At 43.9% G+C, this 57,671-nt stretch carries 53 protein-coding genes and 1 riboswitch (2 of these 54 cut by a window edge); of the genes, 20 read left to right on the forward strand and 33 right to left on the reverse strand.

The features are described 5' to 3' along the window. On the reverse strand, positions 1–800 hold the 5' portion of the coding sequence (locus OW495_RS03655) for a putative 2-aminoethylphosphonate ABC transporter substrate-binding protein (protein WP_017104203.1). Its footprint begins 211 nt before the window's first position; the window shows 800 of its 1,011 coding nt (coding positions 1–800); its start codon is at positions 798–800; its stop codon lies off the left edge, out of view. 350 nt (positions 801–1,150) lie between these two features. Here OW495_RS03655 and phnW point away from each other — a divergent pair, with 350 nt between their 5' ends. The 4 genes from phnW to OW495_RS03675 all read left to right on the forward strand — a co-directional run bounded on the left by phnW (position 1,151) and on the right by OW495_RS03675 (position 6,123). After that, positions 1,151–2,254, forward strand: a complete 1,104-nt coding sequence (gene phnW, locus OW495_RS03660; protein ID WP_102514651.1) for a 2-aminoethylphosphonate--pyruvate transaminase — start codon at positions 1,151–1,153, stop codon at positions 2,252–2,254. After that, positions 2,254–3,693, forward strand: a complete 1,440-nt coding sequence (locus OW495_RS03665; protein ID WP_102514652.1) for an aspartate aminotransferase family protein — start codon at positions 2,254–2,256, stop codon at positions 3,691–3,693. The genes phnW and OW495_RS03665 overlap by 1 nt, the downstream gene beginning before the upstream one ends. Before the next feature lie 97 nt (positions 3,694–3,790). Continuing rightward, positions 3,791–4,609, forward strand: a complete 819-nt coding sequence (gene phnX / locus OW495_RS03670) for a phosphonoacetaldehyde hydrolase (RefSeq protein ID WP_102514653.1) — start codon at positions 3,791–3,793, stop codon at positions 4,607–4,609. 440 nt (positions 4,610–5,049) lie between these two features. Further along, positions 5,050–6,123 (forward strand): OmpA family protein, encoded by a 1,074-nt coding sequence (locus OW495_RS03675; RefSeq protein ID WP_102514654.1) that lies wholly within the window; start codon positions 5,050–5,052, stop codon positions 6,121–6,123. Between the two features lie 136 nt (positions 6,124–6,259). On the opposite strand, the gene OW495_RS03680 is transcribed toward OW495_RS03675, so the two are convergent. Then, positions 6,260–6,658, reverse strand: a complete 399-nt coding sequence (locus OW495_RS03680; RefSeq protein ID WP_017105238.1) for an OsmC family protein — start codon at positions 6,656–6,658, stop codon at positions 6,260–6,262. A 194-nt stretch (positions 6,659–6,852) separates the two neighbouring features. Between OW495_RS03680 and msrB the strand changes: the two genes are divergently transcribed. Continuing rightward, positions 6,853–7,995, forward strand: a complete 1,143-nt coding sequence (msrB, locus tag OW495_RS03685) for a peptide-methionine (R)-S-oxide reductase MsrB (RefSeq protein WP_076667904.1) — start codon at positions 6,853–6,855, stop codon at positions 7,993–7,995. 98 nt (positions 7,996–8,093) lie between these two features. On the opposite strand, the gene OW495_RS03690 is transcribed toward msrB, so the two are convergent. Both OW495_RS03690 and OW495_RS03695 read right to left on the reverse strand, forming a co-directional pair. After that, the gene (locus tag OW495_RS03690; RefSeq protein ID WP_102513478.1) at positions 8,094–9,461 is read right to left on the reverse strand and encodes a TrkH family potassium uptake protein; all 1,368 of its coding nucleotides are present in this window, start codon (positions 9,459–9,461) and stop codon (positions 8,094–8,096) included. A 33-nt stretch (positions 9,462–9,494) separates the two neighbouring features. Beyond that, positions 9,495–10,151, reverse strand: coding sequence for a TrkA family potassium uptake protein (locus OW495_RS03695; RefSeq protein ID WP_102282026.1), 657 nt, complete (start codon positions 10,149–10,151; stop codon positions 9,495–9,497). Between the two features lie 186 nt (positions 10,152–10,337). On the opposite strand from OW495_RS03695, the gene OW495_RS03700 reads away from it, so the two are divergent. The 3 genes from OW495_RS03700 to OW495_RS03710 are packed head-to-tail and all read left to right on the forward strand — an operon-like array spanning position 10,338 to position 14,483. Beyond that, complete coding sequence (locus tag OW495_RS03700) at positions 10,338–11,453, forward strand: mechanosensitive ion channel family protein (protein ID WP_102513477.1); 1,116 nt, start codon at positions 10,338–10,340, stop codon at positions 11,451–11,453. A 54-nt stretch (positions 11,454–11,507) separates the two neighbouring features. Continuing rightward, entirely contained in the window at positions 11,508–13,043 is a 1,536-nt protein-coding gene (locus OW495_RS03705) for a mannose-1-phosphate guanylyltransferase/mannose-6-phosphate isomerase (protein WP_102513476.1), read from the forward strand. Positions 13,044–13,058: 15 nt separating this feature from the next. Then, on the forward strand, positions 13,059–14,483 hold the full coding sequence (locus OW495_RS03710; RefSeq protein WP_102513475.1) for a phosphomannomutase CpsG: 1,425 nt from the start codon (positions 13,059–13,061) through the stop codon (positions 14,481–14,483). Positions 14,484–14,593: 110 nt separating this feature from the next. Here the strand turns inward: OW495_RS03710 and aroG are convergent, their stop codons facing one another. The 4 genes from aroG to OW495_RS03730 form a co-directional block, all read right to left on the reverse strand. Continuing rightward, positions 14,594–15,646, reverse strand: coding sequence for a 3-deoxy-7-phosphoheptulonate synthase AroG (gene aroG, locus OW495_RS03715; RefSeq protein ID WP_017106233.1), 1,053 nt, complete (start codon positions 15,644–15,646; stop codon positions 14,594–14,596). 313 nt (positions 15,647–15,959) lie between these two features. After that, positions 15,960–16,175, reverse strand: a complete 216-nt coding sequence (locus OW495_RS03720) for a DUF3820 family protein (RefSeq protein ID WP_065105375.1) — start codon at positions 16,173–16,175, stop codon at positions 15,960–15,962. Between the two features lie 12 nt (positions 16,176–16,187). After that, on the reverse strand, positions 16,188–16,859 hold the full coding sequence (locus OW495_RS03725; protein WP_102513474.1) for a DUF3313 domain-containing protein: 672 nt from the start codon (positions 16,857–16,859) through the stop codon (positions 16,188–16,190). A 99-nt stretch (positions 16,860–16,958) separates the two neighbouring features. Beyond that, entirely contained in the window at positions 16,959–17,312 is a 354-nt protein-coding gene (locus OW495_RS03730; RefSeq protein ID WP_017106235.1) for a hypothetical protein, read from the reverse strand. Between the two features lie 322 nt (positions 17,313–17,634). Continuing rightward, a riboswitch (cyclic di-GMP riboswitch) is annotated at positions 17,635–17,724 on the forward strand. A 73-nt stretch (positions 17,725–17,797) separates the two neighbouring features. Between OW495_RS03730 and gbpA the strand changes: the two genes are divergently transcribed. Further along, positions 17,798–19,264 carry an N-acetylglucosamine-binding protein GbpA gene (gene gbpA, locus OW495_RS03735; RefSeq protein ID WP_065112754.1) on the forward strand — a complete coding sequence of 489 codons (1,467 nt, stop codon included), beginning with the start codon at positions 17,798–17,800 and terminating at the stop codon, positions 19,262–19,264. A 133-nt stretch (positions 19,265–19,397) separates the two neighbouring features. Here the strand turns inward: gbpA and cyoE are convergent, their stop codons facing one another. The 4 genes from cyoE to OW495_RS03755 are packed head-to-tail and all read right to left on the reverse strand — an operon-like array spanning position 19,398 to position 22,969. Beyond that, positions 19,398–20,408, reverse strand: a complete 1,011-nt coding sequence (gene cyoE, locus OW495_RS03740; RefSeq protein ID WP_102513473.1) for a heme o synthase — start codon at positions 20,406–20,408, stop codon at positions 19,398–19,400. Next, the gene (locus tag OW495_RS03745) at positions 20,398–21,453 is read right to left on the reverse strand and encodes a COX15/CtaA family protein (protein WP_102513472.1); all 1,056 of its coding nucleotides are present in this window, start codon (positions 21,451–21,453) and stop codon (positions 20,398–20,400) included. Before OW495_RS03745 ends, cyoE begins: the two co-directional genes overlap by 11 nt. Before the next feature lie 45 nt (positions 21,454–21,498). Then, positions 21,499–22,098, reverse strand: coding sequence for a hypothetical protein (locus OW495_RS03750; protein WP_102513471.1), 600 nt, complete (start codon positions 22,096–22,098; stop codon positions 21,499–21,501). 1 nt (position 22,099) lies between these two features. Beyond that, a complete protein-coding gene (locus tag OW495_RS03755; RefSeq protein WP_241910155.1) occupies positions 22,100–22,969 on the reverse strand; it encodes an SURF1 family protein in 870 nt (289 codons plus the stop codon). Between OW495_RS03755 and OW495_RS03760 the strand changes: the two genes are divergently transcribed. Then, on the forward strand, positions 22,908–23,138 hold the full coding sequence (locus OW495_RS03760) for a DUF2909 family protein (RefSeq protein WP_102513469.1): 231 nt from the start codon (positions 22,908–22,910) through the stop codon (positions 23,136–23,138). The genes OW495_RS03755 and OW495_RS03760 overlap by 62 nt on opposite strands. Before the next feature lie 39 nt (positions 23,139–23,177). On the opposite strand, the gene OW495_RS03765 is transcribed toward OW495_RS03760, so the two are convergent. The 4 genes from OW495_RS03765 to coxB are packed head-to-tail and all read right to left on the reverse strand — an operon-like array spanning position 23,178 to position 27,593. After that, positions 23,178–24,062: a cytochrome c oxidase subunit 3 gene (locus OW495_RS03765; protein ID WP_102513468.1), complete on the reverse strand. Its 885-nt coding sequence runs from the start codon at positions 24,060–24,062 to the stop codon at positions 23,178–23,180. A 38-nt stretch (positions 24,063–24,100) separates the two neighbouring features. Beyond that, complete coding sequence (locus OW495_RS03770) at positions 24,101–24,721, reverse strand: cytochrome c oxidase assembly protein (RefSeq protein WP_102513467.1); 621 nt, start codon at positions 24,719–24,721, stop codon at positions 24,101–24,103. 11 nt (positions 24,722–24,732) lie between these two features. Beyond that, a complete protein-coding gene (ctaD, locus tag OW495_RS03775) occupies positions 24,733–26,394 on the reverse strand; it encodes a cytochrome c oxidase subunit I (protein WP_102513466.1) in 1,662 nt (553 codons plus the stop codon). Further along, positions 26,391–27,593 (reverse strand): cytochrome c oxidase subunit II, encoded by a 1,203-nt coding sequence (gene coxB / locus OW495_RS03780; protein ID WP_102513465.1) that lies wholly within the window; start codon positions 27,591–27,593, stop codon positions 26,391–26,393. Before coxB ends, ctaD begins: the two co-directional genes overlap by 4 nt. A 463-nt stretch (positions 27,594–28,056) precedes the next feature. Here coxB and OW495_RS03785 point away from each other — a divergent pair, with 463 nt between their 5' ends. Continuing rightward, positions 28,057–29,781, forward strand: a complete 1,725-nt coding sequence (locus OW495_RS03785) for a phospho-sugar mutase (protein ID WP_102513464.1) — start codon at positions 28,057–28,059, stop codon at positions 29,779–29,781. A 125-nt stretch (positions 29,782–29,906) separates the two neighbouring features. On the opposite strand, the gene OW495_RS03790 is transcribed toward OW495_RS03785, so the two are convergent. The 4 genes from OW495_RS03790 to yegD form a co-directional block, all read right to left on the reverse strand. Continuing rightward, positions 29,907–30,536, reverse strand: a complete 630-nt coding sequence (locus OW495_RS03790; RefSeq protein WP_017105314.1) for a LysE family translocator — start codon at positions 30,534–30,536, stop codon at positions 29,907–29,909. A 150-nt stretch (positions 30,537–30,686) separates the two neighbouring features. Next, complete coding sequence (locus tag OW495_RS03795; RefSeq protein ID WP_102360953.1) at positions 30,687–31,319, reverse strand: fumarylacetoacetate hydrolase family protein; 633 nt, start codon at positions 31,317–31,319, stop codon at positions 30,687–30,689. 370 nt (positions 31,320–31,689) lie between these two features. Then, a complete protein-coding gene (locus OW495_RS03800) occupies positions 31,690–32,730 on the reverse strand; it encodes a porin (RefSeq protein WP_102282044.1) in 1,041 nt (346 codons plus the stop codon). Positions 32,731–33,238: 508 nt separating this feature from the next. Then, the gene (yegD, locus tag OW495_RS03805; protein ID WP_102326839.1) at positions 33,239–34,591 is read right to left on the reverse strand and encodes a molecular chaperone; all 1,353 of its coding nucleotides are present in this window, start codon (positions 34,589–34,591) and stop codon (positions 33,239–33,241) included. A 159-nt stretch (positions 34,592–34,750) separates the two neighbouring features. Here yegD and OW495_RS03810 point away from each other — a divergent pair, with 159 nt between their 5' ends. Beyond that, positions 34,751–35,059, forward strand: a complete 309-nt coding sequence (locus OW495_RS03810) for a cysteine-rich CWC family protein (RefSeq protein ID WP_102513463.1) — start codon at positions 34,751–34,753, stop codon at positions 35,057–35,059. Between the two features lie 126 nt (positions 35,060–35,185). Here the strand turns inward: OW495_RS03810 and OW495_RS03815 are convergent, their stop codons facing one another. After that, a complete protein-coding gene (locus tag OW495_RS03815; RefSeq protein ID WP_102513462.1) occupies positions 35,186–35,536 on the reverse strand; it encodes a HopJ type III effector protein in 351 nt (116 codons plus the stop codon). 197 nt (positions 35,537–35,733) lie between these two features. On the opposite strand from OW495_RS03815, the gene OW495_RS03820 reads away from it, so the two are divergent. Further along, complete coding sequence (locus OW495_RS03820; protein ID WP_102513461.1) at positions 35,734–36,393, forward strand: PilZ domain-containing protein; 660 nt, start codon at positions 35,734–35,736, stop codon at positions 36,391–36,393. A 16-nt stretch (positions 36,394–36,409) separates the two neighbouring features. On the opposite strand, the gene luxQ is transcribed toward OW495_RS03820, so the two are convergent. The 5 genes from luxQ to OW495_RS03845 all read right to left on the reverse strand — a co-directional run bounded on the left by luxQ (position 36,410) and on the right by OW495_RS03845 (position 41,630). Then, positions 36,410–38,992, reverse strand: coding sequence for a quorum-sensing autoinducer 2 sensor kinase/phosphatase LuxQ (gene luxQ, locus OW495_RS03825; RefSeq protein ID WP_102513460.1), 2,583 nt, complete (start codon positions 38,990–38,992; stop codon positions 36,410–36,412). After that, complete coding sequence (locus OW495_RS03830; RefSeq protein WP_102486096.1) at positions 38,992–40,086, reverse strand: substrate-binding domain-containing protein; 1,095 nt, start codon at positions 40,084–40,086, stop codon at positions 38,992–38,994. Before OW495_RS03830 ends, luxQ begins: the two co-directional genes overlap by 1 nt. A gap of 308 nt (positions 40,087–40,394) precedes the next feature. Beyond that, the gene (locus OW495_RS03835) at positions 40,395–40,709 is read right to left on the reverse strand and encodes a GIY-YIG nuclease family protein (protein WP_102353650.1); all 315 of its coding nucleotides are present in this window, start codon (positions 40,707–40,709) and stop codon (positions 40,395–40,397) included. Further along, entirely contained in the window at positions 40,710–41,366 is a 657-nt protein-coding gene (locus tag OW495_RS03840) for a YceH family protein (protein WP_102513459.1), read from the reverse strand. Positions 41,367–41,429: 63 nt separating this feature from the next. Beyond that, entirely contained in the window at positions 41,430–41,630 is a 201-nt protein-coding gene (locus OW495_RS03845) for a hypothetical protein (protein ID WP_065105353.1), read from the reverse strand. 195 nt (positions 41,631–41,825) lie between these two features. Here OW495_RS03845 and OW495_RS03850 point away from each other — a divergent pair, with 195 nt between their 5' ends. The 3 genes from OW495_RS03850 (at position 41,826) to OW495_RS03860 (ending at position 43,318) form a co-directional block, all read left to right on the forward strand. Then, a complete protein-coding gene (locus OW495_RS03850; RefSeq protein WP_017105326.1) occupies positions 41,826–42,140 on the forward strand; it encodes a DUF496 family protein in 315 nt (104 codons plus the stop codon). A 152-nt stretch (positions 42,141–42,292) separates the two neighbouring features. Beyond that, entirely contained in the window at positions 42,293–42,919 is a 627-nt protein-coding gene (locus OW495_RS03855) for a hypothetical protein (protein ID WP_017110767.1), read from the forward strand. A 162-nt stretch (positions 42,920–43,081) separates the two neighbouring features. Then, on the forward strand, positions 43,082–43,318 hold the full coding sequence (locus OW495_RS03860; RefSeq protein ID WP_017110768.1) for a hypothetical protein: 237 nt from the start codon (positions 43,082–43,084) through the stop codon (positions 43,316–43,318). Positions 43,319–43,415: 97 nt separating this feature from the next. Here OW495_RS03860 and OW495_RS03865 read toward each other — a convergent pair whose 3' ends face one another. After that, positions 43,416–45,980: an ATP-binding protein gene (locus OW495_RS03865; protein ID WP_102513458.1), complete on the reverse strand. Its 2,565-nt coding sequence runs from the start codon at positions 45,978–45,980 to the stop codon at positions 43,416–43,418. 908 nt (positions 45,981–46,888) lie between these two features. Between OW495_RS03865 and OW495_RS03870 the strand changes: the two genes are divergently transcribed. Next, a complete protein-coding gene (locus tag OW495_RS03870) occupies positions 46,889–48,325 on the forward strand; it encodes a glyceraldehyde-3-phosphate dehydrogenase (protein WP_017105329.1) in 1,437 nt (478 codons plus the stop codon). A gap of 245 nt (positions 48,326–48,570) precedes the next feature. Here the strand turns inward: OW495_RS03870 and OW495_RS03875 are convergent, their stop codons facing one another. Together OW495_RS03875 and hcp are read right to left on the reverse strand one after the other, a co-directional pair. After that, entirely contained in the window at positions 48,571–49,650 is a 1,080-nt protein-coding gene (locus tag OW495_RS03875; protein WP_102513457.1) for a hybrid-cluster NAD(P)-dependent oxidoreductase, read from the reverse strand. Between the two features lie 112 nt (positions 49,651–49,762). Beyond that, on the reverse strand, positions 49,763–51,424 hold the full coding sequence (gene hcp / locus OW495_RS03880) for a hydroxylamine reductase (RefSeq protein ID WP_012600311.1): 1,662 nt from the start codon (positions 51,422–51,424) through the stop codon (positions 49,763–49,765). Positions 51,425–51,697: 273 nt separating this feature from the next. Here hcp and OW495_RS03885 point away from each other — a divergent pair, with 273 nt between their 5' ends. Beyond that, positions 51,698–51,928, forward strand: a complete 231-nt coding sequence (locus OW495_RS03885; RefSeq protein ID WP_029221973.1) for a hypothetical protein — start codon at positions 51,698–51,700, stop codon at positions 51,926–51,928. A 53-nt stretch (positions 51,929–51,981) separates the two neighbouring features. Then, complete coding sequence (locus OW495_RS03890) at positions 51,982–53,145, forward strand: alpha/beta fold hydrolase (RefSeq protein ID WP_289885102.1); 1,164 nt, start codon at positions 51,982–51,984, stop codon at positions 53,143–53,145. 108 nt (positions 53,146–53,253) lie between these two features. Here OW495_RS03890 and OW495_RS03895 read toward each other — a convergent pair whose 3' ends face one another. The 3 genes from OW495_RS03895 to OW495_RS03905 form a co-directional block, all read right to left on the reverse strand. Further along, positions 53,254–53,868, reverse strand: a complete 615-nt coding sequence (locus tag OW495_RS03895) for a LysE family translocator (RefSeq protein WP_009845685.1) — start codon at positions 53,866–53,868, stop codon at positions 53,254–53,256. Positions 53,869–53,968: 100 nt separating this feature from the next. Beyond that, positions 53,969–54,916 carry a LysR family transcriptional regulator gene (locus OW495_RS03900; RefSeq protein WP_102291869.1) on the reverse strand — a complete coding sequence of 316 codons (948 nt, stop codon included), beginning with the start codon at positions 54,914–54,916 and terminating at the stop codon, positions 53,969–53,971. Between the two features lie 93 nt (positions 54,917–55,009). Then, entirely contained in the window at positions 55,010–55,471 is a 462-nt protein-coding gene (locus tag OW495_RS03905; RefSeq protein WP_102291870.1) for an Lrp/AsnC family transcriptional regulator, read from the reverse strand. A 243-nt stretch (positions 55,472–55,714) separates the two neighbouring features. On the opposite strand from OW495_RS03905, the gene yjeH reads away from it, so the two are divergent. Continuing rightward, complete coding sequence (gene yjeH, locus OW495_RS03910; protein WP_289885111.1) at positions 55,715–56,980, forward strand: L-methionine/branched-chain amino acid transporter; 1,266 nt, start codon at positions 55,715–55,717, stop codon at positions 56,978–56,980. 46 nt (positions 56,981–57,026) lie between these two features. On the opposite strand, the gene OW495_RS03915 is transcribed toward yjeH, so the two are convergent. After that, on the reverse strand, positions 57,027–57,671 hold the 3' end of the coding sequence (locus OW495_RS03915; protein WP_102326832.1) for a PLP-dependent aminotransferase family protein. The gene runs 813 nt beyond the window's last position; 645 of the gene's 1,458 nt are visible here — the last part of the coding sequence; its start codon lies beyond the right edge, outside the window; it ends in the stop codon at positions 57,027–57,029.

Consider the following 57,671-nt stretch of genomic DNA (forward strand, 5'->3'; position numbering starts at 1 on the left):
ATAACACGTTGTGCTGCATCTGAAGGCTTAACAAGACCTACCGCTTCAGATTCCCAACCGATACCTTCAGGCGTAATCACAGAAAGCGGCGCACCTTGAGTCTTCAGTTTCGCACCGCGGCTCGCCATAGAAATACCGATAGCCACTTCACCCATACCCGCTTGAACACATGGCTTCGAACCGGAGTGCGTGTAATGAGCAATGTTTTGATCTAGCTTCTGCATGTAGTTCCAACCTTGGTCTTCACCCATATTTTGTAACCAAGCCGAAACCTGCATGTAGCCCGTACCAGAAGATGCTGGGTTTGGCATTGCAATGTGACCTTTGTAGATAGGCTTCGTTAGGTCATCCCAAGATTTAGGTGCAGGTAGGTTCAATTGCTTAGCAACTACTTCGTTGAAACAAACCGCATTGAAGAATGCGTCATTGCCATACCAAGCTTGAGTAGATTGCGGGTCGTTAAGATTTGCACGCAGCGCTTCTACACCTTGAGGAGTGTAAGGCTTAAGAATGCCCTCTTCTTTAAGCAAAGCCATAGAAGAGCCCGCAAGACCCCATACTACTTCTGCACGAGGGTTGTTTTTCTCGGCCAATAATTTTGCCGTCATGATCCCAGTTGAATCACGAACCCATTTGATGTTGATGTCTGGGTTTTCACTTTCAAATGCGTTTTTGTATTTCGCTAAAATGTCAGTTTCAAAAGCTGTGTAAACCGTCACTTCCTGTGCTGCATAAGCATTACCAGCTAGTAGAGTAACTAATGCTGCAAGTGATCCTTTCATAAAACGGTTTTTCATCATTTTCTCCAGTCAGGCCCGATGCCAAGGTTAGGAATTGCCAAGGTTAAAGTTGTTAAGGCTAGAAGCTCCATCTAGTGGCTTCTATATCCATAAATTCATTTAGGTTATTAGCACACATCTTTACATTGGTATGTACCAGATTTCGAGTATTAAGCTAACTGGCTTTTATGACGATTAAATGAACAAAAAATGGCAATTTAAAGATCGGAAAATTTCTCAACACAAGTGACAAATTTGAATATGAAGCTTTTGTGAAAATAACGTTTGGGCTATTTACGACCGTTTAAATTGGTTGTTAAAGTAACTGCAAATATTGGTATAGTCCAAAATACAAATCACGAGAGTTGAACATGAGAAACGAATACTTACTGCTGACACCGGGTCCTTTATCTACTTCTGAAACCGTTCGCCAAGCGATGCTAAAAGATTGGTGTACTTGGGATGATGAATACAACAAAGACGTTGTTGAAGTGATTCGTAGCAAGCTTGTGACTTTAGCGACTAAGCAGGCGGGATATACAAGTGTATTAATGCAAGGCAGCGGCACTGCTTCAGTTGAAGCAACAATCGGTAGCGTTATCTCTAACAGCGGTAAGCTTCTTGTGGTTGATAACGGTGCGTATGGTGCTCGTATTGCTCAAATCGCCGAATATTTAAACATTCCATGCCATGTCGTTTCCCCAGGTGAAACATCACAGCCTGACTTGAACGAAATGGAAACGGCATTGGCCATGGATTCAGACATTACTCACGTGGCGATTGTCCACTGTGAAACCACCACTGGCATGCTGAATCCAATTGAAGAGATTGCCAAATTGGCAAAACAGCACAACAAAACCGTCATTCTAGATGCGATGTCGAGTTTTGGTGGCATCCCTATGGATATTGCTGACTTAGGTATCGATTACATGATCAGCTCAGCAAACAAGTGCATTCAAGGTGTACCGGGGTTCGGCTTTGTTATTGCAAAGCAATCAGATCTCGAGAAGTGCAAAGGCCAAGCTCGCTCATTAAGCCTTGATTTGTTTGACCAATGGCACTGTATGGAAAGCAACCATGGGAAATGGCGCTTCACCTCTCCGACTCATACGGTGCGCGCTTTCTACCAAGCTCTACTTGAATTGGAGAAAGAAGGTGGCATCGAGGCTCGTCATAATCGCTACCAAACCAACCAAACCACATTGGTTGCAGGTATGCGTTCTCTTGGCTTTGAACCACTGCTCAATGATGACCTTCACTCACCTATCATCACCTCTTTCTATTCTCCAACTCATAGCGATTACCAATTCAAGGAATTCTATGACCGTTTGAAAGAACAAGGGTTTGTGATTTATCCGGGCAAGGTTTCAAACGCAGACTGCTTTCGTATCGGTAACATTGGTGAAGTGTATCCGTCAGACATTGAAGCTCTCATTGGCGCGGTGAAAAACGCTATGTACTGGGACATCAAATAATGACGACGACTAATCAAGAGCCGATTCTAAAGGCGACACATTTTCGAAGCGAAGGCGATGTGAACACCACGCCAGCACGCAAAAAATGGAACGAATCGCTAAACGATGATGCGACTCAAGCGATGTTAAAGCGTGACTCTGACGTGTTTCTTCATCAAGCCATGTCAACGCCTTGCCTAGATACACTTGAAGCAGCTGAGGGCATCTACATTCAAGATGCGACTGGCAATAAGTACATGGACTTTCACGGGAATAATGTTCATCAACTGGGTTATGGTCACCCACACATCATTAATAAAGTGACTCAACAAATGGCGTTATTGCCGTTTTCACCGCGTCGCTTCACCAATGAAACCGCCGTTCAGTGCGCTGAAAAACTCACGCAGATCTGTGGTAGTGAATTGAACCGTGTGTTGTTTGCTCCAGGTGGTACTTCAGTTATTGGAATGGCACTCAAACTGGCTCGACATGTCACCAACAACTTCAAAGTAGTGTCGCTATGGGATTCATTCCACGGTGCGTCATTGGATGCTATCTCTGTCGGCGGTGAAGCCTGTTTCCGCGAAGGTATGGGTCCATTGATGGCTGGCGTAGAACGAATTCCACCAGCGGTTTCCTATCGTGGTGCTTTCCCGCTTAATGACTCTTTTTCGCTTCGCGGGCAAAGCTCAGGCGGTGAAAGTGAAACGGCATGTGATGCGCACTATGCCGATTACCTTGAGTATGTGATTGAAAAAGAAGGCGGTATTGGCGCCTTCATTGCAGAAGCGGTTCGTAACACAGACGTTCAAGTGCCAAGTAAGGCTTATTGGAAGCGCATCCGTGAGATCTGTGACAAACACAACGTCATGTTGATCATTGATGACATTCCAAATGGCATGGGTCGTAGCGGTAAATGGTTCACTCACCAAGCTTTTGATATCGAACCTGACATTCTTTGTATCGGTAAAGGTTTTGGCGGCGGCTTAGTACCAATCGCAGCCATGATCACAAAAGACAAATACAACACGGCAGCACAAGTATCTCTTGGTCACTACACCCATGAGAAAAGCCCAATCGGTTGCGCGGCAGCACTCGCGACCATGGAAGTGATTGAGCAAGAAAACCTACTTGAAAAAGTGCAAGCAGACAGCGCTTTCGTGCGTGAACAACTGCTTCAAATGAAAGAGAAGTACCCAGTCATTGGTGACGTTCGCGGCATCGGCCTACTCTGGGGCGTTGAATTGGTCACCGACCACATAACCAAAACCCGAGCGTTCGATGAAGCAGAAGCAGTGCTGTACCAGTGTCTGAACGATGGCCTGAGCTTTAAGGTGTCACAAGGTAACGTGATTCAGTTGAGCCCACCATTGATCATCAGCCGAAGCGAGCTACAAGTCGCTCTGTCTGTATTCGAAAAAGCGATAGCCAAAGTCTGCAAAGATTTTGAGTACCTTTAATTCATTCTCTAAATCAACATTTAAACCAATAACCTTAAACAATCATTTGTTTTCCCAGAACTTTGAACTGGGAGTGACACAAAAATAGGACACTATTATGAACACGACATCACCTATCCAAGCGGTTATCTTTGACTGGGCTGGCACTATCGTTGATTTTGGATCGTTTGCTCCGACTAGCATCTTCGTTGAAGCATTCAAACAAGGTTTCGACTTTGATATCGACTTAGCAGAAGCTCGTGAACCTATGGGTATCGGTAAATGGGATCACATCCAAGCGGTGGGTCGAATCCCTGCTGTTGATGCTCGTTGGAATGCCCAGTTCGGACGTTCAATGACCAGTGAAGACGTTGACGCGATATACGCGGCATTCATGCCTCTTCAAAAAGCGAAAGTAGCCGACCACGCTGCGCCGATTTTAAACGCGATTGAAGTGGTGAATAACCTTAAAGAGAAGAACGTAAAGATCGGCTCTTGTTCAGGTTACCCACGCGAAGTAATGGATGTACTGATTCCTGCAGCCGCAGATTATGGCTACCGACCAGACAACGTAGTTGCAACGGATGACTTACCTCAAGGCGGTCGCCCAGCTCCATTCATGGCGCTTAAAAACGTCATTGACCTAGGTGTGACGAGCGTTGCCGCGTGTGTGAAAGTGGATGATGCCGCGCCCGGTATAGACGAAGGCCACAACGCAGGTATGTGGACAGTTGGCCTTGTTCTATCTGGTAACGAAGCAGGCTTAACGTATCAAGAATACTTAGGCGCAGACGAAGCAACACTGGCAGCAGCGCGTGAAAAAGCGAGCGTGAAGCTAAATAAATCCAACCCTCACTACCTGATCGATACTATTGCAGACTTACCTGGTGTAATTGCAGATATCGAAAAGCGTTTACTGTCAGGTGAACGCCCATAAACAAAAGCGAGCTACTCGCATGATGTAAAGTGCGCGAAAAACATATCTGATCGCTCTAATTCAAATCCCTATCCAATCATGTACTCATTCGAGCTAAACATATTAGGTGGGGATTTTTGCTTTATAAGCATGATAAAGCGCAAGTTTTTGACCTATTCTCCTTTGAGCCACTGGCAAATGGACGAGGCTAGGCTATAGCTTAAATATAAGCATTCCAACAAATGATAAAATCAACAATAAAGGCACCTTAAATATATAATATTTAACAATTTCATTGACTCTAATACGCAATCAGATTAACAATATAAGTACTGAGAAAGAAATAGATTCACCTGAACCAACACCTTGATTTACTTATTATAAGCAGTGTCGAAACCCAATAAGTGATCGTTTTACTGGTAAGTTCAGATAAAAATAAGAGTTAATCCAAGGAAAAGATTATGAAAAAATTGTCAAAAATCATGTGTGCTGTTGTAGCCGCTTCAGGCTTAGCAGCAGCTCCTTCTATTGCTGCAACGACTTACGTGGGTGCAAAAGTGGGCGTGGGCTGGCTAGACAGCGCATGCGTAAGCGGTGAAAAGTGTGATGATGATGCAATTGGTGCTGGCATCTACTCTGGTTACAATTTTAATGACAAGTTTGGTATTGAGCTAAGCTCAGACTTCCTTGGCGACTACAAGACAAGCTTTTCAAAGAATGGCACAACAGCAGCGTTCAGCGATCCACTGATCGCAATCTCGCTAACTCCAATGTATCGCCTACCTGTAGAACAAGAGTTTGATGTATTCTTCAAAGCGGGTCCTGCATACATTTCACACGGTGGCGAAGATGACGTTGTTCTTTCTGCTGGTATCGGTGTAGAGAAGCAACTGTCTTCTGATTGGGCATTACGTGTTGAATACCAATACTTTGATGATTTCGACGACAACTTCGTTCAAGATCTAAACTCGAACCTACTTTCTGTTGGTGTTAGCTACAACTTCGGTACAGGTAACACAACCGCATCAGCGGCGGCTGCAGCAGCTTCTGCAGTAGCAGTGACTCAAGCACCATCAGAGTCAATCACAGAGCCAGCAGCAGTTGTTGTTGAAGAGAAAACGACCGTTGTTGTTACTAAAGCGCAAACTGAGAGCTACTCTCAAGAAATGTTCGCGACTAACAGCACTGAACTGTCTACAGACGGTAAGATTGCACTACAACCATTAGTTGAAGTGTTGAAAGCGCACCCTCAATCAACCGTTGTTGTTGTTGGTCACACTGACTCAACTGGTGCAGCTGAATATAACATGATGGTCTCTAAGAAACGTGCTGCTGCAGTAGCTGCACACATCGAAGAGCAAGGCATTGCTGCTGACCGCATCACTGCAACAGGTGAAGGCGAAGAAAACCCAGTTGCATCAAATGATACAGCTGAAGGTCGCGCTCAAAACCGTCGTGTTGACGCAACGATCCCTGGTTTTGAATACCAGCAAGAAGTGAAAGTTGAAGAAGTTATCGTAGAAGCTTCTGAATAATAACACTCTACCTTAGCTAAATAATAAGGGCGGAGCACTTGAAAGTGCTCCGCCCTTTTCTTTATCTGGCTCTACCCATACACCGTAAGCCTTAAGCCGCAAAAATCAGCCTAACACCTGCTGTACAATCAAAAGACTAGATGATTTCCCAACTGTGAGTCATCTCTACGCCAGCGCCTAGCATTAGACATACTGAACAGTATTTCTCTAACGAGTCAGCACATACTTTAGCAACCAACTCAGAATCAAGATTGTCACCAGACACTTCAAAGTGAATATTAATCACAGTAAAGATTTTAGGTGCCGTTTCACGACGCGTTGTTTCAAGTTTTGCATTACAGCCTGTGATGCTTTGGCCTGCAGATTTCAAACCATCAACCACATCAACAGAGCTACAACCACCTGCGGCCATCAGCACCATCTCCATAGGGCTTGGCGCAGTAGCACCGCCGCTTCCATCCATAACAATAGAATGGCCTGATTGAGATTGACCTAGGAATTTAAAGCCTTCGACCCATTTAACTTCTGCTTGCATGTTGTTCCTTAGATGTACGAGAACCGTCATCATTATTTGGTATACCAATGTCTACACCCTACTACTGGCGGCATTTATGAGCAAGATTTCTGTTTGAGATATTTATTTCATGAATTGTGCAATTTTTTCCATCTAAAACCTGTCTCTATTCGTACATTCAAAATCGAATGAAAAGACGTCAAGATGAGGTATCTATGAATAAATTATCTAAAATATTGGTATCACTCGTGGTTGCGCTACCACTGATTTCGCTGTTTGTGAGCCAGACTGGCACTGCCAATACAATGGATAAAACGGCTAACTCAGGTAAGAGTGAAATAGCGACACTGGCTGGTGGTTGTTTTTGGTGTACAGAATCCGATCTGGAGAAGCTCACAGGAGTCTCGGATGTTGTCTCAGGATATTCTGGTGGCGAATTAGAGAATCCAACCTATAAACAAGTTTCATCAGGTAAATCTGGTCACATCGAAGTGATCAACGTGACTTACAACCCTGATGTGGTTAGCTACGAACAGGTGCTTGACCAATTCTTCAGACACATCGACCCAACTGATGACAAAGGTTCATTCGTTGACAGAGGTCCACAATATCGACCTGCTGTTTTCTATCATAATCAGGAGCAAAAAGACGTCGCTCAGAACTTCATGATGGAGATAGACAAGGCTCAAATCTTTGGTGAACCATTAAAAACAGAACTGATTAAGTTTGAAAAATTCTGGCCAGCAGAAGATTACCATCAAGATTATTACAAGAAGAGCAAGGTTCGTTATAACTACTACCGCTACGCTTCTGGTCGTGATCAGTACCTAGATAAAATCTTCGGTGATGATAGAAAAGAAAATCCGAAAACGATCCGTCAGATCATCGATGGCAAAAATGCGACAGCCAATGCTAAGACATACAGCAAGCCGTCTGATGCAGAGATCAAAGCGTCTCTAACTTCACTGCAATACGATGTTACACAAGACGACGCGACAGAGCGCCCATTTGACAACAAATACTGGGATAACAAGCAAGAAGGTATTTACGTTGATATCGTAACGGGTGAGCCTTTGTTCTCTTCAAAAGACAAATACAAATCAGGTACAGGTTGGCCGAGCTTTACACAGCCAATCAGCGAGGCTTATGTCGTAACGACTACGGACTACAAGCTGCTTTACCCAAGAACAGAGGTTCGCAGCAAATTTGGTGATTCTCATCTAGGACATGTATTTAAAGATGGTCCAAAGCCAACAGGTTTACGCTACTGCATGAACTCAGCCGCTATGCGCTTTATCCCAGCAGATAAATTGGCTGAAGAAGGCTATGAAGAATATATTGAAATGTTCGAAGGCTAAATACTAAGAAATTAGAGCTACACCTATAATAACAAAGCCAGCATATCGCTGGCTTTGTTATTACTGACAAAATGTGATTCATTAGCCTGCTAACGTTATTAACCCGTTAACACAGTATCTTCGGGGTATTTCAACAGGGAAGGTTCTGGACGGGCTAACATGTACGCCAAAGTCAAAGGACCAATACGCCCTATTACCATCACAACAATCATGATGTACTTGCCCGGTTCAGTTAAGTTTGCTGTTAATCCCGCTGTTAGGCCAACGGTTGCAAAGGCAGAAATCACCTCAAACATCACGCGATCAAACGCTGCCTTTTCAGTAAGCATTAACAAAAACATCGCAGTGGTTAATAACGCCCCACTGACCACAATAATGGCCAAAGACTTTGTTACCGCTTGCCAAGTCACGGTGCGTTTAAACATCACGACATGCTTTTTCTGACGCAAGAATGTCCAAGTTGCGACAAACGCAACCGCAAAGGTCGAGACCTTAATACCACCCCCAGTGGAAGTCGAACCAGCACCAATCAACATTAGTACTATCATCACCAATAATGCCGGTTGCGTATACTGAGACAAGTCCACACTGTTGAAGCCTGCAGTACGAGCACTCGCCGATTGGAAAAAAGCCGCTAACCACTGACCTTGGATAGAAAGACCTTCCATGGTCGCTGAGTTGTTCCTCTCCAATAACCAAAACATCACCGTACCCACCAACAACAAAGTTGGTGTTGCGGTCAGCATGATCTTAGTGTGCAGATGCAAGTGCTGGAAGCCTCTACGCCAGTTACTCGATAAGTCCCCCACTACCGTGAAGCCTAATCCACCAAATATGAATAAACCCGCCAAAGTACAAATCACCAATGGATCATCAACAAAACTCATCATACTGTCTGAGAACAGCGCGAAACCTGCGTTATTGAATGCAGATATAGCGTGAAAGAGTGCATAAAAGCTTCCCGTTGCCCATCCCATTTCTGGAACCCAACGGAAACAGAGCAACACAAACCCAACAAACTCCGCCACCAACGCAAAGATAATGATCTTCTTAACTAATTTACGAAGGTTAATCTTACGATCTTGCCCTAGCGCTTCCTTCGCCAATGCTTGTTGCTTGAGGCTTAATCTAACACCAAACATATAGAGCAGTACTGCAGACAGGGTCATCTGCCCTAAACCGCCGACTTGCATCAAAAACATCAGCAGTATTTTGCCCGCCAGAGTGAAATGTTCACCCGTATCGACAACACCCAAGCCTGTCACACTGATTGCGGATGTGGCAGTAAATAGCGCATCTGTAAAACTAAGTCCGGTTACAGAAAAGACTGGCAGCGTCAACAAGATTGCAGAAGGGATAAGAACACCTAAGAAACTCGTAAGGATAATCTTTGGCTCTGAGCCTTTGCGCGGCTTTTTATCTGTCTTGAGCGTGTAGAAAGTACCTTTTCGTTTCAACGAATTCATACGGTTACCTTATTACCAATTACTTATTATCAGTTACCAATTGCGCAGCTTTCTAGACAAGGTCTCTTTCGGCCCTGCGATGATCACCACATCACCGATTTCTAAACTGATATCCAGTTCAGGTGCTTTGGTTAGGTTCGGGCCGCGCTTGAAGCCAAGTACTTCAACCCCTACCTCTTTGCACAGCTTTAGGTCGCGAAGTTGCTTACCTAAAAACTTTGAGCCAATAACGATTTCTGTCATCGCTAAGCCACTGCCAAGGTCGATAAATTCGAGAACGCGTCTGTCCAGCATCTTACGAGCAACACGAATACCCATATCTCGCTCCGGCATGATGATATGGTCAGCACCAATCTTAGAGAGGATCTTGCCGTGGAACTTATCATTCGCCTTAACCCAAACTGCTTTTGCTCCAGATTCTTTCACCACCAAAGTCGTTAGAATGCTTGAGTTAACGTCAGAGCCTATCGATACCATCACCATATCGTAATCATCGAGTCTTAACTCTTTCACTGTCTCTTCGCTCGTGCAGTTCGCAACAATCGCTTGTGAAACAAAAGCCGCTGCTTCTTTCACTCGCTCTTCATCAATATCGACGGCCAGTACCTGTGCGCCTGAACTTTGCAGCTCTTTGCAAACAGACAGACCAAATCGCCCTAAACCGATAACTGCATATTGTTTGTCGCTCATTTGAAATCCTGTTTAGAAATTTTAATTACACGGGATAGCCAAACCTACATTAGTTTCTATCTCAAAAAAAGTTAGTTCTGCAAGAATAAGGTTATACTATTGTCATAATCGCTTGATTTATAAAGGTAGAGAACAACTCGAGTTTCTGCTAATTTCCAATTCATAATTTCTGCGGCAGCACACACAATGAATGAATTCATAACCCAAGTACAAACCTACATCAACCAGAGCCATAGTGATTGGGCAAACAGCGTCCTATTTATCACTATTGCGAGTTTTCTCGCTTGGGTAGCTTGGCGAATTATCCATAATCGCTTAGAAATTCTGGTTCAGAAAACCCCATTCCACTGGGACGATCTACTGCTAGAAGCACTAAAAACCCCTGTCAGTACGTTACTTTGGTGTTGGCCTGCTACAGTATCTGCCGGGCTCATCCTTCAAGACCAGTTTGGCAATGAAATCAACTGGTTAAAAACGCTTAAACACATATTAATTATCTGTACCTTCGTTTGGTTTACCTTACGAATGATCACTAACACTGAAGCCTATGTCTTAGAGCAAAAAAACAGAGACGAAACCACAGTACAGGCAATTGCGAAAGTCGCTCGCCTGTTCTTTATGGTGATGGGTGGTCTGACTATCATGCAGGCATTTGGGCTCAGCCTATCAGGCTTACTCACCTTTGGTGGTGTTGGTGGCTTGATCGTCGGTTTAGCGGCTAAGGACTTACTCTCGAATTTCTTCGGTGGCATGATGATTTACTTCGACCGCCCTTTTAAAGTCGGTGATTGGATACGCTCTCCCGATCGTCAAATCGAAGGCACTGTCGAACGCATTGGTTGGCGCATGACCATCATTCGCACCTTTGATAAGCGTCCTTTGTACGTGCCGAATTCTGTGTTCAGTAACATTGTGGTCGAGAATCCATCAAGAATGTTGAACCGCAGAATCAATGAGACTTTTGGGCTGCGTTACCAAGATGCAAACAAACTGGCTCTGATTGTGGATGACGTAAAAGCCATGCTTGAAACGCACCCTGACATTGATGCCAAACAGACGCTGATCGTTAACTTTGATAAGTTCGGGCCATCAACGCTCAACTTCTTTATCTACACCTTTACAAAAACGGTCAACTGGGTGAGATACCACGAAGTTAAACAAGATGTCCTGTTGCAAGTGTTAACGATTATTCATAAGCACAATGCAGATATCGCCTTCCCAACACAAACACTCAAGATCGAAGCGCAAGACATCAACGATTCTCAAGGTGTCATGAATTCGAGCCCTGAAGCTCATCGATAAGCCATAAGCGTGGTAACATGGTGTTAGTAACCCTTTACGCCTAATTACCACTTTATGATTTTACCTGTCATTCTAGCTGGCGGCTCCGGAAGCCGCCTCTGGCCATTGTCTCGCGAGCTCTACCCTAAGCAGTTCCTCAACATTGCGGGCGAACAATCAATGCTTCAGCAAACGCTTCAACGCTTGCAAGGTCTTGAGGACTATCTAACGGATAGCAAGTGCGCTGATCCATTCATTATCTGTAATGAAGAACACCGCTTTATTGCGGCTGAACAAGCTCGATCGGCTAACATCCAACATAGTGGTATTCTGCTAGAGCCCGTCGGTCGAAACACGGCTCCAGCCATCGCATTAGCGGCATTACAAGCCTTAGCTAAATCAACCAATAATGAGCAGGATGCATCAGACCCGATTTTATTAGTACTGGCTGCTGATCATCACATCGCTAACACCTCTGAATTCCAACAAGTGATCAGTCGTGGTGTTGATTACGCGAAGCAAGGCAAACTGGTGACATTCGGCATAACACCCAACGCGCCAGAAACGGGTTATGGCTATATCAAACAGGGGAAACCTCTTTCCCCTCTTGTTCAAGCTGAATCACGTATTACAGAGCAGTCAACCCATCACGCCTATGCCATTGATTGCTTTGTTGAAAAACCTGATAAAGTAACTGCAGAAGAATACATACGTTCAGAGCAATACTTGTGGAATAGCGGCATGTTCATGTTTAAGGCATCCAGCTACCTTGGAGAACTCTCTCAACACCGCCCAGATATTTTGACGGCTTGCAAACTCGCTCTTTCAAAGCAAAATACCGACCTCGACTTTATTCGTATCGACGCAGAAGCATTCAAAAATAGCCCAAGTGACTCTATCGATTATGCCGTGATGGAAAAGACCTCGTACGCCGCAGTGATCCCGATGGATGTTGGTTGGAATGATATTGGCTCGTGGTCTGCTATCTGGGATGTCAGTGATAAGGATGAGCACAACAACGTCATTGAAGGCGATGTGTTAACCGTCGACTCTCAACACAACTACATCCATGCGGAGAATAAGCTTGTCGCGACGGTAGGCGTCGAAAACCTCATTATTGTCGAAACCAAAGATGCAATATTGGTTGCGAACAAAGACAAAGTTCAAGGTGTTAAGTCGATTGTTAGCCAACTGAATCAGGCTGGTCGAACGGAGCATGTCCATCATCGCGAGGTGTTTAGGCCTTGGGGTAAATACGACGTGATCGATCTAGGCAGGCGCGACAAAGTGAAACGTATCACCGTAAAAGCGGGTCATCAGCTTTCACTACAGATGCATCACCATAGAGCGGAACATTGGGTAGTAGTGGCAGGGACTGCGAAAGTAACCAACGATGAGAAAACGTATCTCGTCGAAGAAGATCAATCCACTTACATTCCGTTAGGTCATATCCACAGCCTAGAGAACCCTGGAGACTCACCTCTCGAAATGATCGAAGTACAAACCGGTAGTCATTTAAGTGAAGACGATATCATTCGATATCAAGACAGCTATGGGCGAGATGTTCGAAACCAACAAGCTTCTTCGTCTCAGAACAACAAATCGAAATAAAGCGGCGACAATCAAGTGAAACCAACATTAGACCTTAGCTGCTTTAAGAACAACGATATTCGCGGCATCATTGGTGACCAAATCAATGGGCACTTTGCCTACCTGCTCGGCAAGGCATTTGGAGAGTACGTCCTATCTACGACACCTAAAGCCTCATTCGATGGCTTGGCTCAAGTGGTGATTGGTCGTGATAACCGAGAAACGTCCCTTTCATTGCAAGAAGCCATGACCAAAGGCTTAATCGAGTCTGGAATAACCGTCGTTGACCTTGGAATGACAGGGACTGAAGAAGTCTACTTTGCAACTCGCCACCTTGGCGCCATTGGCGGAACCCAAATTACGGCAAGTCATAACCCAATCAATTACAACGGAATGAAATTGGTCGGCTTGGGCGCTAGCCCGATAAGTAAAAACAGTGGGTTAGATGAAATCAAACTACGCATTAAAGTACTGAATCAAGAGCTGAACAGCGACTTATCTATCGGCCATGTACAACCGAATAACTCTAGCCGATCGACCAGCATTCTCGCCCCTTACGTGGATCACCTGCTCACTTATATAAATCCATACAAACTATCACCGATGAAGGTGGTGGTTAACGCTGGAAACGGCGTTGCAGGACATGTCATCAATGCTTTAGAGGAGCGTTTCAACAAACTCAATGTTCCTGTCACCTTCATCAAGGTACACCATGCCCCTGACGGAAAATTTCCTAATGGCATCCCAAACCCATTGATTAAAGAGAACCAAACAGCGACTCGAAATGCAGTCTTAGCGCATTCCGCCGATCTAGGTATTGCTTGGGATGGTGATTTTGACCGCTGTTTTTTCTTTGACGAAAAAGGCAATTACATTGAGGGTTACTATATTGTTGGTTTGCTCGCTGAAGCTTTCTTGCTAAAAGAAGCGGATGCAACCGTATTGCACGATATGCGCATGACATGGAACACGATTGAAGTCGTCAACAAGCTTGGTGGTAAGGCTATTGCAGTCAAAGCTGGGCATGCGCTCATCAAAGAGAAGATGCGAGAGTTAAACGCGGTGTATGGTGGTGAAATGAGTGCGCACCATTATTTTCGTGATTTTGGGTATTGCGATTCAGGAATGATTCCTTGGCTCTTAGTGATTGAACTGATCTGTGAGACTCAACAATCTCTTCATCAATTGACCAGCTCGAGTATGGATAGATTTCCCTCTTCAGGAGAGATAAACCGTAAAGTTTCAGACCCAGAACAAGTCATGGCTTGTGTGTTGTCGCACTATCAAGTTGATGCCGTTGAGATCGATCACACAGATGGGCTCAGCATGAATATGGGCTCGTGGCGCTTCAACTTAAGAAAGTCCAATACAGAGCCGCTGATACGCCTCAACGTGGAAACCAAGCGAGATAGAGCTTTGCTGTCACTCAAAGTCGACGAGTTACTGTCTTTTCTCATTTAAGAGTACAAGGCACTTTCCGTTTACAACTTAGAGCCACAAAAAAGCCCTTACTAGCAACGGCTAATAAGGGCTTTGAATTTTCAGTCGCTTAGTCGCTGACTGTAATTGGTCTATTTGTTGCGGCGAGCTTCAACAGCGTCTGCCAACTGGCGAAGTACTGTTTCAGTATCTTCCCAACCTATACAAGCATCAGTAACAGATTGGCCGTAAGTTGCAGCTTTACCATCAACAAGATCTTGGCGACCTTCAACAAGGTGAGATTCAATCATCACACCAAAGATAGCTTTATCACCACCTGAAATTTGAGCACTAACGTCATCAGATACGTTCATTTGACGCTTAAACTGCTTAGAGCTGTTTGCGTGGCTGAAATCAATCATTACCTTTTGTGGAAGGCCTGACGCTGCTAGTTCTTCTTTAATTTTACCTACATGCTCAGCGCTGTAGTTTGGCTCTTTACCGCCACGTAAAATGATATGACAGTCAGGGTTACCCACTGTTTCAATAATTGCTGAATGTCCGTACTTAGTTACAGATAAGAAGTGGTGCGAAGCACTTGCCGAACGAATAGCGTCTGTTGCGATCTTGATGTTGCCATCAGTACCATTCTTAAAGCCAACTGGGCAAGATAAGCCAGAAGCCAGTTCACGGTGAACTTGAGATTCAGTAGTACGTGCGCCGATTGCACCCCAGCTGATTAGATCTGCTACGTATTGAGGTGTGATCATGTCTAGGAATTCACTTGCTGTAGGCATTCCCATATCAGTTAGGTCAAGCAATAGCTTACGTCCAAGACGAAGACCATCATTTAGCTTGAACGTATCGTTCATGTACGGGTCATTGATTAGGCCTTTCCAACCAACAGTTGTACGTGGCTTTTCAAAGTAAACACGCATTACGATTTCTAGGTTATCGCCTAGTTCGTCGCGTAGCACTTTCAAACGTTTACCATACTCAAGCGCAGCTTCTGTGTCATGAATAGAACATGGGCCAACAATAACAAGCAAGCGGTCGTCGCTTTCTTCTAGAATATTGTGGATCGCTTTGCGGCTTTCAAAGGTTGTAGAAGAAGCAACTTCTGTCGCTGGAAACTTTTCTAAAACAGCAACAGGTGGTAATAACTCTTTTACTTTGTTAATTCTTACATCATCAGTCTGGAACATTGCTTACTTCTTCCTTTTTTCTATCCTTGAGCTGAATGTACGTTGTCTCACGTAACTTTCTATCAGCACTAATCTTCTTGTTCCCTGTAACTTAACTAGTAAAAACTCTAGTTTCAATCACTAATTGAAAATAAACGCAATTTTTTTTGTGTTTTATATTTAAAACACCCTGTATACCATTATTTACACGCTATCGATTGCGTAATTTATGACAGGTTAAGAACGGTTATACTTCAAGCTTCACCATACATGTAAAATTATGCAGAACTTGAAAATAAAAAAGCTCACGTGATTAACGTGAGCTTCTAACTAATTACATTTTTTTCAATGGCTTGACAACGCTATCAAGCCCTTCAATTTTCAATGCCAAACACAGCTTGAGTAAGTCCCCTAACTCACCAGAGGGAAAACCTTTTTTATCGAACCACAGTAAGTATTCCTCCGGCAGATCGATCAATATACGACCAGCGTATTTACCAAATGGCATTTGCATTCTAGCAAGTTTAATCAGGTTCTGTTTCTCTAGCATTACAGGCTCTTTCTAGGCTTTTTCTATTCTTTGTAGAGTATCACCTAAACGCTCAACCCAATAGTTGATTGCATCTTTGGCATCATCCAGTGAATCAATCATTGTCGAGAAGTCTTTATTGCCTGCTTCACGGTCAATGGCTGCAAACAACGGTGTACCCTCTTGAGCATCACTTACCAAGAGCTCAACGCTGGCGCTTCCCACATTGGTGTGCTCTCCGGTCGTGACCTTAGATATGGTAGACATCGCAAGACCAAACGGCAGTACACTACTGGTCACAGCTAAGATGGGGTTGGGTGTTTCAACGTTACTCAAGGCAATGCTTAGACGCAGCGTCTTCCCGGTAGGCTCATCGACAATCGTTTTATGGGGCGATATTTTCTCTTCCAAACGTGCAACCATGTGATCAGTGAGTTCCTGAATGTCTTCCTGCTCTAACGATCCTTCTTCTGCTAGTACAAAAATTTGGTCGATCACCACTGAGTCATACTCATCAAGTTTGGCTTTCAGGCGTTGTGAATCACGTAACCCTATCCTTGCCCATACAAGATCGACGCCTCCATCAGGTCCGACGCTAAAATCTTCATAGCTGGTGAATTTGGTTGCGGTTTTAATTGGGCCGCCTGCACAACCAAACAAAAAGATGCTGGTTGCAACAAGCAAGAGAAGTTTTAAAGGTGTCATAGCGCACTTCGGTTAAATTTATGAATCTAAACAAGTATGCCATACCCTATGTGAAAAGATTGTAGAAAAAGGGGTTAAAACTCAGAGCTATCTCTAAAATTAGTCATGTTGCACAGTGTGTGCATACTCGACAATCACTTGATTACCTTCAATGTAAGCATTTTGAATCTCACCATCTACACTCATTCGGCTTTTCAAATACACCACTTTAGGCCCAGATTGGTTGCCTTCTTTGAGTGAAGGGAACACATTCCTAGGTTCTAGATGAAGTAAACGACAAAAGTGGCTAATAAAAGACATCGTTAATGGCGTCTCGCCTCTCAACACTCTAGAGAAATCAAGCTGGTTCATTCCTAGCTTTTTTGAAAACTCCATCTGCGTAATTCGCATTCTCGATTTTTGTGACATCCAAGTTTGATACAGCGCGTCTCTATCTTGTTCTGTGAATTCCATACTGCTTCCTTTATATAACTTATACCAATCAATTGTCCGGCTTTTCATACATGGCGTGTCAGGGTTTGGTTAGTGGAAATCAAAGGTTTGGTTTTGATATGCGCGCAATTGTCGTATAGAACGAAACACAATCACCAAAATCATTCACAAAAACGATTAGAGCAAATACTTTCTTCATTTATATCAATAATTTATACGTTAACGAACTAAACATATAGCAAGTTAATTTGTATTAAGAATTAAAAGTTCGAGATTAGCATTCCACATTTCAATCGATTGATTCGCATTTATAAAACGGGTTGGCTACATTCCGCTTGCTTAAACGCACTTCTGGCAAACTATTTGAAAGAATAGGACGCAAAGCCACCGGTCTGTCGACAAATATTCTGTCTATGATAGCGGGGCCGCCACTTAATAGGATTTAAGTGTCAATGCATGCCCGAGTGTTCTCTTTTTTTGTCGGCCAAATACAGTAAGGACAAATAATGAAACAACTCCCAAAAAAATCACTCATCGCGCTATCGCTACTTAGCGTAAGCGGTGCAAGCTTCGGTCACGGTTATGTTTCGGCATACGATAATGGCGTAGCAGAAAGCCGTGTCGCGCTATGTAAATTCCCAGCGAGTGATACACAAGAGAAAAACACGAACTGTGGCGGTATCCAATACGAACCACAAAGTGTAGAAGGCCCTGAAGGTTTCCCTGAAGTCGGCCCTGCCGATGGAAAAATCGCCAGTGCGCAATCGTCTTTAGCGGCAGCGCTAGACGAGCAGACTGCAGATCGCTGGGTTAAACGTCCTATCAAGTCGGGATCTCAATATTTTGAGTGGACGTTCACTGCCAACCACGTGACTAACGACTGGAAATACTACATTACTCAACCAGACTGGAACCCAAACCAGCCTTTGGCGCGCAGCTCTTTTGACTTAACGCCATTCTGTGTTGTTGAAGGCAATGGGCAACAACCACCTATGCAAGTAAGCCACTTGTGTAATGTTCCAGAGCGCGAAGGTTATCAAGTGATCCTTGCGGTATGGGACGTAGGTGATACTGCGATGGCTTTCTACAACGTTATCGATGTGAAATTTGATGGCGACGGCCCTATCATTCCTGATTGGGATCAAGGCGGTCAAATCAACCCAACTCAAGATCTAAACGTTGGTGATGCTGTTTACACTCGTGTCTTCGATCAATCGGGTGAGAACGCTTCATACAGCACTGAGCTCGTCATTGAGAGTAACGAGCAAGGCAAAGCAAATAACTGGTCTTACGCGCTTGCCTCTAAGATCAACAAAGAACAAACGCAAATCAAAGCAGGTCAGCTGAATGACCAAGGCGATTTCGCACCCATTTATGGTACGAACCCTGTTTATCTAAAAGCCGGTTCTGGCTTTAATAGCGTCGAGATCGGTTACAAGATTGATACTCCAGAGCCGGAGCATGAGCTAGCAGTGACAGGTCTAGAATCTGAGTACATTATTGATGAAAACCAGCCAACACAGCTTGATCTAACATTAGAAGCAACTGGCGATATTCAAGCAGAACTGACGGTGTACAACCATCACCGCGAAGCACTTGCTTCTCAAAAATCAGAACTGGCAGACGGACAAGTTGAAGATGTTCAACTCACTCTGTCTAAATCGGAGGCTGGCCACCATATGCTTGTGGTTGTGACTAAAGATGACCAAGGTAACTTAGTGGATCAGAACACGCTTGATTTCCACCTAATGGACGAGCAAACACCGCCACCCGCAGGCGATTACGACTTCGTATTTCCTGAGAGCATTGAGTCTTATACAGCAGGTACTAAGGTACTGAGCAGCGATGGTGGCGTTTATCAGTGTAAAGAGTTCCCATACTCTGGTTACTGTGTTCAATGGACTCCAACAGCAACTCAATACGAACCAGGTGTTGGTTCACACTGGCAAGATGCTTGGAACAAAGTGGACTAATTACTAGCCAGTCACTTACTTTCTAGTAGGTACGAGCTAGTAATCAGTAAAACAAAAAACGGATGCCTAGAGCATCCGTTTTCTTATTCAGTAAAAGTAGAAACACCAGTTATCAAAGTAGAAATATCAGCTATCAAAGTAGATAGTGGTCCGCCAGCAAAGCGACAAACAAGAGCATGAGATGATAAATGGAGAATTTAAAAGTCTTCATCGCCATATTAGGCTCGTCACGATATTTAAGTACCCAAGCGTGATAAACAAACCCGCCGTTTAACACCAAAGAAGCACTCAGATATATCCAGCTACTCATGCCAACCAACACCGGCAATATACATACGATGCTAAGCAACAAGGTATAGAGCAGAATGGATGTTTTGGTGTAGGCGATCCCATGCGTCACAGGCAACATCGGGATGTTCACCTTAGCGTATTCATCACGACGATGAATCGCCAACGCCCAAAAGTGCGGAGGCGTCCAGATAAAGATGATCATCACCAACAACCAAGCGTTTGAATGCAGCTCATTGGTGACCGCCGTCCAGCCCAATAACGGAGGCATTGCACCTGCGATCCCTGCAATCACAATGTTTTGCGGCGTAGCCCGCTTCAAGTACATGGTATAAATCACCGCATAGCCTAATAAGCTCGCAAAGGTTAACCAAGCAGTGAGTTGATTAACCCACACCACTAATGTGACAAAGCCAAGCAAACCAATGCCAGCAGCAAAGCCGAACACACGCACACTGCTGAGTTCTCCTGACGGCAATGGACGTCGGTTTGTGCGAGTCATTTGCCCATCGATCTTTTTGTCGATCAAATGGTTAAATGCCGCTGCCGAGCCTGCCATCAACCCTATTCCGATCATTCCAAACAGAGTTTGCTGTAAAGGTAATCCGTTAGGCACCGCTAAACACATACCAACCAGTGCCGTCAGCAACATCAAAGCCACTACCTTGGGTTTGGTCAGCGTTAAATAGACCTTCCAAGTAGCTTTGTTTTTCGAGGCCAGCTCATTTTTTAGAGCACTTTCTCCGTTGGTTGCTATCTCTTGGCTGACAGTTATCTCTTGACTGGCAGCGAGATCTTGACTTAAAGCTGCGCCTTGAACCACCACTCCATGTTGTGTTGATGTTCTAGTGACCATGATTACCTCCTTGTAATACATCGTTCTTCATCAAGTACTCACTCGGTTGACGTTGCCAAACCACAAAGTTTGTAACAACCATGGTGACAAGTAACAGAGCAGCCACCAAATTATGCAAAACGGCTACCGAGATCGGTAGGTGAAACCATACATTGCTGATCCCCAAACTGACCTGTGCAAACAACACTATCGCCAAAGTGACAGCCAGCTTTCTTTGCGGTCCTTTTTCAAGCTTCCAAAGCTGATAAACAATCATCAACACCGTAAGTGTGGCAGCGATAGCCCCGAACCTGTGCATGACATGTATAGTTAATCGCGCGGGATATTCCAACACACCAAACTCATAGTTATCATGGCCGTGTTGAGCAAAATCAAAGGCATTCTTGAAATCTAAATAGCTCATCCAGTTACCTTCACAAATAGGTAATTGGGTACACATCAGAGCGGCATAATTAGACGATGTCCACCCACCAAGTAATATCTGACCAATCACAACGATTAATCCAAACAATGCCCAAGCTTTAAGAGATGAATGGGAAATGGATTCACTAAAGTGATGTTGGACATTAGACAGGCGACAATAGAGTAAACAGAGCAGCGACAGCAGCGTGAACCCGCCCATAAGGTGTGCCATCACCACAACAGGCATCAGCTTTAGAGTAACCGTCCACATACCTAACAGGGCCTGAAAAATCACAGTGGCGGAGATAAGCAAAGGAAGTCCAACAGAGGTAATGTTCTTTTTGATGCACCAAGCAACAACAACGAAGATAAACAATCCAAGTGAGCCAGCAAAGTAACGATGTATCATCTCTATCCATGCTTTATCTGCTTCAAGAGCTCGTTCCGGGAATTGGAGGTTGGCTTCACTGATTGCCGCAGTATTCGATGGTACGGACAAATTACCGTAACATCCTGGCCAATCAGGGCAGCCAAGACCAGCATCCGACAAACGAGTATAAGCACCGAGCACAATAACAGTGAGTGTAAGTAAAATAGTCAGCCTCATGATTACCATGAGTAATTTGGGCGCTCCATTTTGCATCGCTTATCTCCCTATTTCGAATCGCTGACAACACATCATCACTGATTAACCTACACGTGATAATTTGAGTAACTTCCTTAGATCGTGGATCATCCCTTTGGATTGGCTAACTAATTGAGACGGTTCAGAAACGCTCTTATACTCCATAACAAGCTGGCCCAGTGGGTCAATAATCACAATCGATGCAGGAGCAAACTCAGCTCTCAGTTGGTCTCCACCAGCAAGAAACTCCAAGTCAGGCTTGTTAATGGTTCCCTTCAAAGAAACGCCCTCAGCCACAAAAACCACCGCCGTGACTCGCTCTTTGTTCTTACCTAAAGCCAAGTAACTCTGATTAAGGTAGTGTAATTGTTGTTCACATAGGCTTTCGCATTCAGTCGGGGCGATATATCCGACCAACCAACCTTCTTCAGCCACAGGCAACGTGATACCAACATCTTCCAAGGTCATCCTTGGCTCAACAAGTTCTCCGGAATTGGTGACGCCTGCTGTGTACCAATGCTGCTCCAGCACGGTTTTAGCAATAATGGCAGGTAAAGCAAAAATCAGAATCAGTCCTATCAACATCACACGACCTTTCGAGCGACGCTTCTGCAATAACCGCGTCTCTTCTTCTGTTTTGCTTAAAGCTTGAGGTTTATCCATGTTAGTCCCCTACCTTGGGTGTCCCTTTCATATACCGATAACCAATTAACACCATCAAAAACAGCAATACCCCTGCCATTACGAACCATTGAACTGAGTAACCAAAATGCTTTTCAGATTTCATTGCCGTTGGCCGCCATAGAAACTCATAAGGCCATGAATCTAAGTTCTGCGGTTGAAAAACAAAGGGCATAACTTCTTGTTTACTGTATTGAGATAGCTCTTCGATATTAAGATTCTGAATGCGCTTAGGTGTCGTTTCCTCTAGACCTAATGTTTGACTCAGAGGGTTAATCGACCGTGTGTACAAACGCCCAGACATCGCGGTTGGTAATACAATGTCGCCTAACTTCGGTAACTCTCTTCTGTCATTACTCGCCGCAACAAACCCAAGATCGATCAGAATCCGTTTATCTGCACCTTGCGACTGAATATTGCCCAGCATGTAAATCACATAACCAACGACACCTTGATTGATCTGATTATCTAACAAGAAGACCAAACCGCTTTGTGCTGCCAGAGTGATGTTGACCTTTTGCCCATTCCAAATCTGACGGGTTAAATCGACTTGAGTTTGTGTGCTTCCCCGCTGCCAATCGCTGATCACTAACTCTAAATCCTTGGGCGATTGCTGAGCTCTTTCTAACAATTGCTGTTCATAGCTTAGTTTCTCGTTACCTCGGTCTAACTGCCACAAACCTAACTTGATTAAAATGCCGACTGAAACCACAGTTAAAACAACCGCTACCCAAAAACCTTTACTGCGGAACTTGTGTTCATCATCAATCAATCGGTTTGGAGTTATCACTATGGCGTCATCTACCTTTGTGTTGTTATTTAAAGTTGTATTGGTCGCTTTGCTGTTTTTCATCGCTTTCAACTTGATGAAAGGTCTAATCCAAATCGCCTCAGGTAAACACAACGGAAAAAGACTGAGTCACTTCTTAGGTCGCCGTGTAATGTTGTCTGCCATAGTGGTGCTGTTACTTCTGCTTGCTTTGGCTTCTGGGGTCATCACTCCTAGCCCTCGTCCTTATTAATTCGGCTTACGCTCAGTGATCATCAGATTCGTGTTGTCACTAAAGCACGTACACAAACACGAACAGACCTAACCAAACCACATCAACAAAGTGCCAATACCAACTGCCCGCTTGGAACGCAAAATGGTCTTTCGGAGTGAAATGGTCTTTCGCAACTCTCATCAGTAACACAATCAAAAAGATCGTACCTAAACAGACATGTAAACCATGGAATCCAGTCAATAAGAAGAAAGTGTTGCCGTAGATTCCGGATTGAAGTGTTAGCCCCATCTCTTGATAAGCATGAACATACTCTTCAACTTGGAAGAACAGGAAGAACCCAGCCAGCACAATCGTGATTTCTAGCCATACGATCAATGCCATACGTTTATTTTGTTCAAGACTGATATGTGCCATGTGCAGCGTCACAGAGGAAAACAACAGAATAATGGTGTTCTTGAGAGGGATACCTTGCCAAGGCATGGCTTGGGTCGTGACGCCATCAGGGGTGGTTGTTAAAGGCCAAATAGATTGGAACATCGGCCACAACACCTCATGGGTCATCTCGTTGTTTCCTGCCCCACCAATCCATGGCACAGAAATCATCCGAGCGTAGAAAAGCGCACCAAAGAAAGCGCCGAAGAACATGATTTCAGAGAAAACAAACCAACTCATACCCTGTCTAAAGGAACGTGATATCTGCTCAGAATAGAGCCCACTCAACGATTCCGTGATGACGTTACTAAACCAACCGGCAAGCATATACAGCAGCACACCAAAGCCAACAAACAGCACCGCTTTCCCAAACACACCACTAGCAGAGTCGGTCTCCATGTGTTGAACCGTTAAGCCCGCGCCAACCGCGACAAGAAACAGAGCAATAGCCCCGACCAGAGGCCAGTGACTTTGATGTGGAACGAAATAAACTTCCTTTTTAGAACTCATCGCTCAACTCCTTATGTTGATACTGGTTCTGTAAATCCCTAATTACTTGCGAGTGTCTCAGCTTGAGGCTGACTCTTGTTCAAGCCAACATCACTCGTGATATTAAACAAGGTGTAAGAGAGAGTAAGCGTATGAATCGATTCTGGGATCTCAGGTTCGATGTAGAAGATCAGCCCCATCTCTGCGCTCTTGTGTCCGTCCAGAGGCTGCTGGTTAAAGCAGAAGCACTCCATTTTATTAAAATATGTCGCCCCATTTCCGGGAGACACCGATGGCACCGCTTGCCCAACTAACGAAAGACCTGATAAGTTTTTCGCAATGTAATTCGTTTGAACCACTTCCCCAGGGTGAACCTCTATCACTCGAGTTTCAGGCACAAACTGCCAAGGCATATCTGGCTTGATGTGGGACATGAACTCTACTCGAACCGTGCGAGAATAATCAGGTTGCATTCCTTGAGGCTGAACCGCTGAAACCGTGTTGGTTTTCCCGTTGATCCCCAAGGCTTCACACATCACGTCATACAGAGGAACCAGAGCGAAACCAAAGCCAAACATGCCAATCACACTCAGCACCAAGTAGCCCGTCAATTTCTTTATCGAGCGTTTAGGTAATGGCTGGTTATTGCTGTCTTGTTGGTGGTTTTTGTTATCGCTCATACGCCTTCCCCTTAATCAATTTTAGGTGGATGAGTAAAGGTGTGATGAGGCGCTGGGCTTGGTACAGTCCACTCAAGGCCTTCCGCTCTGTCCCATGGTTTGCTTGGTGCAGGCTCTCCGCCTCTGACACATTTGATCGCCAACCATAGGAAAATCAATTGCGATAAACCAAAGGCGAAGCCACCAATCGAAACGACTTGGTTAACGTCAGCAAACTGAATCGCGTAGTCAGGGATTCGGCGAGGCATGCCCGCTAAACCTAAAAAGTGCATAGGGAAGAAAAGTACATTGACCGATATGACTGATGTCCAGAAATGCCACAAGCTGAGTTTGTGGTCGTACATATGCCCAGTCCATTTCGGCAGCCAATAATAAGCTGCAGCCATGATGGAGAACACAGCCCCCGTCACCAACACATAATGGAAGTGAGCCACCACAAAGTAAGTATCGTGATATTGGAAATCAGCAGGTACGATAGCGAGCATAAGTCCCGATAGCCCACCAATTGTAAACAGAACAATAAAGGCAATCGCAAACAGCATTGGGGTTTCAAACGTCAAAGCTCCTCGCCACATCGTAGCCACCCAGTTGAATACTTTCACACCGGTCGGCACCGCAATCAGCATGGTGCAATACATGAAAAACAACTCTGCAAATACCGGCATTCCAGTGGTAAACATGTGGTGCGCCCAAACCAAGAACGACAGCAATGCGATACTACAAGTCGCGTACACCATCGAGTGGTAACCAAACAGACGCTTGCCACTGAATGCAGGAATGATCGCAGAGATGATACCGAACGAGGGCAAAATCATGATGTACACTTCGGGGTGTCCAAAGAACCAGAAGATGTGCTGGAACATCACAGGATCCCCACCACCCGCAGCATCAAAGAAGCTTGTTCCAAAGTATTTATCGGTTAATACCATTGTGACCGCGCCCGCCAGCACGGGCATGACGGCGATAAGCAAGAAAGCCGTAATTAACCAAGTCCACACGAACATAGGAAGCTTGAACCAAGTCATTCCCGGCGCGCGCATATTCACGATGGTGACGATTACGTTAATCGCCCCCATGATCGAACTGATCCCCATAATATGAACGGAGAAAACAAATAGAGCAGTGCTATCTGGGCCGTAAGTTGTGGAAAGCGGCGCGTAGAATGTCCAACCAAAGTTCGGCCCCCCCCCTTCCGTAAACAAAGAGCCAATCAAGATCAAAAACGCAAAAGGCAGGATCCAAAAACTCAGGTTATTCATACGGGGCAACGCCATATCCGGCGCGCCAATCATCATCGGGATCATCCAGTTAGCCAAACCCGTAAATGCAGGCATCACGGCACCAAATACCATGATCAAACCGTGTACCGTGGTCATTTGGTTAAAGAAGTCTGGTTCAACGAGCTGCAACCCCGGTTGGAATAGCTCAGCGCGGATCACCATCGCCATCGCGCCGCCCGTTAAAAACATCGCAAAGCTAAACCAAAGGTAAAGGGTACCTATATCTTTATGGTTGGTTGAGTACAACCAGCGAGCCCAACCTTTTGGTGCCGCGTGAGAGTCATGATCATCAATGATAGTATCGGTGTCACCTAAAACGCCTTCGCTTATATGGCTCAACGTTTGCTCGTCAGCGGGAGCCGATTTTACAGGTTTATCGATTGGTGAACTCATAACTGCTCCTTTGCATCACTTTGTGCTTCATCCGTTGAGCTTTCTGTTCCGCCTGACTGTTTAACCTTGTAAGCGTTAATATCTGAAGCCTGAACAACGTCACCAGTATCATTACCCCAAGCGTTTCTTTGGTACGTTACAACCGCTGCAATTTCTTTCTCTGTTAACTGGTTATCGAATGCTTGCATCGCCGTGCCTCCACGACCATAGACGATGGTATCGATATGGACATCAACATCACCAAGCGCAACAGGACTTCCTTTGATGGCAGGAAATGCCCCAGGGATACCTTCACCGTTCACTTGGTGACAAACCGCGCATCGAGTTTTATAAACGTCTTCACCTAATACATTCAACTCGTCTAAAGAAAGTGACGCGTCTAATGCATCTTTCGCCGCTTGCTGTGCGGTTAATTGCAACTCTTTCTGCTCAGCTAACCATGAATCGAATTCTTGCTCTTCCATTGCATGTACCACAATCGGCATGAATCCGTGCGCCCGACCACACAACTCCGCACACTGGCCTCTGTATACACCCGGTTCATCTATTTTGGTCCACGCCTCATTAATAAAGCCGGGAACCGTATCTTTCTTAACCGCAAACGCTGGCACCCACCACGAGTGAATAACATCGTCTGATGTCATCAAGAAGCGGACTTTGCGATTAATCGGCAATACCAATGGCTTGTCTACTTCAAGTAGATAATGAGCGCCTTTGGCCTCTATGCCTTCAATCTCTTTATCGCTGGTTGCAAGTAAGCTAAAGAACTCAACATCTTCACCAAAATAGCTGTAATGCCATTTCCATTGTGAGCCAGTAATTTTGATTGTTAGGTCTGATTGAGAGGTGTCTTCCATCGCTATCAAGGTTTTCGTTGCCGGAATGGCCATAGCGATAAGAATAATGATGGGGATGACGGTCCAAAGAATTTCTACTTTCGTACTTTCGTGGAAATGGGCAGCAACCGCGCCCTTCGACTTTCGATGCCTAAGAATGGAATAGAACATGACGCCAAATACAATGAACGCTATCGCGCAACAGATGTAGAAGATCAACATATGAAGTTCATACACCTGACCGCTAATATCTGTCACCCCACGCGTCATGTTGTATTCGCTACTTGCGCTGACTAGAGGGGAAACAAAAGCGACAACAAAACTATTCAACAGCAACGCTAGCCTGACCAGTAATCTCTTCAAAAGATCTCTCCTCATCCATCCTAATTGGATACTTGCGACCTATGTGTCGTTGTTTGCCTAACGACACTCATTGTTAATCCGACTACACATCAAAGGCTGAATCCCAAGCTACGCATTACTTAACGCTTTAACCTTAATTCGTCAGTTCGCATCACAAAACTATACGAACTTATACGGTTCAAAAACGTTCAAGGTTTTAACCAAAGATTCAAATACGACGAAATTGTTAGTTTTTGTTATATTTATGTAAAAGGCTAGTTAGTGATATCCAATTGTTCAAGGTAAGTTTACTTACTAAACAGTCAATTATTTGAAGTCGCTTGACCCATAAGCCCTTCCTCTTCCCTTGCTGTTGGAATTTATTTTAAATTGAGTTTTACGATTGCCTTAATAGAAATAATAATCAATATCATTTAATTTAAAGCAACAGTAAGTCATCCCGACATTAAAAGGTTTAGTGATTATGCAAGATGCTATGAACTGGTTAGCGAGAGATCCAGATCCAAGAACTCGTGAAGAGCTTCAACATCTCATCGATAAGAAAATGCACGCCGAGCTCCAAGATCGTTTTACACAACGATTAGAATTCGGTACTGCAGGCCTGCGCGGCAAAGTAGGATGCGGCCCAAATAGAATGAACCGCTTGGTGATACAAGAAACGGCGACAGGGCTTGGCCATTACTTAATTGAACATGTAGCCAATGCAGCGATTCGTGGTGTGGTGGTTGGTTATGACGGACGTCTGGATTCTAAACAATTCGCCATCGATACCGCTTCAGTACTGACGGCTTTAGGAATTAAGGTTTATTTGACCGCGAACGTGGCGGCAACACCGATTGTTGCCTTTGGTATTGAACACTTCAACGCAGCCGCCGCTGTCGTTGTGACAGCCAGCCACAACCCACCTGAATATAATGGGTTTAAGGTCTATTGGGAGAATGGTGCTCAAATCATTCCACCACACGATGCGGGCATCGCCGATGAGATTGACGTCGCGTCAACCAAACCAATCCCACTAATCAGCCTCAGTGACGCTGAAAAGCAAGGGAACTTAGTTTGGTTAACCGAGGGTTACTATCAAACCTATCGCGCTGCGATAAATCAAAGCCCTTATGTACGTAACGACATCGATTCAGCGCATACGACCGTGACCTATACGGCCATGCATGGTGTCGGTGCACAAATGGCAGAAGATCTTCTGCACGATGGTGGATTCCATAAAGTATTCAGCGTGGCGGAACAACGAGAGCCCGATGGTCACTTCCCGACGGTTAACTTCCCCAACCCAGAAGAAAAAGGCGCGATGGATCTCGTCGTCAATTTAGCGAAAAGTGTCGATGCCGACATCGCTTGCGCCAACGATCCGGATGCAGACCGATTTGCCGTTGCGGTTAGAACCGATGATACAGTTAGAACTGATGAAGCCTCATACAAGATGCTGACTGGCGATCAAGTCGGTGTGTTATTTGCTCATTACTTGCTATCGAAGCCTCATACAAAAAACCAATTAGTTGGCAACAGTATTGTCTCTTCGACCTTACTCGAAAAAGTCGCCAACTCTCATGGTGCTACCTACTTCCAAACACTGACTGGCTTTAAATGGTTAGCGAATATCGGGATGCAGTTGGAAGATGAGGATAATGAATTCTTGTTTGCCTATGAGGAAGCGCTGGGCTACACAATTGGTACTCAAGTGCGCGACAAAGACGGGCTTTCTGCGCTGGTAGTATTTGCTCAACTGGTTGAAGAGTTAAAGTCTCAAGGTCGAACCGTTTGGGATCTTCTGGCTCAAATTTCGTTGGAACATGGTGTCCATACCAATGCTCAGCGCAGTATCGCTCTTGATCCGGATTCACCGTCGATAGGTTCAAAACTTAGATCGGCACAACCTAAAACCATTGGTGGCGTAACTGTCTCGGTAATTGAAGATCTGCAATCTTCTTTGCGATACATCGTTGGTGGCGATACAGAAACCATTAACTTGCCAACGAGTGACGTATTGATTTATCACTTGGAGGATGGTTCTCGAATTATCGTTCGACCTTCTGGCACAGAACCAAAAGTAAAAGTCTATTATGAGACGGTGACAAAGTTTGAGGGTTCAGAAACGTACGATGAAGCTCGTCAACGTGGAGAAGAGTATACAAATAACTTGATTGAACAACACCAGCAAGAACTCAGTGCTTAAGCGTACAGTTCAGTTCAGTGTGAAGCTTATATCTGCTGAAATAAACTAGCCGGTGAAACATACAAACCATCAAAACAAAAATGGACGCTCATTAGCGTCCATTTTTCGTTTTATTTACACTGCAACTAGCCGATAAAAGAAGACAGCATCCAAATAGCTAAAACGATGAATACAGCGCCCATCACCTTTTGTTGATACGTACGAAACTTTGCGTTTTCCACAAGAGATTTACCAACCGTGCCCACTAAAGCAACCAACAAGAAATTGAATGTCAAACCAAGAACATTCAACAGCAAGCCCAGCATCAACATCTGCTCACCTGACGTAGCTTCAATATTGGTAGACACAAACTGAGGTAAGAACATCACAAAGAAAATCAGAGCCTTAGGGTTAAGTAAGTTACTAATCAATGCTCTTTGGTAGTAGGTTTTCGCAGCGGAGTTATCACTGAGTTCAGGCGCATTCCCCTGCTCGGTTCGCAGGCAATCCCAACCCATTTTTAACAGATAAGCACCACCCAACAAGTTCAGGGCTTTTAAGGCAATAGGACTCATGGCAATCAACGCTGACACGCCCATAGCTGCCAATACAGTCAGAATAATCCCTGAGGTTGCATTGCCTAGGCTTGCAAACACACCGACTTTTCGGCCATAACTCATGCTAGAGCTGGCAATAAGCAGCATATCTGGGCCAGGTAAAAGAAGAAGTGCAACAACGGCAGTAAGGTAGACAGGCAATATAGCTAAATCGATCATGGGTTTCAGTATTGATAAAAACGGAGTCGGATTTTATATCAATTACCAACACCCTTCCAGATGCAATCAGTTGTCATGAGTGAATTATTTCGAATTAAACACCACCAATCAACAATAAAGCCAATTTATTAACTTTGGAAATTAGGCTAATTAGCTCGCTACCCACTCAATTTCAATCAATGTAACTTCACCGCACTTTAGGCGACCAAGGAATATATCACCTCGATGAACTTCACCAACGCCCTTAGGAGTGCCCGTCATCACTACATCACCGTCTAGCAGCGTAGTGTAAGAAGATAACTCTTCGAGGATAGTTTGAGGAGCATAAAGCATTTGTTCAACATGCCCTTTTTGCACACGGACACAGTTGATAAATAGCTCTAGATTTAAATCCGAGAGATCCAAGTTAGTGGTGGGAACAAAACGACTTAGAACAGCCGAACCGTCGAAGGCTTTGGCTCTCTCCCAAGGTAAACCTTTGGCTTTCAAAGTACTTTGCAGTTCACGCTTAGTCAGGTCTAAACCTAACCCTACTGCGGAGTATTCACCATTTTCAACAATGAAACAGATTTCAGCTTCGTAATGCAGAGCTTCTTGGTGGAAGGAACTTAGAGAGGAGGTGACGCTCGTACTCGGTTTGTTGAAAACAACCATAGCATCAGGGATAGCATTGTTGAGTTCTTCAATATGATCCACGTAATTGCGCCCAACACATAATACTTTTGTTGGTACTGCCGTTCGTTTGGAGTTCATCAACTGTTCTTGATCTACAACGCTGCTCATAGTTTATCCCTGAACTATTTTAAGGAGTTCAGAGTTTAACGCATCATAAAGACAGAATCTTTGACAAGATGGTAGCGAAGTTCAAATTTCTGATCTTGAGCTCAATTTGTTGATTTGGCTAATTTTAGACAGTTTTCGATGCCATGAGCATCTAACACTTGAAGGGAGAAACCACTAGTTTCGAACAACTCGATAAATTGAGAGTTCTAATCACAGGATTGTATTTATTGCATTGATTGTATTTTACGTAGAACAGAACGAAAAATGCCCTCTCCAATCGAAAGATCAGAGAGGGCTTAGCATGGTGTCTAGGACAGTATCCTAAAAGGTAAACTTAAGGAGTAAACACTATGCTAAATAAGTCTGCGACTTATAGGTAGTAACGAGCACCCATTAACCATTGGTCGTCAGCTTTTTCTTTGTAAACGCCAGAACCTTGTAGGTCGAATTGGTAACCAGCAAAGCCTACGAACTGAGACGTAAAGTTGTATTCAGCTTGTAGAGCAGTTGTAGCAAACACTGTTTCGCTCATCTTGTCATCTTCTACCGCTTCATAGTTAACGCTTAGGTTAAGGCTGTTAGATAGAGCGTAAGAAGCTAGTAATTCAACTGCAACTGACTCTTCAAGAATCTGACCGTTACCAGAGTTCATGTAGTTGTTCATTGCGTATACGCCAGCAAGGTAAAGACCTTCAGCGCCGTATGAACCGTAAGTTGCACTTAGAACATTAGAATCAGCAGTTTTTGAACCAGATACGCCAACATAATCAACGTCACCTGTGTTGTATGCATAGTTAACTGTAAAGTCAGCAATTGCGTAGTTCAAAGCGATTTGACCACGGTTACCGTATTCATTCAAACCGTCAGCTTTACGACCTTGCCACGCAACAGCTGCGCTTAGAGAACCAGCGTTGCCGAAGTCGATAGCGTTGCCGTAACTCACCATTTCTTCGCCACGACCAGTACCTAGATTACCGTGATCTTCGTAGATGAAGTCGTTCGCGAATGCGATTGGCATATCTGCTACGCCAGCAACATTGTAGTAAGGTGCCCATTGAGTACCTACTGCTGCACGACCGTAATCGTCGTGAGAAAGACCAATGTAGCCAAGACGAGTTGTGAATGACTCATCACCGCCGTCAAGCATGTTTAGCGCCCATTCACCTTTAGCATCAGCAGTAAAGCCGTTACCAAGCTCATGAGTTGCACCGAAGTTGATACGTGGAGAAACAGACTCAACACCAATATCATCACTACCTAGACGGTCGCCACTGTTTACATCACCAACCGCAACTGACACGTGACCGCCAACAGAGAATGTTGTGCCGTCTTCGTTATAAAGTTCTACTGCAACTGCCTGTGTACCAAATACCGCACCAGAAATTGCTAGCGCTAAAAGTTTCTTATTCATTGTCATATCCATTATGTAACTGGGTGAGTTATTCACTAACAACCTCCGTGCTTTAGGGAGAAGTTGTTACCTGCGTTTAACAAGTAGGAAAACACTAATCTATGAATGTCGAAAAAGTTGCATTAAAATATATAAAATAACAAAAACAATACTATAAAAAACAAAAATACATTTCAAAACAAATGCTTAAATTAATTAAAATGGTGATTTTTTGTGTTTTATTTACATCCATAAAAATGATTTTTTGTTTTTAAAGTCATAATAAGAGCATTAAAAGTCAAATTAAAAATAGACTCATCAGACCATCAAATAAGCCTCAGTGGAAAATGAAACATCTTGTAACATTCAGAGCCCACTGGAAATCTTTAAAGGCGTGAAATAAACCTCCTATTTCGAATGCAAAGTAGACCTTTGTGTACCCAGACAAATGCTGGATACAAAAAAGGGTAATCAGCCAAAGACCAATTACCCTAATGAATCACTTAACTTGTTGTTTTATTAAACGGGTTTATTTAAAGCAAACCTCGGCCCAACGCGCCAAACCTGCCGTTACCGAACCAAAATAGTTTCCACTTACGATTGGCACATTCGGCACCGCTTGCTCTACAGCTTCACGCAGTATTGGAGAACGAGCAGAACCACCCGTCATATAGATAACGTCTGGTTTTTTCTGGCCTTGTTGGATTGCTTCTTTCACCAACTCAATCATTTTTGATTTCGGAGTTTCGATAGCATCCACCATCTGCTCAACTGAGATATCGACTTCTACTAGCTCAGAGGCTACATTAATCGCAGCTCGATACTGAGCACACTCCGCCAACGCAATCTTAGCTTCTTCCGCTCTGCGCACGATGCTGTAGCCTAACGTGTCGTGATAAACCTTCATTAAGCGATCTAACTTTTGAGGTTCTGACGCTTCTTTACGAAGTAACTTCAGAGCTGCAAGGTTTTCTCGAGAATAGAAGTTCTTCTGAGCTTCAACGTTATTGATTGCGATCGGATTCCAGAATTGAGTCAATGGCATATCAATACCAGAGATCCCTTTACTGCCGATGCCAAAAGGTGACATCAATTGTTTGAAAGCAAGATAGATATCGAGGTCATTACCACCAACTCGCTGGCCACTGTGTGCCAATAGACTCTGAGTTCGATCCGATTTACCCAACCACGTAGGTCCCATTTCAAGTAATGAGCAATCCGTCGTACCACCACCAATATCGACAACTAAGACGGTTTGGTCTTGAGTCAGTGTGCTTTCATAATCAAGCCCCGCCGCAACCGGTTCAAACTGAAACGCGATATCTTGAAAGCCCGCACGCTTAGCTGCGCGAGACAAGATATGTTCAGCTTGTCTGTTTGCTTCTTCTCCGCCACGACCGTGGAAGTTGATTGGTCGGCCGATAACGGCTTGTTTGATCTGCTCTTGAGTCGTCAGCTCAGCTTGATTTTTAATATTCGCCATCATGGCACATACTAAATCTTCGAAGAAGCTCACCTGAACATCATGTAAGCCGCTAGCACCAAGGAAAGACTTAGGAGACTTAACGTAATAAACGTCACGAGGGTCTTCTAAATAGAGGTTCAACGCTGCCTGACCAAATGCCATGTCTTCCGGCACCAAGTCGATACTCTCTTCACGGTTCAATGCAATCGCGCGACGTAACACCTGTTCACCGATAGCATCACTGGGCTTGATGTTTAAGTGGCGAAATAGATGCTCAGAAACGCTTTCTCTAGTCGGTGCAAACACGGTTGAGGGAATATAATGACTCTTACCTTCTAGCGGCAACAAGCTAGGCTCTCCATTAACCATAGCTGCAACGGAACAGTTAGCTGTTCCATAATCAAATCCAATAAACATAATATCCCCCACTCAACAAAAGGGGCGAGATGCTACATGAAAAGCCTAAAAATTACGAGGTCATTTCTAAATTTAACTGAGTAATTTCTTAGCCTAACGGCTCTTCAAGAAGAAACAAATGTGCTACATTTCAGCACAAATGAATGACGGGTCAGATAGATGAAAACACCTTGCTTAGCGGCTTGTAAAAATAATGGTGGCATATGCAGCGGCTGCCATAGAACAATGGATGAGATTATAGGTTGGAAAGGCTTATCTGAAAGCGAAAGAGACTCGGTGATGGATAGCCTTAGCGGTGCGAGTTCAACTCACCAGTGTCCAAAGTGTAATGCGCCAGCTCAGTGTGATATCAGTGCGGGTAAAGAAACCTGTTGGTGCTTTGAGCTAGAAAAACGTGATACTAGTAGTATCCCTAAAGGCGATGTTTGCATGTGTCGCAAGTGCTTGTCTGCATTACCTATTCAGTAACGAGTAAACCTGTCTCAACATCTAAAACATCAAAAGAAGCGAGATATTACTTTCTCGCTTCAAATAGTAATAATTCCGAGAGCTAGAGCTAGTGCTTCAGAATGCGTATGTTAGCCTGGTCAGTGTTTACTTCGCTTTTGCAATCAGCGCCGGCTGAGAAAACTGTACACCACTCCAACCATGAACCATAAAGTTACGAATATTTTGATGGTCGGTATTCTCGGGAAAGCCTAATACATCATTGCGATAAAACTGCCCAAAACAAGCCAGTGTTTGCTCGGGAGAAAGCTCTTGAGCTAAACCAAAAGCAAAAATCTTACACGAACCATTGTTCTGTCCCGCGACATTCACTACATCACCATTACGAAATTCACTCTCAGAAAAGTCATAGTTCGCCTCAATCACCTGCATTGTATCTTCAAATTGAATGCTTTCTGGGGCTTGAGTCAGCGTGTTTAGTAAAGTTTCCAGTTCCATTTAATATTTCTCCATCAGTACATGATTAACGACAGCAGTGTATCGTGTTTTGAGATAAGAGTAAGCTGAGTTTTAATATTGGAAAGCCATTCACTTTTTGACCCAACTTTTACAATTACTTAAATGAAACTAATGACATACATTTATCAGGACGTTATATTATTTGAACAGATGATTAACATTGTTCATTGAAGAATATGCATAAAGATAAAAACTTAGAACTGTTCAGATACCTTAAACCCGGTACAAGAACAGCAGGTGTGTTGGAATTTGGCCCAGATGACTCTATTCAGATAAGCACGCTGTATATCGGACACAAACAAGATCAGTACTTGATTCTGGAGCTTTCACAAAAAGCAACGGAAGCACTGACGCTAAGAAAGCTTAGTAATGTCGACATCATTATTCGAGCGATTACCGATACAGAACTTGGTCACATTGTCGCGTTCAAGACCAATGTACTGTCTCATATCACCTCACCTGCACATCTCATATTTCTTCGCCCGCCCTCTAGCTTTGCGACAAAACCTATTCGCGAGCACGAAAGGTACAAAGTACGTCTCGAGTGTGAAGTCACCTTTGACACCTTGTCATTGGATGCAACCTTGGTGGACTTTTCTGCATCAGGTTGCGGCATCTATATTACCCAGCAATCGGATATCGATATCGGCTGGAAGATTAAGGTCGACTCGATGCTGACTGAGTATTTAGATAGCGAACTTGTCTACAAGGTTGTGAGTAAAAAAAGACAAGGCCAAGGTTGGTTGTTGGGGGTACAGTTCCCTGAACATATAGAGATGAATGACGAATTGAAAACGTTGCTGTTGGAGCAAGCCTTTACAGCGGGTTCTTTATAAAGACAAGAACGCTCTGTTAGCTCGGTTGCTCCATGTCGCCTGAATATACGTTTTTGAAATGCACAAAAGCTTGGTGCAACGATTCCTCTTTGATCGGCTTAACTATCACATAGTTAGCTCCAGCCGCCATGAAGTTGTCTCGTGTCGACTGTTGTGCATCGGCTGTACAGGCATAGATGGGTGTTGATATTCCAATTTCACTTCTTAATTGCAGGGTCGTTTCTACGCCGCCTAAATTAGGAAGCTGGTTATCCATCAAAATAAGATCAAACGCCTCGGCTTTCGCCAACTCTATCGCTTCTAAGCCATCTTTAGCCCAAACCACAACCATTCCATACTTCTTACAAAAAGCCTGAGCGATAAACGCGTTCGTGTGGTTGTCTTCCACCAGCAAGACTTTAAGGGAATGACTAAACAGCGCTTGAGGGTCAATCTGAGGTTGCAGAGGCGATCCTAATAATGGTTGTGAAGATAGCTCTACAGGGATCTCGATAACAAACTCAGATCCTTCTCCTTTAGCGCTTCGCACTTGAATATCACCTTCCAGCATATCGACTAAGTTCTTAACGATGGTAAGCCCTAAACCGGTTCCGCCATACTCGCGAGTTGTGGTTTCTTCTTCTTGCACGAAAGGTTCAAACACGGCGTCTATCTTGCTCTCATCGATGCCGATACCGGTATCTTGAACCCGAATGATCAAACCAGCATTGTCTGAATTAAAGATACTCTCCAATTCGAAACTTACTGAGATGCTGCCTTTATGAGTAAACTTAAGGGCATTACTCAGTAGGTTAAACATTATCTGGTTCAATCGAACTTGGTCGGTATAGAGTTCAATATCATTAACTAGATTGTTCACGATGCTAAAGTCGACCGATTTATCTTTACACAGCGGACGATAGATACTGTCTAGCGTATTGATAAGCTCGACTAAGCGAAAATCTTTCTTCTGAATGTTGAACTGTCCCTGCTCAATTTTAGAGAAGTCCAAAATATCGTTGAGTACCGCGAGTAGATGTTCGGCACTGTTACAAAGTACATCAACCTGCTCTCGGTTATCTTCGCTCTGAATCGAACGTTTAAGCAGCTGAGAAACGCCGAGAATGCCGTTTAGCGGAGTCCGAATCTCGTGGCTCATCTTTGCTAAGAAGTCGGCGCGAACGTTAGCAAGATGCTCGGCTTCTTCACGAGCGCGATCAGCCTGTCGCTCAGCTTCAATGAGCTTCGTAATATCTTGACCTTGTACCACGACCCCTGTAATTCCGTGCTCTACTCGGATTGCAGACATATTCCATCGAAATACCTTCTCTCCGATCGGTACATTGATACCCGTGAGCTTTGACCCTTGAACCACCATTTGAATATTAGGCAGCATTCGTTGTTCGAACTCCTGAGCTATCACACCATAGTTGTCATCTTCATCAAACAGCGCCATACGAGCCGCGGGGTTCATTTGGATCAAGTCGCCTTTATCAGACCAAACCAATATCGGTGAATGAGCAAAGTTAAACAGGTCTTGGAATTTTTGATTTTGTTCAGACAATCGTTCAAAAGTATCTTCTAACGTGCATCCAATATGATGAAATTCGAAGATATTAGAACCATCAAACTTGTTGTAGTCTTCATTATCGCCACTCGCAGAGCGAGTAAAGTCCATTAACTTATCGAGTTCAGCCGCGACCTTTCTCTGTATCCAAGCTTTAGCAAAGAAGGACATGAGTATGATCACGACAATCACAACAATGATTGCGCGTTCATAGTTTTCTTCTAACGCAATAAAGTTAGTGTTCTTTTGAACCGCGCGGATAATGAGTGGAGTATCGACCGCATTGATCTTAATCGTCGCGATAGTCACAAAATGACTGGGGAGTTGATCATGTTGTTTGTAGTTGAGGATATCCGTTATCGTATAACTTTCATCCCCACTGAATGTAGAAGTCACTGGCGTACCGTGAGCCTCTATAACAATGTTTTCGCAGTTACTGCCCTGTTGAATAGATTCAGCAAGAGAGAAGTTGTTATCCAAGACAATGGCGATGTATAACTGACCAAGTACCTCCCCGGTTTCATTATCAACAATCGGCGTACGTCGAGCTAATAAATGGCGATCTCCAATCTCCGTCACCAACTTTAAAAAATGCCAGTTACTGCTGAATGCGACTTCACCAGAAATGTTTTCCAAGTTGGAGTGATCCAAACCGTAAAATCGACCATTGCCATCATCCCAAACGACACCGTCATGAGTAGAAACGAAACGCAAGTCCGGTGCATGATCTGGTTCTCGTTGGTCAACACCAAAGAAAAAGTAACTCAGCGCTTCTTCATCATCATTGCTGTTAAAGTATTCTCTTAATACCGCACTGTGCGAACTGCTATCTTGGTGAATTTGTAACACCGACAAGCGGTAATCAAACATGTTCTGTATCAAGCTAGATGTCTGCTGAACCGTACGGTTCGTCTCTTGCTTTACAATGCTACTGCTGGTTTCATAATTATGAATAAGCACGCCAAGTGCCATAACCCCTATCACTAAAATAATGATACGGGTAATCAGTTTGGCTAAGGTGTTCCTAGGTGTACTGGCGTAGCTTTTCTTCATTATTGACCTGAGTACCTAAATGCTCGCTGTTTGAGTTCAGAAATTCGTTCGGGAGAATCTTCTTTGGTGACTAATTCAAAATCGCCAGAATACACGGTCGGTACTACTAAACCCGTCAGATCCCATTTAATGGCTTCTGCCATTGCAATACCAGTGTCGTCATTCATCCGCATCACAGTCACGTCTAAATCACCTCTTTCGATGGCTTCAAGCTCAGCAGAACCGCCTCCCCAACCATTAAGAAGAATATCTCTACCTGATTCACGAATGGCATCTGCGGCACCCAATGCCACATCAGTTGCACATGCATAAATAAAGTCTAGGTCTTTATCTTTCGCTATGCTGATTTTCGCCGCTTGATAACCGCTTTCTTTATCCGATTTAGTGTAAAAAGAAGACTTGAGTGCAAAGTTAGTATCGGTGTTCACGTCATGGATAAAAGTGTCTCCACGAGCATCACTGATATAGCCTTCTGAACGATACAAAACCGAATATTGGCTGTCTGATTTACTGTTACTTTTAAAGTACTCGGCCAGCTTCAAGCTACCTGTCGCATGGTCGAAACCCACATACATAAATGGCTGCCTATCAGCCCATGATCGAACTGGGGTAGTAATATTTTGGAGAATCAGCTTAGTATCCGTTGACGTCAAAACGTGTTCAATAAATTTACGGTGACGAGTGGTGTCAAGAGTGAAAATTAAGTAGTCCGTTTTGTTTTCAATGGCTTCTTGTAGCGAAATACTTTGCTGGGTGATATCCGCGTTCACTCGCGTAAACACCTGATTTATCTGATAGTTAATTCTCAGCTTATCGAGCCTTTTTTCGAAAGCTTCGATATTGCGAACCCAATAGTCTGAGATCTGTTGCCCCGGATACACCACTGAGATTGTGATGGGTTCGTCTTGAATTTTTCTTAAGGGAACGGGGTGGTTTTGCACAGCCTCGATCATTTTATCGGTCAGTGCTTTTTGCTCTGGAAATTTGGAAAGGTAATCTTGGTATTCCCAATAACCATTGAGGACATGGGTACCATGGGAGAGAGCGGGCGCAGAAAATACGGCAAGTCCCAACAACATCAGTAAACGTTTCATATTTTTCTCGTTTCATATGAGCTACTTTGGCTCATTTTTTAACCTAGCATGACACCATATCTTTGTATGGCTACAAGATATTATGTAGGACAACGATGATAAATGATAGCGTCTAACACTAATTAGAACGACATTCTAAATGTGCAATATGTCAATTTGGAACTGAGACTGTAATGAGTGAGTTCTATGATGAGATCGAGCCGATCAAACAAGATCAAATTACCCTTTATATTCAGTAATTTAAGTTGTTTTCATGGAGAGGATTGCATTGTTAAGGTTTAATCAATAACGAGTATTTTAGCTATGAATTATGAGACTTCGATATATTGAATTTGGTCTTCTTGCCACTCAATAATTAGTTTGAGTGATACCAATTTTTCTTTGCGAGGCTTAGGTAATTGTTTGATCGCGTATTCGGTTTTCAATGCCTCACTTTTTGACCTGACATCAAAACTCCAAACCAGCTCAAGTGGGCCTTTTCCTTTAAGGGCTTTTGCACCTTTACCGGTTTGATGTTGTTCAAATCGGCGTTCTAAATTATTCGTTACACCGCAATAAAGAGCGTTGTGACGATTGCGGATCAAGTACACCACCCAACCCGCATTTTTATCTAAGGTAGGCATCTAAAGTAGTGATTCAACCATTTCTTTAAGCTCAGCAACTTCTGCCTTTAGGCTCGCGACTTCGGTTTCCAACTCTTCAAGTCTTCCGCTATTCGCAGTTGGTTGAGAAGCACCTACAGGCGCAGTTGCAAATGACTCAACATCCACCTCACCACTCAATAAATGTTGGTAACGCGATTCACGTTTACCCGCTTCGCGTGGCAGCTTCACCACCAAAGCACCCGCTTCTCTTACGGCTAATTTATCTAGCGTAGCTTCCACTTCCTTAACATCGCTGAAATTTGCAAGACGACCTGTTCTTGTGCGCAGTTCACCAGGCGTTTGTGCGCCACGAAGAAGCATACAGCAGACTATCGCACGCTCTTGCTCAGTAAATTGCAAATCACCAAATTCAGTATTACAGAAACGGTGCTGATACTTATTCACGCGACTATTGAAGCTGCTTTCGTCACTGACAAGACGACGTGCTATTAATCCATCAACAGCGTCTAATACTTCAGACTCAGAAAGAGAGAGCACAGGCTCACGGTTACTCTTTTGGTTACATGCAGTGGTTAAGCTGTTCAACGTTAACGGGTAATGATCAGGAGTGGTAACTTCTTTCTCGATCAAACAACCGATAATTCTCGCTTCAATTGGGGAAAGTACTGTGTTCATCATTTTTCCTTTTTATTATTTTGATTACTCCGTCTCAACACTGAAGAATGCAGCCAATGATGACTAGTGCTCAGACAAAATAGGTACTCTTTTCTTTCGGCCTTGTTCGTCAATCATTATGATTTTAGAACGGTTTAGCTCTATTTCCACGACTTCCAGATAAGTACGTTCTTTGACATACGCCTCTCGAAGCTTGCTTTGTTCTGCTGAAGATTCGGTAACACCCTCTACCAGATCGTCTGTTTCTAATTGTTGTTGATTCATTTCACATTTCGTATCAATGAAGTATCTATACTGGATACTAACTTGAACTCTTAGATAAAAACAATCGCACTTGAGCGAGAGTGTCGAATAATTATACAACCTTACTTTTGCTTTGATCTAAAGACTGTTACAACACCAACTGATGTGCTTTAATCAGAACCAGACAACGTATTTGACGATTAGGAAAAGGAATCTATGAGCAGCGTATTTGAAATTGTTAACCAAGCACGACGTAAGAACAAACTTAAGCGTGAACTTTTAGACAACGAAAAGAAAGTTCGTGACAACCGTAAGCGTGTCGACCTTCTTGATAACCTACTTGACTACGTCAAGCCAGAAATGACTCATGACGAGATCCTAGGCATTATCAAAAATATGAAAGCTGACTACGAAGACCGCGTTGATGATCACATCATCAAAAGTGCGGAGATCTCTAAAGCTCGCCGTGACATCAGCCGCCGTATTCGTGAACTGACAGAAGAAGACAAGCAAATCCAAGGTAAGAAGTAATCTAACCTAGCGAATTTACTTGCAACAATGTTAGTAACCCACTCTTTGTAGTGGGTTTTTTTATACCCAAATACTAACGTCTATACTTAAGCGAACGTAAATCACTGAGTGGATATAAGTAGCTGAGTGAACCTAAGCAATGGAGTGACCTTATGTACGCGAGTATTCTGATTACCTTAGCGCTATCAACGGCACAACCCTACCCTGAAGAATTTGAGAAGCTTTATACCGAAGAACAAGAAATTACTTATGACGACCTCGTGGTCGATGTTCATGGTTACAAAGTTCCCACGAGATCAGCATTCCGAGGCTGGATGCTTCTTAATCATGCACAGGACCAAGTCAAAGCAGTCGGACAACAATTCAAAGACAACGGCATCACACAAAGCATGCCTCTGCACTTAGTTCTGTTGCAAGGAACCGATTGGGCGATGAGCAACACCACGCTGTTTACCCTTCCCAATAAAAAGCACGTTCCCAACATGATTAACACCCTCAAATACATCCAACAATATATTGAACCCGAAATCGGGGTTGTTATCCCTGTCTCAGGGGAGCGAACCGATATCTATAATCAACAAGCGGGTGGTGCGCTACGAAGTAAACACTTGGAGTTTTGTGCCTTAGACTTAGTGCCCGCGAATGATATTACTCGCGAAGATCTCCACGTGAAGCTTAAAAAAATTCATGCTGAATTTGGGCAAAAGAATAACGTTGGACTGGGTTTATATTCTGGAGTTCGGTTCCATATTGATACTTGTGGATTCAGGCAATGGTAAATAAACACAATAGAGTCACAATGACCACAATAAAAACCATGTCAATTTGACACTAAAATAAAAGGCAAAACTATAACAAATTGATTTAAATCAATAAATAAAAATGGAACACTAATTGCTATTGATAAGTATCATCATTATTAATAGCAATTAGGAATTCACATGAAGACGATGACTCAACGCTTTCAAACTCTACTTTCTGTTTCAAACTTCAGTTTAGCAATAACGGCTCTGCTTATGCTTCTTAGCATCATAGTGGCTTATCCTATGGCCGACCATTTCTCACTGCCAATTCAAGTCGTTGCGCACATCAGTACGATATTGGTGGCTGCCTTGCTAAAGATTAGTTATGTCGGTCGCTGTCTTGCTCAATATAACCTAGGGCTAGAAGTAAGGTAGGAATAGAACAACCATTAATAACAGCACCATTTACATTCCACGCACCTCGGATCATTGAAGTACGATCAACGTATTCATCAACGAGGTGTTCGTTAGCTCAAACGATATCTAAGCTGCTAAAAAGGTCATAAAGTTGGTGGGATTTATAAGGTTTAGGTAAGTAAGCATTCATACCGGCTTCAAAGCAATCTTTGATGTCCTCGTCCAACACGCTGGCTGTCAGGGCAATGATCGGTAATGGCGTAACGCCCTGCTCTGTTTCCCAATCTCGGATCGCTCTAGTTGCGGTAATGCCATCCATGACAGGCATCATACAGTCCATTAGAATCGCATCAAACTGAGCGCCTTGAGTAATCACATCTACCGCTTCTTGACCATTGCTGGCAATCAGATATTCATAGCCAGCTTTCTCAAGAAAGAAGCTCGCTATCTTTTGATTCATCAAGTTATCTTCGACAATCAATATACGTCGATTCAACGAGCGAATTTCTTCCGTCTCAAGTTCCTCTTGCTCAACTTCTTGTTCACCGATATCGAGCGACAATAAGCTATTTAAAAATCGTTTACCCAAGAAGGGTAAAGTATGAGATGAGTGAACAGGTTCCGTGATCAAGTTTGTTTTAAATAGGTGATGTTGACACACGATCACACGAGAAAGAGGATAGAGCTCCTTCAGCACAGCAAGATCTTTGTCCATAGAGTGATGTAACGTATGGCAATAAAGTATCAAGTCACTCTCGGTAATACTTGCATCCAGCTTAGAGATCGATGGAACCACCTGCGCTCGGATATTAAAACGCTCGCACTCTTTTACCATCTGATCTAAGTAATTAAAGGAATTTGAGATTATCGTTGCATGACTCAGATTCTCGAACGTTTGAATGTGGCTTTCTATAATATCGACATACAGACAAAACGAGAACGTGGAACCTTCGCCTTTCACTGATTGGGCGCTGATATACCCTCCCATCAAATCAACAAGCTGTCGACAAATCGCAAGCCCTAAACCTGTGCCTCCAAACTGTCGAGTGATACTGCCATCTTCTTGTGTGAAAGGTTCGAAGATCGACTCTAGTTTCTCTGGCTCGATACCGATACCAGTGTCAGTCACGGTACAATCAAGCTTACCTCGACCTAACGACATGGGCGTATAGGCAATATCTGTGGTGATTGATCCTTTAGACGTAAACTTAATCGCATTCGATAGTAAGTTGGTGAGCACCTGCCTAACACGATACTCATCAAAGAAGAGCTGTGGTGGCGTTTGGGGGTCAATATTAATGTCGAGTTCAATATCTTTACTCATCGCTTTCGACAGAATCACACTCACAGAGTCATAGACAGCCTCTCTCAAGTCGGCATTATGCGGCGACAACATCAAGTTACCCGACTCAATTTTTGAAAGATCGAGAATGTCATTGAGTAGAACCAGCAAGGAGTGGGAAGACGATTCGATATCCCCAAGCACTTCTTGCTGATTAGCGCTCAGTTGGCTCTGAGATAAAATCTCCGCCATACCAATAATTCCATTGAGCGGCGTACGTATTTCATGAGACATGTTTGCTAGAAAAGCACTTTTGGCTTTGTTTGCTGAAACCGCATCTTCTTTTGCTTCAATCAACTCTTGGTTGTGATGATAATTACGCTCCATCATACGGTTTAGCGTTTCAGTGAATTCAGAAAGCTCGTCGTTCCCTTGAGTGTGAATCATCTTAGGCTTGCCATAGCTATCTGCGCACTCCGACACCCCTTTTAGAATCAGCGATAAGTTACGATTCAAACGCAGAGAAGTAGCGATACCGAGCCAAAGCAAAACACCTGAAGCAACCAAAATCAGCAGCGTCATGACCAAGGTCTGCCGTTTTTGCAATGCGATGTTCTTTGTCAGATCTGATTGCAGTTGCTTGGTGTAAGCACCAATCGCTTGTGAAATAGCCCTTTTTTTCAGCTCTAAACCTTTCAAATGGTCATAGATTTCGGGTGACGAGAAGTCCCCTTTGAGGATTCGTGATGTGAAGTTGTCTTGAAGTTTATCTTTGGCGACAGTGTTTAGCAGTTGTCTAATACTTGAAGAGCGAGTGCCCGAACGAAAAAACGTGTCTAATAACTGTTGTTGTCTTTCCAAAGCACCAACATAACTCAGTAGATATTGGTTTTTCAATTCTGGAGAGCGATACAAACTGTAGCTTAACCACGCCTCTCTCTGAGTCCAGAATACGTAATTAGTCAGATGGACAAACATCGCCTCTGCTTGGCCGATATCTTGATCTACCAAGATCATTTGATATTCAGACAGCTCCATCAACACGGCTTTTAGCAAATCGAAGGCGCGTTCTGTGAGCTGTGTGTTGTCGGTACTTTCTGTCACTTGAGCAAGGCTCATCAAAACTTTTTTAAGTTCGACCAACTGCGGTTCTACACTCCAATTAGTATCGAACTGTTGAAGTCTTATTTCATACTGAGTGAGTCTATCCAGTTCTGATTGCAACTTTAAAAGCAGCTGACCTTTCTCAGGAGAGTCATTAGACAGAACCAACCATCGATAGGCATTACTTGAAATAGTATTGAAAGATTGAATCGCTTCGACCTTAATACGTGTTGTTTCAAGGTAGTTCATCTTCTTATCGTTCTTTAGCACTTCATTGACTGTAAACCCAAACATAATGAATACAGAAACCGTGGAAAGAAAAATAAGACGCCATCTAATTGACATGTTTATCATTTTTATAACGACTCCCTTCCCGACAGTAATTTTACCTAGCCCAAGTTAAGGATAGGACATTAACAGAGGTTATTGATCAAATTGGATATGAACTGACGATACTCTGAGCCCAGAATAGACATTTATATCAACTGGCATCACTTTCGGTGCTCTAAGAGTGGGAGGTATTTATTTGAGTCAATGAGGTGTAAACCCATGAGGTCAACTCAAGAAAGGTACAAACAAGTTAAGTGAAGCTAGATTTATCTAGTTATTATCACTCGCATAACAAGTGAAAAAGAAAGCCTATCGGTCCCACAAGGCAGTGAGTAACAACTCTAGACATTAATAAAGTCGACAATTAGGTGAAATTTGTGAGATCTAATCGTTTGCGTCATGCACTTTTCGCACTCTACCTTAACTTATGCCAAGGTCGAACAGGAAAAACGGTCGGTTTGCTTATCTGTTGTTTACCGTTTACGTGTAACTTGAGTTAATGATCACATCTTTAATGATCACTATGACCTGTATTACATATCATATTTTGATTTGAGTATTTTTTGGCGAAAATTAAGTGCTACAGATTGTTAAAGTCAATAGCCTTTATTAACGCTAAAAGCTTGATTTATGACTAAGCCAACACCAATTTACAGATAATTTATCTGCATTTATTTTTCCTAGCAGAATAACCCGTCGTACCTTACAATCCTGCCACATAAAAATTACAAGTTACACACAAGGCATATCAAGCGCATTTTAAGTGGCGTTAAAGACCACAAAAGCTTAGATAGCTCAATTCCCCTATGCACTCATAGCTACCCTACATTCGCTATGATTGCAGAAATTAACGTGAAAGGTCCCGAGTAAAGATGAGTCCCGAAAAGCACCTCCTAGACTGGCAAACTAGTCAAACTATTGCTGAATCAATCGCTCCTACTTTAGGTCAGTTGTACCGCCAAAAAGGCGTTGAAGTTATCCTCTTCGGTAAAACACTGGTTAACGCAACAACTATCGACATCATCAAAGCTCACCGCATCGCAAAACGTTACACAGGTTCTCCGCTTACCGCAGAACAGACTCAACCAATCATTCAACACCTTCTCTCTATGGACTTATCTCCATGTCGTATCGATGTTGGCCGCCTTGCTCATACATTCTGGCAAGATCGCGAAGACACACACGGGTTGGATGATTTCCTACAAACTGCACTTTTAGAATCGCTTGAAGGCGATGCGATGACAGAACCTCGCGATGTTGTCTTGTACGGTTTTGGTCGTATTGGCCGCTTGCTCACTCGTCTATTGATCGAGAAAAGTGGCCCAGGTTACCCACTGCGTTTACGTGCAATTGTTGTTCGTGGCGGCAAAGATGGTGACTTAGAAAAACGTGCAAGCTTGCTACGTCGTGACTCTGTTCATGGCCAATTCAACGGCAGCATCGTTGTAGACCAAGAACGTAAAGCGATCATCGTTAACGGTAACTTCATCCAAGTTATCTACGCAAACAAGCCAGCAGAAGTGGATTACACATCTTACGGTATCGAGAATGCACTTGTGGTTGATAACACAGGTGTGTGGCGTGACGCTGAAGGCCTAAGCCAACACGTTGCGTGTAATGGTGCGAAGAAGGTTCTACTGACTGCGCCAGGCAAAGGTGAAATCAAGAACGTTGTATTTGGTGTAAACCAAAATGACATTCAACCAGAAGACACGATCATCTCTGCTGCAAGCTGTACAACAAACGCAATTACGCCAGTATTAAAAGCGGTTCACGACAAGTTTGGTGTCCTATCAGGTCACATCGAAACGGTTCACTCATTTACCAATGACCAAAACCTAATCGATAACTTCCACTCAGGTGATCGTCGTGGTCGTGCTGCATCATTGAACATGGTACTGACATCGACTGGTGCTGCTAAAGCGGTATCAAAAGCGATGCCAGAAATGGAAGGTAAGCTAACAGGTAATGCGATTCGCGTACCTACGCCAAACGTTTCAATGGCAGTAGCAAACCTAAACCTTGAGAAAGGCACAAACAAAGAAGAGTTGAACGAATACCTGCGTGAAATGGCGCTATCTTCAACTTTATCTGCACAGATTGATTACACCGACTCAACCGAGATTGTATCTACCGATTTGGTTGGTTCTCGCCACCCAGGTGTGGTTGACGGTGTTGCAACTATCGCGCAAGACAACCGCGCTGTTCTGTACATTTGGTACGATAACGAGTTTGGCTACAGCTGTCAGGTTGTTCACTGTATGGAACAGATGATGGGTGTTCGTTACAAGACATACCCTGAAGTTTAAACGACTTCGATCTTGTAACTGACTCAGCGCAAACGGCTCCACAACATAATAATTATATCTGCGAAGTCTATTATGGGCTTCGCAACCCTTCTTGTTTTACTCCCCCGTATAAACAGGAAGGTTGCCACTTAGATCTGCTCTCTCTATCTGATCTAAGTGGCCTTTTTACATCTGTTACTTTTATTTTGGTCTCTATTACGCCAACTTTGTTTTTACCGTTCTAACAAAGCTCGACTTCACATCTGTTACAGCTCAACCTCAACATCTGACTGAATCGTACTCGAACACGCAAGGACATAACCTTGCTCAATCTGTTCTGGCGTCAATGTTTCTTGGCTGCTTGATTCCACTGAACCTTTGCTTACTTTGCACTTGCAAGAACCACAAATCCCACTGCGACAGGCAATAATAATCGGAACACCAGCTTTCTCTAACGAATCAGCCAGTGGTGTACCCGCTTCCGCTTCTACTTCTGCGCCAAATGCAGGAACAAACACCTTAACAGCGCCATTTGAATCTGCAGACGCTTCCGCTTGTGACTCTTCTGAAGCTGTATTGCTATTGGCCAGTGAATCCGTGTTTGGGTTCGCTGGCGTGAAACTTTCTTGATAGAAATTTTCCATGTTGAATTCTAGTTCTTTCAGGTAACTTTCTATGTTTTCCATAAAGCCAACTGGGCCGCACAGATAAACAGTTCGGTCTAAAATATCTGGGCTTAGTTTTACTAACCAATTCTTATCTAATCGACCTTGAGGAGCTAATGTTCCTTCACTGTCTTTTAGCAGCAATTTAAGATTGAAGTTGCTGTGCGCCTCATCTAATTGATGTAGTTCTTGAAAGTAAATGGTCTCACGCTTATTGCGTGCCATGTGCACGAAGTCGATCTCAATATCACTGCCTTGAGCCAGCCAATATTTTGCCATCGCCATCACAGGTGTAATACCGCAACCTGCACTCACTAGCGTCACTTTTTTCGTCGCTGTTGGCATGCAATCAATACAGTTAAACGCGCCAGCAGGCTTCAATACAGAAACCTCATCACCTTCATCAAGCTCATCAACAATAAAGTTCGAAACCAAGCCACCTTCCACACGTTTCACCGTGAGCTTCAGGCGATTATCTTCAGGACAAGAAGCCACAGAATAGGCGCGATAATCTGTTTTCGTCGGCATATCTAAACCCAGAGTAATGAATTGCCCTGGCTTAAAATTGAAATGTAAGTCTTGTGGAATACTGCCAAGCTCAAAGCTGACCGTATCTGGCGTCTCGTGCCATTTCTTTAAACACACTAAATTGATTGAATCGCTATCCGACCATGCATACATAGTTCACGCACCTTACTGATGATTAAATGACTAAAGATTTAAATCTAAAAAGCCCCGCAGCTGTTTGTTTTATTAAAAACGTCACAACAACGAGGCTTCAGGTTGGCTTAAATTAAGCCGCTAAGATTGTTTTAAGATCTTGTTCTGGCGTTGAAATAGAACGCATATCGAACTCGTCTTGCATAATCTTAAGTAGGTTTTCAGTTAGGAACGCAGGTGCTGTAGGGCCTGTGTAGATACCTTTCACACCTAGAGCGAACAGAGTAAGCAAGATAACGATCGCTTTTTGCTCGAACCAAGATAGAACCAGCGTTAACGGAAGTTCATTGATACCACAATCAAACTCTTGAGACAGTGCGATAGCAAGTTGAATCGCTGAGTAAGCATCGTTACATTGGCCAACATCTAACAGACGTGGGATACCGTTAATGTCACCAAATTGGTTTTTGTTGAAGCGGAATTTACCACATGCCAATGTCAGGATTACTGAATCTTCTGGCGCTTGAGCTGTGAAATCTGTGTAGTAGCTACGTTCAGATTTGTCACCGTCACAACCACCCACTAGGAAGAAGTGTTTGATGTTACCTTCTTTAACTTGCTCAACAACTGCAGGTGCCGCTTCCATCAAGGCGTTACGACCAAAACCGACAGTGATCATTTGCTCGATCTCGTCGTGTTTGAAACCTTCTTGCGCTAGTGCACAATCAATTACTGCGCTGAAATCGTCGCCTTCAAGGTGATCAACACCCGGCCAGCCTACGATGCTGCGTGTAAACAAACGGTCTGCGTAAGAACCTACATCAGGGTTAAGCAGGCAGTTAGACGTCATTACAATTGCGCCAGGGAAGTTAGCGAATTCTTTTTGCTGGTTCTGCCAAGCGCTGCCGTAGTTACCCGCAAGGTGTGGGTACTTGTTTAGCTCTGGGTAACCGTGTGCTGGTAGCATCTCACCGTTAGTGTAAACGTTGATGCCCTTGCCTTCGGTTTGTTGAAGGATCTTTTCTAGATCATGCAAGTCGTGACCAGAAACAAGAATACAGTGACCTTTTTTAGTCTTCACATTCACGGTTGTTGGTTGCGGGTGACCGAAGGTATCTGTCTCGCCTTTGTCTAGCATTTCCATTACTTTGTAGTTCATCAAGCCAATCTGCATTGATGTATCAAGTAACTGTTTTAGATCTGATGGATCTGTACCTAGGAACGCCATGATTTCATGGTATTCAGCAAAAATAGCGTCATCAGTTTGACCAAGAACACGAGCGTGCTCCATGTAGGCTGCCGCACCTTTTAAGCCGTATAGGCAAAGAAGACGTAGACCAATCACATCTTCGTGTTGAGAGTCGTGACCACGGTTTACAGCAGCTTGAGGCGCAAGTGCCAATAGCTCTGAAGAATCTGTTGGAAGATCGAACTGTGCTGCTGCAGAAAGCTCTGGAATTTCAAAACCAATCAATGTTGCTGCTGCACGAACTTTTTGCTCTAAACGCTGCTTGAATTCATGAGACTGTTGTGCGAATTCGATAATACGAGCAGGGTCGAAGTTAACGTTAGTCAGTGTTGCGAAGAACGCTTTTGGCGCCCACTCATCAACTTCTGTATCAATAACATCGCAAGCGCGACCTAGGCTTGCCCAAAAAGAAACACCTTGAAGAGAATGCACCAACACGTCTTGAAGGTCGGATACTTCCGAGGTTTTTCCACACATGCCTTGTGCGAAAGAACAGCCTTTTACGGTTGGGGTTTGAATCGTTTGTTCACATTGAATACAGAACATAAAGGGGCTCCAGTAATTTTTTATTAGCTGTAAGTGCTTTGCTTACAGTGACTTATTCCAAACCCTATAGAGCATCAAGCGTGCCAACTTTTAAGTTATTGATTTTTATAAACTTAAGTAAATTCCATATTTTTAGTGCGTGAATATGACTACATATAAACCCGAAAACCACACACACCTGTGTCATAGTGACTCTGAAGAATATTTTACGGTGTTCATGTTTCGTTCAGAATAGAAGCGATAAAGTAACAACATAGAAAGAGAGGAATGAATATGAAAAATATATTAGTTACGATTGTTGCATTGTTTACCGGCCTTTTGGCGCTATTCACAAGCTTGATTCTTGCTATTCCTTTGGCTATCGCAGCTTTAATTACTGGCAAGCGCATTCAGAATCAAATGAAGAAACAAGGTTTCGCAGCTCATATGAACACGCGTCAGTCATCAACCAATGATGCCGGTGTTATTGAAGGTGAATACGAAGACCTTTCAAGCAGAAAGTAATCTAAACTTTAGCTTCAGACATAGTGAAAGCACAACAGAGACAACATTACATAATGCAAAGAAAACCCCTCCTAGCACTGCTGGCCTTAACGACTTTAAGTCTCGTTGGTTGTTCCAACGAGACCATCGCACCCGCTTACGAAACATCTCCTAACTTGCCTGAATATCAGCAAGACAGCTTTGACGCCTACGTGAACGATACTCAAGATTGGTTACTGAAAAATCGTGTGTTCATGACCAAAGACAAGCAGCTAGAGATTCAACTCAATTCACCTACCGAATATCAACCTGCGAAACCTAACGGTAAGGCAGTTTTATTGGTTCATGGGTTAGGTGATTCACCCTACTCGTTTAAAGACATCGCAACGCACTTAGCAGAACAAGGCTACCTAGTGAGAACGGTATTGCTACCGGGCCACGGCAGTCGTGTTGGCGACTTAATGCAGCCAAACTTAGAAGATTGGCAGGGCGTGGTGGCTCATCATACGAAGCTATTGGAGCAAGAGTATGATTCTGTGTGGCTTGGCGGTTATTCAACAGGTGCGAACCTTGTGACTTCGCAGGCGATGAACGATCCTAAGATCTCTGGATTACTGTTATTTTCTCCTGCGTTCCAACCGAGTTCGTCTGCGGTTCAATATGCAGGGCTAGCAAGCTACTTTGTCACTTGGGCGGATCAAGATCCTGAAGACAATGTACTGCGTTACAACTCATTGCCAATGAACGGTGCCTCTGTTTACTACGAGACATCAGAAGTGGTTCGCGAAGACTTACAAGATAAACACTTCGATAAGCCTGTATTTATCATGATGAGTGAAGGCGACAGTGTGATTGATACCCGCTTCGTTCAACAAGCATTTACTGAGTCTATGCCAAACCCAAACAATGTCTTAGTTTGGCAAGGGGAAACCACACTTGATGATCCTCGCGCTGTTCAATACAGCATGAAGATCCCAGAGCAACGTATTTCGAACGGTTCTCATATGGGCTTACTGTTCTCACCAAGCAATCCTTACTACGGGATCAATGGTAGCGAGAAGATCTGCTCCAATGGTCAAGAGGAAGGTTTTGAAGCACAGTGCAACGCGACAAGTGAAGTGTGGTACTCAGCTTGGGGATATCGTGAAGAAGGTAAAAACCATGCGCGTTTGACCTACAACCCGTACTTTTCAGATTCCATGGAAAAACTCGATGCGGTTCTGAATTCAGAAGGCTAACAAGCTCAAGACTGTCGAAGCCAATCCATAGAAGTCAAAAGGCTCACTAGATAACGTCTAGTGAGCCTTTTTAATGGATATCGTTTCTGGCCAGTATATGAACTATCGCTATATCGTCCACACCACACGCACAGCAAGCAGAATCAACACCACGCCTGACAATCGATCGATCAACTGCGCTTTTGCTCGAATGCGCTCTACGATCAACGGGCTAGAGAGCACCAAAGTAATAAAGGTATACCAAAGGCCATCAACAATCAGTGGGGTTGAGACAATAATCACTTGATTGCTCAGTTCGTTACCTAACGCCACAAATTGGCTAAATAGAGCGATAAAAAACAGAGCGATCTTAGGGCTCAAGATTGAGATCAAGAAAGCTTCGCGAGCAGACTGCATGTAGCTCATCTGTTCACCCGCTTCCAATTTCGCGGCAACACCACCTTTCGAACGCAACGCGTTTACACCGAGATAGAGCAGATACGCTGCACCCGCTAAACTGATCCCTTTGAACAACATTGGTGATTGCTCAAGCACAACGGCTAAACCGACAATGGTTGCGAACGCGTAAATACCTATGCCCGCAGCGTGTGACCAAGCTGCAATAAGTCCGTTCATACGGCCACCAGCCAAACTGTGCTTAGCGATCATCGCCAAGCTTGGGCCCGGAGACATTGCACCCAACAAGCAGATCGCTAATAAAGAAAACCAAATTGTTACTGTCATCATTCCATTCCTAGTAAAACAAAGCGTTCCAGCTGAACACTCTACAATTAATACTCAATACTTAGCGCTTACAATAAGCCGCAGTAGGTATTATTTGAAATCAAAGATTATCATTACTGGTATGATTTGAAATCATACTGATATTATAACTCGACTTTTGGATGGCTTTAAACGCTTTCTCTCGAGCCCATTTATGGGCAGAGTCGTTGTCATACTTAGGATGCCACATCAGCCAATAGGTATGCATTTCTGTCTCAAACGGCAGCGAAAAGTAAGCGACATCGAGGTGTCGACCCAAGTTGTAAGCAATATGCTCCGGCACAATCATCAAGTAGTCGTCTTGCATTAACACGTTTCCCGCCGATGAAAAGAACGGTACCTGCAATGCGATTCTGCGTTTATGTCCCTGTTTCTTTAACGCAATATCCGAATAGCTGTCTTTGTCTCCCCCACCCGTGACTTTGATATGTGAGTAACTCACGATGTCTTCCGAGCTTATGGCTGATTGCTTAGCCAACGGATGAGAGGCTCTCATCAAACACACGGACTTATCCTCTCCGAGCTTGATACTTGAGACATGATCCGGCTTTTTGGGGAACATACTCGACGCCAAGTGAATACCTGATTCATTGAGCGTTTCAAGGAAGTTAGGCTGCCACAAACGATAAGCCAAGTTGATATGAGGCGCGTCCTTCGATACCTCGGACACAATAATGGGTAAGATATACTGAGCAACATAATCACTCGAAGCCAACACCAATTCACCTTGCCAATCTTGTGGATCAAATGGCTTATCATCTAAGAGGTGGTCAAACTCGCCCAGCAAGTCATCGAGCTTGCCTTTAAGCAACAAAGCACGGTTGGTTGGAACCAGTTTGTTCCCATCACGAACCAGAAGAGGATCACCACATAGATCTCTAAGCTGAGCCAATTGACGGCTCACCGCCGACTGCGTGATGTGCAGACGCTGAGCGGCTCGACTGACATGGCACTCTTCAAGAAGCACATGCAGCGACCGCAGTAAATTTAAATTGATATTACCTAACATCAGCAACCTTAGAGTGAATAAGAATAGAGTGAGTAACAATAAGTTGAGTAAGTACGGACAAATGACGACACAGTGAATGTAAGCGGCATTAACTCAAGACATATTAAAAGACGAAGTTTGCTTGTTGAAGAATTCCGTTAAGACAGTATGAGTCATAAGATGTCGAAGTTCAGGATAGCCTTGCAGCTGGTCGCGAATTTGGTTCAAACGCTCCATGCTTTCAACTTCAACATAAAGCATCATGTCGGTCTCACCGCTGATAGAGTGACACCACTGCACACCATCAATGGCGTAGATATTTTTAGCGTAAGACTCACAATTATGGTTACTGCTCGACATGTCAAACTTCAAAGAGATATAAGCGCCAACGTTCTTCGGTAAATCAGGCTCGGTCACCTGTGCACAATATCCTGTAATGATCTTATCGTTTTCCAGCTTCTTGATTCTGGCGTTCACCGCAGAGCGAGACAGGCTGACATCTTTGGCGATATCGCTCACTGAACATCGAGCGTTAGTTTTTAGAATATCTAAAATTTGGCGATCAAATTTATCCATGCTTCTGATTCTTTCCATTTATTGTTCTATTTATAACGCCTAATTTGACACAACTTTCTTACTTATAACAGCCATTATGACAGCCGACACTTTCACGCTTAATCAAATTAATACCGTTAAATTGACGGTGTCTTAAGACGTTTCGCTAGCTGTATTATTGATGTCGACAATGTATGCTTTCAATCTCAGCCTCACAAGACTGCATCATAAAACCGATATCAAAGCCAATAGCAAGGACAGCGAATGACGCAACTCAAACAAGAAATCACGCTTATTTCAGGAATTGGACAACTCTCTACGACCTTGCTTGGCACAGGATTATTTATGATCCCAGCTATCGCGGCAGGCATTGCAGGGCAGTTATCACTACTAGCATGGTTAATCCTGTTTATCGCCATTTGCCCGATTGCACTAACCTTCGCAGCATTAGGGAAACGCTACCCCAATGCAGGGGGCACGGCCTATTTTGTGCGCCAAGCATTCAGCGAGCGATTAGAAACCAGTGTGGCTTGGTTGTTTGTGAGTGTTATTCCTGTTGGTATTCCAGCGGCGATTGCATTGGCAGGAGGCTTTGCTCAACAACTGTTACCAGCACCACTCGACACACCATTAGGTGCTCAATCCTTTACCGTCGCTCTGCTTATTGCCGTCAATTTGATGGGCAGTAAGTCTTCAGGCCGCTTGCAAACCGTAATTGCCTTATCGATTTTTGCTTTAGTCAGCGCTTTTGTCTGGAAAGCCGACATTACTGCCGCTGACATCGCGCTTCCGACTATGACATCCGATTCAATGTGGTCTATTGGTGCTGCACTGGCGGTTATGTTTTGGTGCTTTGTAGGAATCGAAGCCTTTGCTCACATGGGAGAGGAATTTAAGAATCCACAGCGTGACTTCCCCATCGCCATCATTGCCGGATGTTTCGTCGCAGGCTTAGTGTACTGGGCTTGTTCAGTGGTTATTATCAAGCTAGGCGCTTATGGTTCGCCGGAATTTGATGCTGCCTCTATCCCGTGGGTGACAGAGCAACTGTTTGGCAATGGCTTTAAAACCGTCATCAGTGTACTTGGCTTCTTTGCTTGTTTTGCTAGCCTAAACCTTTACACCCAAAGCTTGTCTCGCATGATTTGGGCTCAAGCTCGCCAACACACTCCGACCAATAAAATGGCGCAGCTCAACAGCCGTGGCGTACCACTTTATCCAACCTTAGCAATCGGCTTTATTGCGCTTATTTCGTGTGTAATCGGCGAGCTGTCTAATTTGGATCTCGAATTCTTTCTTAAACTCGCCAATGGTATTTTTGTTCTAGTTTATCTGCTTGCGATGTTAGCGGCCTGCCGATTACTGACTGGCGCATCGAGATACACAGCCATGATTTCACTGGTCATCTGTACCTTGGTGTTTATCTGCCTAAGTTGGTCGATGCTCTATGCAGTGACTGTTTTTGTGACATTGTCACTCCCTTGGCGCAAATGGTTGGGTAAACCCACCGTCTCTATCGACAAGTTGTAACTCGATTAGTGATGAATCAGAAAATTGTAAACAAGCCCTACCAATATTACTGATAAAAAAGCCGAGCGATCTGTTTGATCTTCGGCTTTATGTCAGCCAGTCGGATATTACCAAACCCCAGCACTGCACCACTCCAATCACGAGCATCACTTGATCCATATTCATAAAAGTCAAAAGGACGAATGATGATATTTTCAAGCTCTGCCCTACGGCTCCACTCATGTTCAGATATCCCTTGATACCACTTCACGGTCACATGTAGCCCTGCAGCCTGACTGATCACTTCAAGATCGCCATGAAACTCACTTTTAATCGCTTCTATCATCGCTTCATGCTTGAGTTTGTATGAACGACGCATCTTTCTGATATGACGCAATAAATCGCCTTCGCGAACAAAATCCGCCAGCGCTTCTTGTGTATGTGACGCTGTATCTCCAGTGAGCGCATCTTTAATCTCAAGACACTTCGCCACCAGACTTTCTGGCACCACCAAATAACCTAGTCGCAAGCCATTGAACATCACCTTACTCAAGGAACCGACATAGATGATGCGATCATCGAACCCTAACTTTCCCGCCAAACCTTGCATGCTGGTATAAGGGCGATGAGCAAACTGAAACTCACTGTCGTAGTCATCTTCAATGATCCATGACTGATTTTGATTGGCCCAATCGATCAGCTTAAGGCGTTG

The organism is Vibrio sp. 14N.309.X.WAT.E.F5 (genome assembly GCF_030397615.1).
Classification (GTDB): Bacteria; Pseudomonadota; Gammaproteobacteria; order Enterobacterales; family Vibrionaceae; genus Vibrio; species Vibrio lentus.

Bases quoted from the DNA above. Each gene is read 5' to 3' on its own strand.
- OW495_RS03785 (WP_102513464.1), top strand. From the start codon at position 28,057: ATGCAAGATGCTATGAACTGGTTAGCGAGAGATCCAGATCCAAGAACT.
- msrB (WP_076667904.1), top strand. From the start codon at position 6,853: ATGAATAAATTATCTAAAATATTGGTATCACTCGTGGTTGCGCTACCA.
- OW495_RS03795 (WP_102360953.1), bottom strand. From the start codon at position 31,319: ATGAGCAGCGTTGTAGATCAAGAACAGTTGATGAACTCCAAACGAACG.
- OW495_RS03855 (WP_017110767.1), top strand. From the start codon at position 42,293: ATGTACGCGAGTATTCTGATTACCTTAGCGCTATCAACGGCACAACCC.
- OW495_RS03770 (WP_102513467.1), bottom strand. From the start codon at position 24,721: ATGAGCGATAACAAAAACCACCAACAAGACAGCAATAACCAGCCATTA.
- OW495_RS03850 (WP_017105326.1), top strand. From the start codon at position 41,826: ATGAGCAGCGTATTTGAAATTGTTAACCAAGCACGACGTAAGAACAAA.
- OW495_RS03900 (WP_102291869.1), bottom strand. From the start codon at position 54,916: ATGTTAGGTAATATCAATTTAAATTTACTGCGGTCGCTGCATGTGCTT.
- phnW (WP_102514651.1), top strand. From the start codon at position 1,151: ATGAGAAACGAATACTTACTGCTGACACCGGGTCCTTTATCTACTTCT.
- ctaD (WP_102513466.1), bottom strand. From the start codon at position 26,394: ATGAGTTCACCAATCGATAAACCTGTAAAATCGGCTCCCGCTGACGAG.
- OW495_RS03885 (WP_029221973.1), top strand. From the start codon at position 51,698: ATGAAAAATATATTAGTTACGATTGTTGCATTGTTTACCGGCCTTTTG.
- OW495_RS03810 (WP_102513463.1), top strand. From the start codon at position 34,751: ATGAAAACACCTTGCTTAGCGGCTTGTAAAAATAATGGTGGCATATGC.
- OW495_RS03760 (WP_102513469.1), top strand. From the start codon at position 22,908: ATGGCGTCATCTACCTTTGTGTTGTTATTTAAAGTTGTATTGGTCGCT.
- OW495_RS03755 (WP_241910155.1), bottom strand. From the start codon at position 22,969: ATGAAAAACAGCAAAGCGACCAATACAACTTTAAATAACAACACAAAG.
- OW495_RS03815 (WP_102513462.1), bottom strand. From the start codon at position 35,536: ATGGAACTGGAAACTTTACTAAACACGCTGACTCAAGCCCCAGAAAGC.
- OW495_RS03905 (WP_102291870.1), bottom strand. From the start codon at position 55,471: ATGGATAAATTTGATCGCCAAATTTTAGATATTCTAAAAACTAACGCT.
- OW495_RS03860 (WP_017110768.1), top strand. From the start codon at position 43,082: ATGAAGACGATGACTCAACGCTTTCAAACTCTACTTTCTGTTTCAAAC.
- OW495_RS03895 (WP_009845685.1), bottom strand. From the start codon at position 53,868: ATGACAGTAACAATTTGGTTTTCTTTATTAGCGATCTGCTTGTTGGGT.
- OW495_RS03725 (WP_102513474.1), bottom strand. From the start codon at position 16,859: ATGACACCTTTAAAACTTCTCTTGCTTGTTGCAACCAGCATCTTTTTG.
- aroG (WP_017106233.1), bottom strand. From the start codon at position 15,646: ATGTTCCAGACTGATGATGTAAGAATTAACAAAGTAAAAGAGTTATTA.
- yjeH (WP_289885111.1), top strand. From the start codon at position 55,715: ATGACGCAACTCAAACAAGAAATCACGCTTATTTCAGGAATTGGACAA.
- OW495_RS03680 (WP_017105238.1), bottom strand. From the start codon at position 6,658: ATGCAAGCAGAAGTTAAATGGGTCGAAGGCTTTAAATTCCTAGGTCAA.
- OW495_RS03720 (WP_065105375.1), bottom strand. From the start codon at position 16,175: ATGCTAGAGAAACAGAACCTGATTAAACTTGCTAGAATGCAAATGCCA.
- OW495_RS03730 (WP_017106235.1), bottom strand. From the start codon at position 17,312: ATGGAATTCACAGAACAAGATAGAGACGCGCTGTATCAAACTTGGATG.
- yegD (WP_102326839.1), bottom strand. From the start codon at position 34,591: ATGTTTATTGGATTTGATTATGGAACAGCTAACTGTTCCGTTGCAGCT.
- OW495_RS03845 (WP_065105353.1), bottom strand. From the start codon at position 41,630: ATGAATCAACAACAATTAGAAACAGACGATCTGGTAGAGGGTGTTACC.
- hcp (WP_012600311.1), bottom strand. From the start codon at position 51,424: ATGTTCTGTATTCAATGTGAACAAACGATTCAAACCCCAACCGTAAAA.
- cyoE (WP_102513473.1), bottom strand. From the start codon at position 20,408: ATGGTCACTAGAACATCAACACAACATGGAGTGGTGGTTCAAGGCGCA.
- OW495_RS03875 (WP_102513457.1), bottom strand. From the start codon at position 49,650: ATGTATGCATGGTCGGATAGCGATTCAATCAATTTAGTGTGTTTAAAG.
- OW495_RS03890 (WP_289885102.1), top strand. From the start codon at position 51,982: ATGCAAAGAAAACCCCTCCTAGCACTGCTGGCCTTAACGACTTTAAGT.
- OW495_RS03820 (WP_102513461.1), top strand. From the start codon at position 35,734: ATGCATAAAGATAAAAACTTAGAACTGTTCAGATACCTTAAACCCGGT.
- OW495_RS03835 (WP_102353650.1), bottom strand. From the start codon at position 40,709: ATGCCTACCTTAGATAAAAATGCGGGTTGGGTGGTGTACTTGATCCGC.
- luxQ (WP_102513460.1), bottom strand. From the start codon at position 38,992: ATGAAGAAAAGCTACGCCAGTACACCTAGGAACACCTTAGCCAAACTG.
- OW495_RS03695 (WP_102282026.1), bottom strand. From the start codon at position 10,151: ATGAGCGACAAACAATATGCAGTTATCGGTTTAGGGCGATTTGGTCTG.
- gbpA (WP_065112754.1), top strand. From the start codon at position 17,798: ATGAAACAACTCCCAAAAAAATCACTCATCGCGCTATCGCTACTTAGC.
- OW495_RS03750 (WP_102513471.1), bottom strand. From the start codon at position 22,098: ATGGATAAACCTCAAGCTTTAAGCAAAACAGAAGAAGAGACGCGGTTA.
- OW495_RS03830 (WP_102486096.1), bottom strand. From the start codon at position 40,086: ATGAAACGTTTACTGATGTTGTTGGGACTTGCCGTATTTTCTGCGCCC.
- phnX (WP_102514653.1), top strand. From the start codon at position 3,791: ATGAACACGACATCACCTATCCAAGCGGTTATCTTTGACTGGGCTGGC.
- OW495_RS03700 (WP_102513477.1), top strand. From the start codon at position 10,338: ATGAATGAATTCATAACCCAAGTACAAACCTACATCAACCAGAGCCAT.
- OW495_RS03745 (WP_102513472.1), bottom strand. From the start codon at position 21,453: ATGCAAAATGGAGCGCCCAAATTACTCATGGTAATCATGAGGCTGACT.
- OW495_RS03690 (WP_102513478.1), bottom strand. From the start codon at position 9,461: ATGAATTCGTTGAAACGAAAAGGTACTTTCTACACGCTCAAGACAGAT.
- OW495_RS03665 (WP_102514652.1), top strand. From the start codon at position 2,254: ATGACGACGACTAATCAAGAGCCGATTCTAAAGGCGACACATTTTCGA.
- OW495_RS03765 (WP_102513468.1), bottom strand. From the start codon at position 24,062: ATGAGTTCTAAAAAGGAAGTTTATTTCGTTCCACATCAAAGTCACTGG.
- OW495_RS03675 (WP_102514654.1), top strand. From the start codon at position 5,050: ATGAAAAAATTGTCAAAAATCATGTGTGCTGTTGTAGCCGCTTCAGGC.
- OW495_RS03870 (WP_017105329.1), top strand. From the start codon at position 46,889: ATGAGTCCCGAAAAGCACCTCCTAGACTGGCAAACTAGTCAAACTATT.
- OW495_RS03790 (WP_017105314.1), bottom strand. From the start codon at position 30,536: ATGATCGATTTAGCTATATTGCCTGTCTACCTTACTGCCGTTGTTGCA.
- OW495_RS03840 (WP_102513459.1), bottom strand. From the start codon at position 41,366: ATGAACACAGTACTTTCCCCAATTGAAGCGAGAATTATCGGTTGTTTG.
- OW495_RS03705 (WP_102513476.1), top strand. From the start codon at position 11,508: ATGATTTTACCTGTCATTCTAGCTGGCGGCTCCGGAAGCCGCCTCTGG.
- OW495_RS03865 (WP_102513458.1), bottom strand. From the start codon at position 45,980: ATGTTTGGGTTTACAGTCAATGAAGTGCTAAAGAACGATAAGAAGATG.
- OW495_RS03800 (WP_102282044.1), bottom strand. From the start codon at position 32,730: ATGAATAAGAAACTTTTAGCGCTAGCAATTTCTGGTGCGGTATTTGGT.